The sequence below is a fragment of the Amycolatopsis sp. NPDC049691 genome (assembly GCF_040675005.1).
GTDB lineage: Bacteria > Actinomycetota > Actinomycetes > Mycobacteriales > Pseudonocardiaceae > Amycolatopsis.
In genome coordinates this window covers 56734-112399 of the sequence record NZ_JBFANX010000011.1, presented here as the reverse complement: position 1 = coordinate 112399, position 55666 = coordinate 56734, and the positions used below count along the sequence as shown (strand labels likewise).

The 55666-nt window shown below is 72.7% G+C and carries 56 protein-coding genes (2 of these 56 running past the window's edge); 36 read left to right on the top strand and 20 right to left on the bottom strand.

Features of this window, described 5'->3' with window-relative positions; translation table 11 throughout:
- Positions 1–1291: the 3' portion of an ATP-binding protein gene (locus AB0J40_RS25125; protein WP_364457041.1), read on the top strand. The gene continues 107 nt to the left of window position 1, outside the view; only the last 1291 of its 1398 coding nucleotides appear in the window; its start codon lies off the left edge, out of view; its stop codon occupies positions 1289–1291.
- The gene (locus tag AB0J40_RS25120) at positions 1288–3252 is read left to right on the top strand and encodes a VWA domain-containing protein (protein ID WP_364457039.1); all 1965 of its coding nucleotides are present in this window, start codon (positions 1288–1290) and stop codon (positions 3250–3252) included. The genes AB0J40_RS25125 and AB0J40_RS25120 overlap by 4 nt, the downstream gene beginning before the upstream one ends.
- A gap of 33 nt (positions 3253–3285) precedes the next feature.
- Here the strand turns inward: AB0J40_RS25120 and AB0J40_RS25115 are convergent, their stop codons facing one another.
- Positions 3286–4614 carry a hypothetical protein gene (locus AB0J40_RS25115; protein ID WP_364457037.1) on the bottom strand — a complete coding sequence of 443 codons (1329 nt, stop codon included), beginning with the start codon at positions 4612–4614 and terminating at the stop codon, positions 3286–3288.
- A 130-nt stretch (positions 4615–4744) separates the two neighbouring features.
- Between AB0J40_RS25115 and AB0J40_RS25110 the strand changes: the two genes are divergently transcribed.
- Both AB0J40_RS25110 and mshC read left to right on the top strand, forming a co-directional pair.
- On the top strand, positions 4745–5503 hold the full coding sequence (locus AB0J40_RS25110; RefSeq protein WP_364457035.1) for a MerR family transcriptional regulator: 759 nt from the start codon (positions 4745–4747) through the stop codon (positions 5501–5503).
- Positions 5504–5574: 71 nt separating this feature from the next.
- The gene (gene mshC / locus AB0J40_RS25105) at positions 5575–6813 is read left to right on the top strand and encodes a cysteine--1-D-myo-inosityl 2-amino-2-deoxy-alpha-D-glucopyranoside ligase (RefSeq protein WP_364457033.1); all 1239 of its coding nucleotides are present in this window, start codon (positions 5575–5577) and stop codon (positions 6811–6813) included.
- A 63-nt stretch (positions 6814–6876) separates the two neighbouring features.
- On the opposite strand, the gene AB0J40_RS25100 is transcribed toward mshC, so the two are convergent.
- Complete coding sequence (locus tag AB0J40_RS25100; protein ID WP_364457031.1) at positions 6877–8508, bottom strand: ABC-F family ATP-binding cassette domain-containing protein; 1632 nt, start codon at positions 8506–8508, stop codon at positions 6877–6879.
- 158 nt (positions 8509–8666) lie between these two features.
- Complete coding sequence (locus AB0J40_RS25095) at positions 8667–9143, bottom strand: MarR family transcriptional regulator (RefSeq protein ID WP_364457029.1); 477 nt, start codon at positions 9141–9143, stop codon at positions 8667–8669.
- Between the two features lie 146 nt (positions 9144–9289).
- Here AB0J40_RS25095 and AB0J40_RS25090 point away from each other — a divergent pair, with 146 nt between their 5' ends.
- The 3 genes from AB0J40_RS25090 to AB0J40_RS25080 are packed head-to-tail and all read left to right on the top strand — an operon-like array spanning position 9290 to position 11945.
- A complete protein-coding gene (locus AB0J40_RS25090) occupies positions 9290–9877 on the top strand; it encodes a helix-turn-helix domain-containing protein (RefSeq protein ID WP_364457027.1) in 588 nt (195 codons plus the stop codon).
- The gene (locus AB0J40_RS25085; protein WP_364457025.1) at positions 9874–11148 is read left to right on the top strand and encodes an MFS transporter; all 1275 of its coding nucleotides are present in this window, start codon (positions 9874–9876) and stop codon (positions 11146–11148) included. Before AB0J40_RS25090 ends, AB0J40_RS25085 begins: the two co-directional genes overlap by 4 nt.
- A complete protein-coding gene (locus AB0J40_RS25080; RefSeq protein WP_364457023.1) occupies positions 11112–11945 on the top strand; it encodes a metallophosphoesterase in 834 nt (277 codons plus the stop codon). The genes AB0J40_RS25085 and AB0J40_RS25080 overlap by 37 nt, the downstream gene beginning before the upstream one ends.
- Here the strand turns inward: AB0J40_RS25080 and AB0J40_RS25075 are convergent.
- Positions 11940–12485 carry a CGNR zinc finger domain-containing protein gene (locus AB0J40_RS25075; protein WP_364457021.1) on the bottom strand — a complete coding sequence of 182 codons (546 nt, stop codon included), beginning with the start codon at positions 12483–12485 and terminating at the stop codon, positions 11940–11942. The genes AB0J40_RS25080 and AB0J40_RS25075 overlap by 6 nt on opposite strands.
- A 38-nt stretch (positions 12486–12523) precedes the next feature.
- Here AB0J40_RS25075 and AB0J40_RS25070 point away from each other — a divergent pair, with 38 nt between their 5' ends.
- Complete coding sequence (locus AB0J40_RS25070) at positions 12524–13423, top strand: phosphotriesterase (protein WP_364457019.1); 900 nt, start codon at positions 12524–12526, stop codon at positions 13421–13423.
- 17 nt (positions 13424–13440) lie between these two features.
- Here the strand turns inward: AB0J40_RS25070 and AB0J40_RS25065 are convergent, their stop codons facing one another.
- Positions 13441–14346 (bottom strand): PAC2 family protein, encoded by a 906-nt coding sequence (locus tag AB0J40_RS25065; protein ID WP_285451588.1) that lies wholly within the window; start codon positions 14344–14346, stop codon positions 13441–13443.
- 38 nt (positions 14347–14384) lie between these two features.
- Here AB0J40_RS25065 and metH point away from each other — a divergent pair, with 38 nt between their 5' ends.
- The 6 genes from metH to hisG all read left to right on the top strand — a co-directional run bounded on the left by metH (position 14385) and on the right by hisG (position 21908).
- A complete protein-coding gene (gene metH, locus AB0J40_RS25060; RefSeq protein WP_364457017.1) occupies positions 14385–17939 on the top strand; it encodes a methionine synthase in 3555 nt (1184 codons plus the stop codon).
- 51 nt (positions 17940–17990) lie between these two features.
- Complete coding sequence (locus tag AB0J40_RS25055; protein ID WP_364457308.1) at positions 17991–18653, top strand: HAD family phosphatase; 663 nt, start codon at positions 17991–17993, stop codon at positions 18651–18653.
- A 59-nt stretch (positions 18654–18712) separates the two neighbouring features.
- Entirely contained in the window at positions 18713–20176 is a 1464-nt protein-coding gene (locus AB0J40_RS25050; protein ID WP_364457015.1) for an AlkA N-terminal domain-containing protein, read from the top strand.
- An 8-nt stretch (positions 20177–20184) separates the two neighbouring features.
- Positions 20185–20691: a methylated-DNA--[protein]-cysteine S-methyltransferase gene (locus AB0J40_RS25045; protein WP_364457013.1), complete on the top strand. Its 507-nt coding sequence runs from the start codon at positions 20185–20187 to the stop codon at positions 20689–20691.
- Between the two features lie 66 nt (positions 20692–20757).
- Positions 20758–21021, top strand: a complete 264-nt coding sequence (locus tag AB0J40_RS25040) for a phosphoribosyl-ATP diphosphatase (protein WP_086681128.1) — start codon at positions 20758–20760, stop codon at positions 21019–21021.
- A gap of 41 nt (positions 21022–21062) precedes the next feature.
- On the top strand, positions 21063–21908 hold the full coding sequence (gene hisG / locus AB0J40_RS25035; protein ID WP_364457011.1) for an ATP phosphoribosyltransferase: 846 nt from the start codon (positions 21063–21065) through the stop codon (positions 21906–21908).
- Between the two features lie 46 nt (positions 21909–21954).
- Here the strand turns inward: hisG and AB0J40_RS25030 are convergent, their stop codons facing one another.
- The 3 genes from AB0J40_RS25030 to AB0J40_RS25020 all read right to left on the bottom strand — a co-directional run bounded on the left by AB0J40_RS25030 (position 21955) and on the right by AB0J40_RS25020 (position 24651).
- Entirely contained in the window at positions 21955–22893 is a 939-nt protein-coding gene (locus AB0J40_RS25030) for a ParA family protein (RefSeq protein ID WP_364457009.1), read from the bottom strand.
- A 64-nt stretch (positions 22894–22957) separates the two neighbouring features.
- The gene (locus AB0J40_RS25025; protein ID WP_364457007.1) at positions 22958–23749 is read right to left on the bottom strand and encodes a thioesterase family protein; all 792 of its coding nucleotides are present in this window, start codon (positions 23747–23749) and stop codon (positions 22958–22960) included.
- The gene (locus AB0J40_RS25020; protein ID WP_364457005.1) at positions 23749–24651 is read right to left on the bottom strand and encodes a RecB family exonuclease; all 903 of its coding nucleotides are present in this window, start codon (positions 24649–24651) and stop codon (positions 23749–23751) included. Before AB0J40_RS25020 ends, AB0J40_RS25025 begins: the two co-directional genes overlap by 1 nt.
- Positions 24652–24759: 108 nt before the next feature.
- Here AB0J40_RS25020 and AB0J40_RS25015 point away from each other — a divergent pair, with 108 nt between their 5' ends.
- The 3 genes from AB0J40_RS25015 (at position 24760) to AB0J40_RS25005 (ending at position 27592) form a co-directional block, all read left to right on the top strand.
- Entirely contained in the window at positions 24760–25911 is a 1152-nt protein-coding gene (locus AB0J40_RS25015) for a site-2 protease family protein (protein ID WP_364457003.1), read from the top strand.
- A gap of 62 nt (positions 25912–25973) precedes the next feature.
- Entirely contained in the window at positions 25974–26804 is an 831-nt protein-coding gene (locus tag AB0J40_RS25010) for a tRNA (adenine-N1)-methyltransferase (RefSeq protein ID WP_364457001.1), read from the top strand.
- A gap of 5 nt (positions 26805–26809) precedes the next feature.
- Positions 26810–27592 (top strand): pentapeptide repeat-containing protein, encoded by a 783-nt coding sequence (locus AB0J40_RS25005; RefSeq protein WP_364456999.1) that lies wholly within the window; start codon positions 26810–26812, stop codon positions 27590–27592.
- Here AB0J40_RS25005 and AB0J40_RS25000 read toward each other — a convergent pair.
- Both AB0J40_RS25000 and AB0J40_RS24995 read right to left on the bottom strand, forming a co-directional pair.
- Positions 27589–28035: a hypothetical protein gene (locus AB0J40_RS25000; protein ID WP_364456997.1), complete on the bottom strand. Its 447-nt coding sequence runs from the start codon at positions 28033–28035 to the stop codon at positions 27589–27591. The two genes, AB0J40_RS25005 and AB0J40_RS25000, sit on opposite strands and share 4 nt — an antisense overlap.
- Positions 28036–28048: 13 nt before the next feature.
- Positions 28049–28906, bottom strand: coding sequence for a hypothetical protein (locus tag AB0J40_RS24995; RefSeq protein WP_364456995.1), 858 nt, complete (start codon positions 28904–28906; stop codon positions 28049–28051).
- 364 nt (positions 28907–29270) lie between these two features.
- Between AB0J40_RS24995 and arc the strand changes: the two genes are divergently transcribed.
- Complete coding sequence (arc, locus tag AB0J40_RS24990; RefSeq protein WP_364456993.1) at positions 29271–31073, top strand: proteasome ATPase; 1803 nt, start codon at positions 29271–29273, stop codon at positions 31071–31073.
- Positions 31074–31124: 51 nt separating this feature from the next.
- Here arc and AB0J40_RS24985 read toward each other — a convergent pair whose 3' ends face one another.
- Entirely contained in the window at positions 31125–32048 is a 924-nt protein-coding gene (locus AB0J40_RS24985) for a DMT family transporter (protein WP_364456991.1), read from the bottom strand.
- Between the two features lie 97 nt (positions 32049–32145).
- Between AB0J40_RS24985 and AB0J40_RS24980 the strand changes: the two genes are divergently transcribed.
- Entirely contained in the window at positions 32146–32985 is an 840-nt protein-coding gene (locus AB0J40_RS24980) for a DUF3626 domain-containing protein (RefSeq protein ID WP_364456989.1), read from the top strand.
- On the opposite strand, the gene AB0J40_RS24975 is transcribed toward AB0J40_RS24980, so the two are convergent.
- Together AB0J40_RS24975 and AB0J40_RS24970 are read right to left on the bottom strand one after the other, a co-directional pair.
- Positions 32968–33846, bottom strand: coding sequence for a TIGR03620 family F420-dependent LLM class oxidoreductase (locus AB0J40_RS24975; protein WP_364456987.1), 879 nt, complete (start codon positions 33844–33846; stop codon positions 32968–32970). The two genes, AB0J40_RS24980 and AB0J40_RS24975, sit on opposite strands and share 18 nt — an antisense overlap.
- Positions 33847–33913: 67 nt before the next feature.
- Positions 33914–34252: a metalloregulator ArsR/SmtB family transcription factor gene (locus tag AB0J40_RS24970; RefSeq protein ID WP_364456985.1), complete on the bottom strand. Its 339-nt coding sequence runs from the start codon at positions 34250–34252 to the stop codon at positions 33914–33916.
- A 47-nt stretch (positions 34253–34299) separates the two neighbouring features.
- On the opposite strand from AB0J40_RS24970, the gene AB0J40_RS24965 reads away from it, so the two are divergent.
- Genes AB0J40_RS24965 through AB0J40_RS24955 form a run of 3 tightly spaced genes read left to right on the top strand, consistent with a single transcriptional unit; the run spans position 34300 to position 36236 of the window.
- The gene (locus AB0J40_RS24965) at positions 34300–34638 is read left to right on the top strand and encodes a hypothetical protein (RefSeq protein WP_364456983.1); all 339 of its coding nucleotides are present in this window, start codon (positions 34300–34302) and stop codon (positions 34636–34638) included.
- An 8-nt stretch (positions 34639–34646) separates the two neighbouring features.
- Complete coding sequence (locus AB0J40_RS24960; RefSeq protein WP_364457306.1) at positions 34647–35576, top strand: aldo/keto reductase; 930 nt, start codon at positions 34647–34649, stop codon at positions 35574–35576.
- A 48-nt stretch (positions 35577–35624) separates the two neighbouring features.
- The gene (locus AB0J40_RS24955) at positions 35625–36236 is read left to right on the top strand and encodes a hypothetical protein (protein WP_364456981.1); all 612 of its coding nucleotides are present in this window, start codon (positions 35625–35627) and stop codon (positions 36234–36236) included.
- Here AB0J40_RS24955 and AB0J40_RS24950 read toward each other — a convergent pair.
- Positions 36227–36745, bottom strand: a complete 519-nt coding sequence (locus AB0J40_RS24950) for an NUDIX domain-containing protein (protein ID WP_364456979.1) — start codon at positions 36743–36745, stop codon at positions 36227–36229. The genes AB0J40_RS24955 and AB0J40_RS24950 overlap by 10 nt on opposite strands.
- A gap of 42 nt (positions 36746–36787) precedes the next feature.
- Between AB0J40_RS24950 and dop the strand changes: the two genes are divergently transcribed.
- From dop to prcA, 4 genes are all read left to right on the top strand, one after another.
- Positions 36788–38290: a depupylase/deamidase Dop gene (gene dop, locus AB0J40_RS24945; protein WP_364456977.1), complete on the top strand. Its 1503-nt coding sequence runs from the start codon at positions 36788–36790 to the stop codon at positions 38288–38290.
- Positions 38291–38376: 86 nt separating this feature from the next.
- Positions 38377–38571, top strand: coding sequence for a ubiquitin-like protein Pup (locus tag AB0J40_RS24940; protein WP_013226725.1), 195 nt, complete (start codon positions 38377–38379; stop codon positions 38569–38571).
- Positions 38572–38689: 118 nt separating this feature from the next.
- The gene (prcB, locus tag AB0J40_RS24935; RefSeq protein WP_364456976.1) at positions 38690–39544 is read left to right on the top strand and encodes a proteasome subunit beta; all 855 of its coding nucleotides are present in this window, start codon (positions 38690–38692) and stop codon (positions 39542–39544) included.
- A gap of 54 nt (positions 39545–39598) precedes the next feature.
- The gene (gene prcA / locus AB0J40_RS24930) at positions 39599–40393 is read left to right on the top strand and encodes a proteasome subunit alpha (protein ID WP_364456974.1); all 795 of its coding nucleotides are present in this window, start codon (positions 39599–39601) and stop codon (positions 40391–40393) included.
- 43 nt (positions 40394–40436) lie between these two features.
- Here the strand turns inward: prcA and AB0J40_RS24925 are convergent, their stop codons facing one another.
- From AB0J40_RS24925 to AB0J40_RS24915, 3 genes are all read right to left on the bottom strand, one after another.
- A complete protein-coding gene (locus tag AB0J40_RS24925; protein WP_364456972.1) occupies positions 40437–41213 on the bottom strand; it encodes a class I SAM-dependent methyltransferase in 777 nt (258 codons plus the stop codon).
- 31 nt (positions 41214–41244) lie between these two features.
- A complete protein-coding gene (locus tag AB0J40_RS24920; protein ID WP_364456970.1) occupies positions 41245–42444 on the bottom strand; it encodes an alpha/beta hydrolase-fold protein in 1200 nt (399 codons plus the stop codon).
- Between the two features lie 103 nt (positions 42445–42547).
- A complete protein-coding gene (locus AB0J40_RS24915) occupies positions 42548–44032 on the bottom strand; it encodes a phosphatase PAP2 family protein (RefSeq protein WP_364456969.1) in 1485 nt (494 codons plus the stop codon).
- Between the two features lie 142 nt (positions 44033–44174).
- Between AB0J40_RS24915 and pafA the strand changes: the two genes are divergently transcribed.
- Together pafA and AB0J40_RS24905 are read left to right on the top strand one after the other, a co-directional pair.
- Entirely contained in the window at positions 44175–45533 is a 1359-nt protein-coding gene (pafA, locus tag AB0J40_RS24910; RefSeq protein WP_364456967.1) for a Pup--protein ligase, read from the top strand.
- Positions 45534–45597: 64 nt separating this feature from the next.
- A complete protein-coding gene (locus AB0J40_RS24905; RefSeq protein ID WP_364456965.1) occupies positions 45598–46620 on the top strand; it encodes an oxidoreductase in 1023 nt (340 codons plus the stop codon).
- Here the strand turns inward: AB0J40_RS24905 and AB0J40_RS24900 are convergent.
- On the bottom strand, positions 46617–47315 hold the full coding sequence (locus AB0J40_RS24900) for an SDR family oxidoreductase (protein ID WP_364456963.1): 699 nt from the start codon (positions 47313–47315) through the stop codon (positions 46617–46619). The two genes, AB0J40_RS24905 and AB0J40_RS24900, sit on opposite strands and share 4 nt — an antisense overlap.
- A gap of 21 nt (positions 47316–47336) precedes the next feature.
- Complete coding sequence (locus AB0J40_RS24895; RefSeq protein WP_364456961.1) at positions 47337–48239, bottom strand: NADP-dependent oxidoreductase; 903 nt, start codon at positions 48237–48239, stop codon at positions 47337–47339.
- 109 nt (positions 48240–48348) lie between these two features.
- Here AB0J40_RS24895 and AB0J40_RS24890 point away from each other — a divergent pair, with 109 nt between their 5' ends.
- The 7 genes from AB0J40_RS24890 (at position 48349) to AB0J40_RS24860 (ending at position 53272) form a co-directional block, all read left to right on the top strand.
- Entirely contained in the window at positions 48349–48780 is a 432-nt protein-coding gene (locus AB0J40_RS24890) for a helix-turn-helix domain-containing protein (RefSeq protein ID WP_364456959.1), read from the top strand.
- Positions 48781–48790: 10 nt separating this feature from the next.
- On the top strand, positions 48791–49774 hold the full coding sequence (locus AB0J40_RS24885) for a WYL domain-containing protein (RefSeq protein WP_364456957.1): 984 nt from the start codon (positions 48791–48793) through the stop codon (positions 49772–49774).
- Positions 49771–50751, top strand: coding sequence for a WYL domain-containing protein (locus AB0J40_RS24880; protein ID WP_364456955.1), 981 nt, complete (start codon positions 49771–49773; stop codon positions 50749–50751). The genes AB0J40_RS24885 and AB0J40_RS24880 overlap by 4 nt, the downstream gene beginning before the upstream one ends.
- 10 nt (positions 50752–50761) lie before the next feature.
- Entirely contained in the window at positions 50762–50974 is a 213-nt protein-coding gene (locus AB0J40_RS24875) for a bacteriophage holin (protein ID WP_364456953.1), read from the top strand.
- A gap of 31 nt (positions 50975–51005) precedes the next feature.
- The gene (gene tatA / locus AB0J40_RS24870; protein WP_364456951.1) at positions 51006–51332 is read left to right on the top strand and encodes a Sec-independent protein translocase subunit TatA; all 327 of its coding nucleotides are present in this window, start codon (positions 51006–51008) and stop codon (positions 51330–51332) included.
- Between the two features lie 84 nt (positions 51333–51416).
- A complete protein-coding gene (gene tatC, locus AB0J40_RS24865; RefSeq protein ID WP_364456949.1) occupies positions 51417–52391 on the top strand; it encodes a twin-arginine translocase subunit TatC in 975 nt (324 codons plus the stop codon).
- Positions 52391–53272, top strand: coding sequence for a diacylglycerol kinase family protein (locus tag AB0J40_RS24860; RefSeq protein WP_364456947.1), 882 nt, complete (start codon positions 52391–52393; stop codon positions 53270–53272). The genes tatC and AB0J40_RS24860 overlap by 1 nt, the downstream gene beginning before the upstream one ends.
- Here AB0J40_RS24860 and AB0J40_RS24855 read toward each other — a convergent pair.
- Entirely contained in the window at positions 53269–53844 is a 576-nt protein-coding gene (locus tag AB0J40_RS24855) for a hypothetical protein (protein WP_364456945.1), read from the bottom strand. The two genes, AB0J40_RS24860 and AB0J40_RS24855, sit on opposite strands and share 4 nt — an antisense overlap.
- Positions 53845–53979: 135 nt before the next feature.
- Here AB0J40_RS24855 and AB0J40_RS24850 point away from each other — a divergent pair, with 135 nt between their 5' ends.
- On the top strand, positions 53980–55666 hold the 5' portion of the coding sequence (locus AB0J40_RS24850) for a DEAD/DEAH box helicase (protein ID WP_364456943.1). The gene runs 1091 nt beyond the window's last position; only the first 1687 of its 2778 coding nucleotides appear in the window; its start codon is at positions 53980–53982; its stop codon lies off the right edge, out of view.

Sequence of the window (55666 nt, the reverse complement as noted above, 5' to 3'; positions counted from 1 at the left end):
CCTCAAGAACGGCGAGGACGCCTGGCCCGGTATCGTCGGGTTCTCCCGCACCGTGCTGCCGCAGCTCGAACGCGCGCTGCTGGCCGGCCACGACGTCGTCCTGCTCGGCGAGCGCGGCCAGGGCAAGACCCGGCTGCTGCGCACCCTCGCCGGCCTGCTCGACGAGTGGACGCCCGTCATCGAAGGCGCCGAGCTGGGCGAACACCCGCTGCAGCCGATCACGCCCGCGTCGATCCGCCGCGCGGCCGAGCTCGGCGACGACCTGCCGGTGGCCTGGCGCCACCGCTCCGAGCGCTACACCGAGAAGCTCGCCACGCCCGACACCTCCGTCGGCGACCTGATCGGCGACGTCGACCCGGTGAAGGTCGCCGAAGGCCGCAGCCTCGGCGACCCCGAAACCATCCACTTCGGCCTCGTCCCGCGCGCCCACCGCGGCATCGTCGCCATCAACGAGCTGCCCGACCTCGCCGAGCGCATCCAGGTCGCGCTGCTCAACGTCATGGAGGAGCGCGACATCCAGGTCCGCGGCTACACGCTGCGGCTGCCCCTGGACGTCCTGCTCGTCGCGACCGCCAACCCCGAGGACTACACCAACCGCGGCCGGATCATCACCCCGCTGAAGGACCGCTTCGGCGCCGAGATCCGCACCCACTACCCCTTGGACGTCGCGGCCGAGGTCGCCGTCGTCAAGCAGGAGGCCAACCTCGTCGCCGAAGTCGGCGAGCCGCTCCTGGAAGTTCTCGCCCGGTTCGTCCGGAACCTCCGCGAATCCACGGTCATCGACCAGCGCTCCGGCGTGTCGGCCCGGTTCGCCGTCGCCGCGGCGGAGACCGTGGCGGCCGCCGCCCTGCGGCGCGCGGCCCTGACCGGTGAAGAGCCGGCCGTGGCGCGGCCGGTCGACCTCGACGCCGTCCCGTCCGTGCTGCGGGGCAAGATCGAGTTCGAACCCGGCGAAGAGGGCCGCGAGATCGAGCACCTCGTGCACCTGATGCGCCGGGCGATCGCCGAGACCGCCCGCGGCCGGTTCGCCGGGCTGGACCTGCGCCCGCTCGCCGACGCGGTCGAGGAAGGCCACCTCGTCGCCACCGGCGAGCGCGTCCCGGCCAAGGACGTCCTCGCCGCCCTGCCGGAGCTCCCGGTGCTGCACGAGGTCGCCCAGCGCGCCGGCGTGGCCGCCGACGAGCCCGCCGGCCGGATCGCGGCCGCCGTCGAGCTCGCCCTCGAATCGCTGTTCCTGGCGCGCCGGCTGGCCAAGGACTCCGACGACGCGACGACCGTCTACGGCCGATGACCGCGGTCCCGCTTCCCGACGGCTACTCCTACGGCCCGTGGCACGACGGGCCGGACCCCCTCGCGCCCCCGGCCGACCTGCGCGACGCGCTCGACGAGATCGGCCGCGAGGTGATGGCCGGGTCGTCGCCGCGGTCCGCGCTGGAAGAGCTGCTCCGGCGCGGCACCGAGCGCACGTCGGGCCTGGACGAGCTGACCCGGCGCCTGTGGCAGCGCCGGTCGCAGATCCAGCGTCGCAACAACCTCAACGGCACCCTGCAGGAGGTCCAGCGCCTGCTCCAGGAGGCCCTCGACGCCGAACGGCGCGAGCTGTTCCCCGACCCGGACGACGAGGCGCGGTTCCGCGAGGCCCAGCTCGACGCGCTGCCGTCCGGAACGGCGGCCGCCGTCAACGAGCTGGCGAACTACGACTGGCGCTCCGAGCAGGGCCGGGAGAACTACCAGCAGATCCGCGACCTGCTCGGCCAGGAGCTGATGGAGTCGCGCTTCCAGGGCATGAAACAGGCGCTGCAGAACGCCGGTCCCGAGGACGTCGAGCGGATCAACGAGATGCTCGCCGACCTCAACGACCTGCTGGCGGCGCACGCCCGGGGCGCCGAAGACATCCAGGAGCGCTTCGCGGACTTCATGGCCAAGCACGGCGAGTTCTTCCCGGAGAACCCGCGGAACGTCGAGGAGCTGATCGACGCGCTCGCCGAGCGGTCCGCCGCCGCACAGCGGATGCTCAACTCGATGTCGGCCGAGCAGCGCGCCGAACTGGCCGAGCTGACCCAGCAGGCGTTCGGCGACCCGCGGCTCGCGCAGCAACTGTCCCAATTGGACGCGCAGCTGCGGGCCGCGCGGCCGGGCGAGGACTGGACCGGCTCGGAACGCTTCCGCGGCAAGAACCCGCTCGGCATGGGCGAAGGCGCCCAGGCGATGGCCGACCTCGCCGAGCTGGACGCGCTGGCCGAGCAGCTGAGCCAGTCCTACCCGGGGGCGAGCCTGGAGGACATCGACCTGGAGGCGCTCGAACGCCAGCTGGGCAAGGACGCCGGCGTCGACGCGCGGCGGCTGTCCGAACTGGAGCGTGAGCTGCGCCGCCAGGGCCTGTTCGAACGGGCCGCCGACGGGTCGCTCCGGTTGTCGCCCAAGGCGTTGCGGCGCCTCGGCGAGACGGCGCTGGCCGACATCGTGAACGCGCTGCGGGGCAAGACCGGCGACCGCGAGACCGAGTCGGCGGGCGCGGCGGGCGAGCCCACCGGCGCGTCGCGGCCGTGGCGGTTCGGGGACATGCAGCCCTGGGACGTGCCGCGGACGATCCGCAACGCCGTCTTGCGGTCGGTCTCGGTGGGGGAGCGGTCGGTCCGGCTCGACGTCGAGGACGTCGAAGTGGTCGAGACCGAGCACCGCTCCCGGGCGGCGGTCGCGCTGCTGGTCGACACGTCGTGGTCGATGGTGCAGGAAGGCCGCTGGCTGCCGATGAAGCGCACGGCGCTCGCGCTGCACCAGCTGATCAGCACGCGCTTCCGCAACGACGCGCTGCAGCTGATCACCTTCGGCCGCTACGCGCAGTCGGTGGAGCTGCCGGAGCTGATCGGGCTGGAGGGCGCGTGGGAGCAGGGCACCAACGCCCACCACGGGCTGCTGCTGGCCGGGCAGCACCTGCGCCGGCACCCGGACGCCCAGCCGGTGGTGCTGATGGTCACCGACGGCGAGCCGACCGCCCACCTGGAACCGGACGGCGAAGCGGTCTTCGACTACCCGCCCCAGCCCCGCACCCTCCACAAGACACTGTCCGAAGTGGACCGCCTGGCCAAGCTGGGCGCGTCGGTGACGGTGTTCCGCCTCGGCGACGACCCGCGGTTGACGGCGTTCGTCGACGTCATCGCCCGCCGTTCGGGCGGCCGGGTGGTGGCACCGGATCTGGACGGTCTCGGCGCGGCGGTGGTCGGGGACTACCTGCGCACCCGGCGGCGCTGAGGCGACGGCCGGGTCCGGGGCGGTCGTGCGCGACTACCTGCGCCCCCGGCGGTGCCGGCCTGGCGCCGGCGGGTTGACCGCCCGGTCCAGCGACCGGGCGGCCAACCCGGTGTCCGCGTGCCCGGCGGGCAGGTACGCGTCATGGTCGGCGAGGACTTCGCGGCCGAGCGCGCGAGCCTGCGTGAACGCCCCTTCGGCCACCAGGAGGTCGACCGACCGGCGCCGCAGCCGCAGGATCGGACCCAGCCGCGGGCCCGCCGCCACCGAGGGCAGCGCCCGGAAGTGGCGCCACAGTGCCGTTGCGTGGTCGGCGAGGTCGGCGGTCTCCTCGGTGTCCGCCACCGCGAACGCCCGGTCCAGCGCCACGGCCAGGCGCTCCTGCGCGTGCAGCTTTCCCAGCACCGCGCGCCGGGTCAGGCGGTGCATCGTCACCACCTCGCCGCTGACGTCGAACTCCGCGAGCGCCGCGTTCTCGAGACCCGTGAGCGCGGTGTCCACCGCCACCGGGTCCGGCCCGGCGCGGTGCACCAGCGCCCGCCGCACGCCCCGCGGCGCCAGCACGGCCAGCAGCTCGGCGACGACCTCGGCCCGGCCGTCCCGTGCGGCGACCGTGCGCAGGGCCGCGAGCGTGGTGTCCTCCACCCAGGGCGAGTAGTCCTCACCCGGTTCCCGCTCGAGCAGCGGCGTCCCCGGCAGCCGGTCGAGGTACTCCGTGGAGCCCGACGTGCGGATCACCCCGCCGGCCTGGGCGAGGGCCAGCGGCAGGTAGCCGAGCTCCCGGGCGACGTCGGCGGCGTCGCGGCCCGACCGCGCGCGCAGGAAACCCTCGGCGGTGGCCGGGTCGAAGCCGGTCACCGGCACCGTCGGGCCGAGGACCTCGAAGTCCGGCACCGTGGTGGTCACCAGGACCCGGGCCCGGGCGGGCAGCCACCGGGTGAGCGCGTCCGGGTCGGCCGGGCCGTCGAAGACGACGATCGCGCCGTCGCGTCCGTCGAGCCACGCCAGGCCCGCGTCGGGGCCGGTCAAGCCCTGCTGCCGGGCCAGTTCCGCATACGCGCGGGCGGCGGTGGCCGGGTCGGCCGCGGCCACCCAGAGCACCGGCGAGCGCGCCTCGCGGACGTACGCGGCGGCGACGTGCGTCTTGCCCGTCCCGCCGCCGCCCAGCAGGACGCACGACCGCCCCGCGCGGAACGTCTCGTCGATCTTCGGCAGGACGTCGTCCCGGCGCACGGCGGCGAGGGGTTCGCGGGGAACCGGGCCGATCACCGGCCGGGGCCGGGCGCGGCGGGGCCGCCGCAGCGCGACCGCCGTGACCAGCGCGATCACCGCGACCGCACCGCCCACGACGATCATGGTGCCCATCCGGTCAGGCTAACCGCGCTCGCCGCCGGGAACCCGCTCCGGAAGAGTGACGCTTGACCCTCACGTCGCGTGAGGCACCACCGTGGTCTCCGCAAGGGCCGAACCGGCCGGAGAGGAAGAGGGGAAACCGATGGGGCATCCCGTGGGCAAGGTCGCCGCGCTGGCCGGGATCACCGTCCGGACGCTGCACCACTACGACGAGATCGGCCTGCTCAGCCCGAGCGGCCGGACGAGCTCGGGGTACCGCAGCTACGACGACGACGATCTCGACCGGCTGCAGCGCATCCTGTTCTACCGGGAGCTCGGGTTCCCCCTCGAGACGATCGCGACCCTCGTCGATGACCCGGGCATCGACGCCGACGCGCACCTGAAGAAGCAGCGGGAGCTGCTGGTGGCGCGGATGGGCGAGCTCGGGCGGATGGTCGCGGCCGTCGATCGCGTGATGGAGGCGAGAGCCATGGGCAACGCACTGACGCCCGAAGAGAAGTTCGCAGTGTTCGGCGGGTTCCGCGAGCCGGACGGCTACGCGGAGGAAGCCGCGCGGCGGTGGGGCGGCACGCCCGAGTGGCAGGGCGCGACCCCACCGTCCAAGGAGGACCTGGTGGCCGGCGAGGCGGCCCGCCGGGACTGGGTCCGGCGGCTGAACGCCGTCCTCGACGCGGGTGGCGCGCCGGACGGCGCCGAGGCGATGGACCTCGCCGAGGAGCACCGCGGGATGCTCGCCCGCTTCATGGGCGAGTGCTCGTACGAAACGCAGCGGCGCATCGGTGAGCTGTACGTCACGGAGCCGGTGCAGCTCGGGTTCCTCGTCCGCGAGGAAGAGCAGCGGCCCGGCGTCGGGGAGTTCGTCCGCGACGCCATCGTGGCGAACGTCGCACGCCGGCGATAACCGCTGCTCCACGTGGGGGAGGAGTCCCACCGGGCGGGAGGGTGCCGGAGCGAACGCTTACAGTCGGGGGTATGCAGACTTGGTCATCGGTCGACGTGCCCCGCATCCCCGGCACCCCCCGCCCGCTGCGGCTCCACGACACGGCCACCGGGCAGATCCGCCCGACCGCGCCCGGCGCCACCGCCCGGATGTACGTCTGCGGCATCACGCCCTACGACGCGACGCATCTGGGGCACGCCGCGACGTACCTGGCCTTCGACCTGGTGAACCGCGTGTGGCGGGACAACGGGCACGACGTCCACTACGTGCAGAACGTGACGGACATCGACGAGCCGCTGCTCGAGCGGGCCGAGCGCGACCAGGACGACTGGGTCGTGCTGGGCATGCGCGAGACGGCGCTGTTCCGCGAAGACATGACCGCGCTGCGCGTGCTCCCGCCCCAGCAGTTCGTCGGCGCGGTGGAGAGCATCCCGGAGATCGTCGAGGTCATCGCGAAGCTGCTCGCGAACGGCGCCGCCTACCGGGCGGACGACCCCGAGTTCCCCGACGTCTACTTCGACCACTCGGCGACGGGCAGGTTCGGCTACGAGTCGAACTACGACGAGCCCACCATGCGGAAGTTCTTCGCCGAGCGCGGCGGCGACCCCGACCGCGCCGGCAAGCGCCACCCGCTGGACGCGCTGCTGTGGCGCGTGGCCCGCGACGGCGAGCCGTCGTGGGAGTCGGAACTCGGCCCGGGCCGCCCCGGCTGGCACATCGAGTGCAGCGCCATCGCGGTCAACCGCCTCGGGCTCGGGTTCGACCTGCAGGGCGGTGGTTCGGACCTCATCTTCCCGCACCACGAGTACAGCGCGGCGCACGCGGAGGCCGTCGCCAAGGACGGGCCGTTCGCCCGCCACTACGTGCACGCGGGGATGATCGGCCTCGACGGCGAGAAGATGTCGAAGTCGCGCGGGAACCTCGTGTTCGTCTCGCGGCTGCGGGCCGACCAGGTCGACCCGGGCGCGATCCGGCTCGCGTTGTTCGCCGGCCACTATCGCGAAGACCGCCCGTGGACCGATGCGCTCCTCGCCGAGGCGCAGACGCGGCTGGCGCGCTGGCGGGAAGCCGTCGCGCTGCCGGCCGGCCCGTCGGCGGAGGACACCGTGGCCCGGCTGCGCGACCACCTCTCGGACGACCTCGACACCCCGAAGGCCCTGGCGGCGATCGACGCGTGGGCGAACGAGGCCCTCCGGCGCGACGGCACGGACTCGACGGCTCCGGGCCTGATCCGCATCGCGGTCGACGCCCTCCTCGGCATCACCCTCTGACCTTCGGTGGACAAGTGCCGCTTTCCCGTGAAAGCGGCACTTGTCCACCGGGTGTATAACGGCCTACACGGCGACCGGACGGCCGTCGGCCAGTTCCAGGTGGTCGCCCTGCCAGTCGCGGCGCAGCCAGCGGTCGTGGGACGCGATGACGACCGCGCCCGGCGCCGTCTCCAAGGCCGCGAACAGTTCTTCCGCCAGGGTCAGCGAAATGTGGTTCGTCGGCTCGTCGAGCAGGAGGACGTCCGGTGGCTCGGCGAGCAGGATCGCCAGCGCCAGCCGACGCCGTTGACCGACCGAAAGCGCTCCGACGGGCTGCCGGAGATCCCGGGACGCCAGCAGCCCCAGGTGGCCCAGCGGGGGAGCGTCCTCGCCGAGCGTGTCCCGGTAGACGCGCGCGGCGGTCCGTTCCGGCGACGCGAACACGACGTCCTGCTCCAGCAACCCGACGCGGACGCCGTGTCCGAAGTGGACCGTCCCGGACGCCGGCGTCAGCCGGCCGGCCAGGACCGACAGCAGCGTCGACTTCCCGGCGCCGTTGCCGCCGGTGACGAGCAGCCGGGCCGAACCGTCGACGTCCAGGCGCGGCAGCCGCAGCCGGTCCGGGATTTCCAGTGACCGCACCGAAATCGCGGGTCCGTCGCCGGTGACGCGGCCGGTCAGCTCCGCCCGGAACCGCAGCGGCGCCGGTGGTTTGCGCACCTGGTCGCGTTCCAGGTTCTCCAGCCGCTGCTCGGCGTCGCGCACCCGCCGCGAGATCGTCTTCTGGACGCGGGCGCCCTTGAAGTGGTGGATGAACTTGTCGTTGTCGCGCGGGCCGCGGCCGTAGGCGACGTTGCGCGCGGTGACCGCGACGGTTTCCCGCAGCTCCTTCAGTTCCTCCTGTTCCTCGGCGAACCGCTGTTCCCACCGCGCCCGCTCGGCCTTCTTGTGGCCGAGGTAGTCGGTGTAGCTGCCGCCGTAGCGGACCGCGCCGCCGGCCTGGCGGTCGGCCGCCGCCGGGTCGAGGTCGACGATGTCGGTGCAGACGGCGTCGAGGAACACCCGGTCGTGCGACGACAGCACCACGATCCCGGTCAGCTCGGTGAGGTGGCGTTCCAGGAACGCCATCGCGGCGTCGTCGAGGTGGTTGGTCGGTTCGTCCAGCAGCAGCGTTTCCGGCTGCCGGACCAGCAGCGCGGCCAGGCCGAGCCGGGACCGCTGCCCGCCGGACAGCGTGCCGAGCCTGCGGTCCGGTTCGACGCCGCCGAGGCCGAGCCCGTCGCAGACGAGCTTCGCGCGGCGGTCGGCGTCCCACAGGTCGTGGGCCTGGGCCCACTCGAGGACCCGGCCGTACTCGTCGAGCACGCCCGCGTCGTCCGGCCGGTCGGTCATCACCGCGGTCAGCTCGTCGAGCCGGGCCGCGGCGGCGCGGATCTCGGCGAGGGCGTCGTCGAGGACGTCGGCGAAGGTCGCGTCCATGCCGAACGGCAGCTCCTGCAGCAGGAACCCGACGTCCGGGCCGCGCAGCACCTCGCCGGAGCGGGGTTCTTCGAGCCCGGCGAGCAGCCGCAGCAGGGTGGACTTGCCGGTGCCGTTCTCGCCGACCAGGCCGAGCCGCTGCCCGGCCGACGCGGTCAGCGAGACGCCGTCGAGGACGACGCGGGTGCCGTAGCCGAAGACGACGTCCTTGGCCTGCAAGGGGAAAAGGGTGGACATTGCGCATCACCGGGCCCGGATGAGAAGAAGCGGAAATCCCGCCGGGCGTCGTGGCACGCGGGAGCGTCAGGCTCGACCGGGTGCCGCCTCGGAAGCGGGATGGGCGCGGTTCAGTTCCTCATAGTGGAGCCAGGTTAACGCAACATCAGTAGAGTTAGTCAACTGGTTATGGCCTGGGTCACATCCGGCAGCTCGCTCGAAGCCCGCTCGGCCGCCGCCGTGCCGTCGGTGAGGAAGCCGACGAGCGCCGTCAGCTGACGGCGGTCCAGGCGTGCCAGCCGCTCGCCGACGAACCGGGCCATGGGCGCGTAGAGCTCGGCGAGCTCGGCCATCCGGTCGGGCAGTGGCCGGACGACGAGCCGGCGCCGGTCCGCCGGATCCGGGGCCCGCTCGGCGAGCCGGTGCCGCTCCATCCGGTCGAGCAGCCGGGTGAACGCGCCGGTGGACATCCCGAGCAGCCGCGCCAGCTCGGTCGGGGAGTCGCTGACGCCGCCGTGGAGCAGGTGCAGGCAGTGCAGCTCGGTCGAGGTGACGGCCATCCGCTCGGCGACCGCGGCGTGGAAGAGGGCGGTCGAGCCCACGAACCGGGGGAGGGCGAGAGCGGCGGCGGTGGCGAGTTCGCGCTGGTCGGGCAACGTCCATCCAAGGTCGGGTGACGACGCAGTCACTGCCCTGCGCAGTGACTGCGTCGCGAACGATAGCGAAGTCGCTTGACAAACCCGCAGGCGGGGTCAAACATGAAAGAGTACTTTCGAAATGCCTCTTTCAGATTGGACGACCGATGGCCGGGTTGCCACCGCGCAAGCGGATCGAGGACGTCGAGCTGTTGCGCGCACTGTCGCACCCGCTGCGGTCGGCGCTGCTGAACCACCTCACGGCCGTCGGCCCGCGCACCGCGAGCGAATGCGCGGAGGCGGTCGGCTCGACCGCGTCCAACTGCAGCTGGCACCTGCGGCAGCTCGCCCAGTACGGCCTGGTCGAGCGGGCGGACGCCGAAGACGGCCGGGAACGGCCGTGGCGCGCCCGGCAGGTCGGGCTGGAGATGGGGGAGCTGGCCGACGACCCCGCCCACCGCGCGGCCCAGCTCGGCATGGTCGGCGCGACCCTGGGCCACGAGCAGGAGCTGACCCAGCGCTACCTGGACTCGCTCGACGACCTGGACCCGGCGTGGCGCGGCGCGGCCGGGCTGATCACGTACGCGCTGCGCGTCACGCCGGCGGAGCTGACCCGGCTGACCGAGGCGATCGACGCGCTGGTCCGGCCCTACGTCGGGGCCATCCGGACCGACGCGCCGGCGGATGCCCGCCCGGTGCACGTCGGCCTGCGGGCGTTCCCCCGCATCGAGCACTCGGGGAAGGCGGAGGAATGAAACAGCTGCTGGGGGTGCCGGCGTTCGCGCGGTTGTGGGTGGCCGCGTTCTTCGGCGAGACGGCCGAGTGGATGCTGCAGGTGGCGTTGCCGGTGTACGTCTTCCAGCGCACCGGCTCGGCCGCGACGACGGCGCTGAGCATCGTGCTCGGCCTGCTGCCCGCGGTGCTGCTGAGCCCGGTCGCCGGGGTCGTGGCCGACCGGTGGAACCGGCGGGCGGTGCTGTTCGGCGTCTGCTGCGGGCTGGCCGTGGTCGCGGTGCCGCTGCTCGCGTCGCCGGGGGTTCCGGTCGTGTACGGGGTGATGGCCGCGCAGGCGGCGCTGGCGTCGGTGTTCGAACCGGCGCGCAACGCGCTGGTGCCGGAACTGGTCGGCGTCGAGGAGGTCACCGGCGCGAACGGCCTGATGAGCGTGAACGGCAGCGTCGCCCGGCTGGCGGGCGGCTGGGCGGGTGGTGCGCTGCTCGGCTTCGGCGGCCTCGCCGACGTCATCACCGGCTACCTGGCGGTGCTGGCGGTCGCGGCGGCGTTGCTGGCCAAGCCGTTCCGCCGGGTGCGCGCGCCCGCGCCGGCCAGCCCGCCCGAACCCGTGGTGCGCGCCTGGCTGGACGGTCTGCGCGAGCTCGCGCACAACCGCCGCCTGTGGCGCACCGGGCTCGCCCTGGTGTTCACGTCGCTGGCCCAGGGCATGTTCCTGGTGCTGTTCGTGGTGTACGTCCTCGACGTGCTGGGCGGCAGCGAAGCCGACGCGGGCCTGCTGCGGGGCGTGCAGGCGATCGGGGGCCTGGCCGCCGGGTTCGCGCTGGCCACGGTGGCCCGGCGGGTGGCGCCGGCGGCCCTGCTCGGCTGGGGCGCGCTCGCGCTGGGCCTGGTGTCGGCGGTGATCTGGAACCTGGCCGCGGTGACGACGGCGCTGGGGGTGTACGTGGGCCTGTTCGTGCTGGCCGGCGCCCCGGGCGTGGTCGTCGGCGCGGGAGTGCTCTCGGAGATCCAGAGCGCGGTCGCGCCGGAGCGGGCCGGCCGGGTGCTGAGCACGACGTTCGCGGCGATCGCCGTGTGCACGACGGCCGGGGCGCTGCTGGCGGGGACGCTGGTCGCCACGACCGGGCCGGCGGTGCTGCTGAACGTCCAGGCGGGCGTCTACGTCCTGGCGGGAACCCTCGTGCTGGTGCGGAAACCACCCGTAATCCGCAGGTTTCGCGAAGAACCCGCCGCCGCGGTGGCTACGGTGGAGGGGTGCCGCACCTCTTCGCCACCAGCGACCTCCACGTGACCCATGAGGGCAACGGCCCGATCCTCGACTCGGTCGTCCCGGAGACGCCCGAAGACTGGCTGCTCGTGGCCGGAGACGTCGCCGAGCGGGCCGAAGCCACCATCGGGACCTTGAAGACCCTGAGCGAGCGGTTCGCGAAGGTCGTCTGGGTGCCGGGCAACCACGAGCTGTGGACGACGAACGGCGACCCGTGCCAGCTGCGCGGGCAGGCCCGGTACGAGTACCTCGTCGAGGAGTGCCGGAAGCTCGGGGTCCTGACGCCGGAGGACGACTACCCCGTCTGGACCCATGGCGACCGGCCGCTGACCATCGCGCCGCTGTTCCTGCTCTACGACTACAGCTGGCGGACCCCGGAGGCCGAAGGCAAGTCCCTGACGGAGGCGCTGAGCCAGGCGCGGGCCGCCGGTGTCGTCTGCACCGACGAGTACTTCCTGCACCCGGACCCCTACCCCAGCCGCCAGGCGTGGTGCGAGGACCGGCTCAAGATCAGCGCCGGGCGCCTCGACGCGATCCCCGACGACCACGGCACGATCCTGATGTCGCACTGGCCGCTGCACCGCCACCCGACGGCGCCGCTGTACTGGCCGGAGTTCGCGCTGTGGTGCGGCACGACGAAGACCGAGGACTGGCACGTGCGGTACCGGGCGGAGATCGCGGTCTACGGCCACCTGCACATCCCGCGCACGACCGAAGCCGACGGGGTGCGGTTCGAAGAGGTTTCGCTGGGTTATCCGCGCGAGTGGCGGAAGCGGGCACGGGGTGCGGTGCCGATGCGGCGGATCCTCTGGCCGTCATGAGTTCGCGCGTCGCCGCTCCCTGAGCGCGCGTACGCGGCCGCGGCTGGCGCACGCCGGCGACGGGCACCACCGCCGTCGGCCGCCCGGGTCCGCGAACACGCCCCGGCAATCCTGCTCGGGACACGCGCGCAAGTCGTGCCGCAACGGCCCGGTGAGCCAGTCGGCCGCCTGGTGGGCGAGCCGGGCGAACGCGGCGCGCGCGGTCGGCGGGGCACTGCGGTGCAGCCGCTCCAGAGCGGTCAGGTGCACCGGTTCGGGAGCGAGGAAGCGCGTCAAAGCGCCGACCTCGTCCGCGGTCGGAGCGATGCCGTCGACCACGCCCAACGCGAGTGGCCGCAGTGCTTCGCGCAGCTCGTGTGCGGTGGCCACATCGGTGTCGGTGACCGGCGTGAGCGGGGTGAGGTCCGACCGGGCCAGCCAGGCGCGCAGGCGCTCCACCGTGGGGATGCGCTCGACCGGCCGCGCGCCGAAGTGCCGGCCGCGCGTGGCGAGCAGGTTCAGCCAGGGCGCGCCCATGTCGAGGCGGAAGTCTTCGGACACTTCGCCATCGTAACGGTTGAGGCGTTACACTCGCGCTCGTGACTGGGGATGCGAAGGTGCGGACGGTGCTGGGCGACATCGATCCGGCCGAACTGGGCGTGACGAATTCACACGACCACCTCTTCTTCGCCTCGAAGCTGCTGCCGGGCCAGGAACTCGACGACCCGGCCGCCGCGGCAGCCGAACTGAGCCGGTTCCGGGCGGCAGGCGGCGCGGCCCTCGTCCAGTGGACGCCGCACGGGCTCGGCCGCCGGATGCCCGACCTCGCCCGGATCTCGCGGGAGACGGGCGTGCACCTCATCGGCGCCACCGGCCTGCACCGCGCCGAGCACTACGCGCCCGCCGCGCTGAGCCGGGTCGTCGACGACCTGGCCGGCGTCTTCGTCGAAGACCTGACCGGGGACACCGCGCCGCGGGCCGGGCTGGTCAAGGTGGCCGGCGCGTTCCACACGATCGACTCCCACGCCCGGCTGACGATGACCGCCGCCGCGGTCGCCCACCAGGAGACCGGCGCGCCGATCGCCGTGCACCTCGAACTCGGCACGGCCGCCCTGGAGACCGTCGAGCTGCTGTGCGGCAAGCTGGACGTTTCACCGGAAAAGGTGATTCTCGGGCACCTCAACCGGAACCCGGACCCGCGGCTGCAGCGGGAGATCGCCGAAACCGGCGTGTTCCTCGGCTTCGACGGCCCGTCGCGGGCCAACCACGCCACCGACTGGCGGCTCTTCGACGGCCTCGAAGCGCTCGTCGCGGCCGGGCACGGCGGGCAGCTCCTGCTCGGCGGCGACACGACCACCGCCGCCGCCCGGTCGCAACCGGGCGCGTCCTACCTGCTCACGACGCTGGCCCCGCGGCTGGCGAAGCTGCTGGGCGGCGACGTCGTCACGGCCATGCTGGTGGCGAACCCCGCGCGGGCGTTCGCCACCAGCTGGCGGTGACAGTCAAGTGTGATGATTCAGCGGAGGCCGAAACCTTCCTGTCCGCCGCCCCGGCCGCGGCGGCGCAGGTAGCGCTCGAACTCGGCGGCGATCTTGTCGCCGCTGACGTCCTGCTCCGCGACCTCGCTCTGCGCGTCGCCGCGCTCTTCGAGGCTGCGGACGTACTCGCTGATCTCCTCGTCCTCGTCGGCCATCTCGCTGACCGTGCGCTGCCACTCTTCGGACTGCTCCGGCAGCGCCCCGAGCGGGATCTCGACGTCGAGGATGTCCTCCAGCTTGTGCAGCAGGGCCAGCGTCGCCTTCGGGGACGGCGGGTGCGACACGTAGTGCGGCACCGCGGCCCAGATCGACACGGCCGGGATGCCCGCCTGCACGCAGTAGTCCTGCAGGATCCCGACGATGCCGGTCGGGCCCTGGTAGTTGTTCAGGTCGAGCCCGTACAGCGACGCGGTGTCCTTGTCGTACGCCGTCCCCGTGACCGGGACCGGCCGTGTGTGGGCGGTGTCGGCGAGCAGTGCGCCCAGCGTCACCACGGTCGCGACGTCCAGCTGCTTGATGTGCTCCAGCAGCTCGGCGCAGAAGGCGCGCCAGCGCATGTTCGGCTCGGGGCCCTGCACCAGCACGACGTCCCGGTCGAACCCGTCGGGGCGGCACACCGACAGCGTCGTCGTCGGCCAGTCCACCCGTCGAGTGACGCCGTCCACCATCCGGACGGTCGGGCGGCTGACCTGGAAGTCGTAGTAGTCGTCGGGCTCCAGTTCGGCCAGGGGCGTGGCGTCCCAGTTCAGCTGCAGGTGCTCCACCGCGCGGCTGGCCGCGTCACCCGCGTCGTTCCAGCCTTCGAAGGCGACGACCATCAGCGGGCGGGTGGGTTCGGTGCGGTCGCCGGGCGGCCGCGGGGTCTCGTCGACGGGCTCACTCACCGGACCAGCCTACGACCACCGGCCTTACCCTGTTCAGCATGTCCGACCGCCTGTCGTCGCCGTTCCTCGAAGCCCTCCGCTCGCGCGTTCTCGTGGCCGACGGCGCCATGGGCACCGCCCTGCAGGCCCACGACCTGAGCCTCGCCGACTTCGACGGTCTCGAAGGCTGCAACGAAGTCCTCAACGTCACCCGGCCGGACGTGGTCCGCTCGGTGCACCGGGGCTACCTGGAGGCGGGCGCGGACGCCGTCGAAACGAACACTTTCGGGGCCAATTTCGCGAACTTCGCCGAGTACGACATCACCGGGCGGATCTTCGAGCTGGCCGAAGCCGGCGCCCGGCTGGCCCGCGAGACCGCCGACGAGTTCGCGACGCCGGACCGCCCGCGGTTCGTGCTCGGCTCGGTCGGCCCGGGCACCAAGCTCCCGACCCTCGGCCACGCGCCGTTCACCACGCTGCGTGACGCCTACCGCGAGGAGGTCCGCGGCCTGCTCGCCGGCGGCGTCGACGCGGTGATCGTCGAGACCACCCAGGACATCCTCCAGACGAAGGCGTCGATCATCGGCGCCAAGCGCGCCATGGCCGCCGAGGGCAGGCGGGTGCCGATCCTCGCTTCGATCACCGTCGAAACCACCGGCACGATGCTGCTCGGCACCGAGGTCGGCGCCGCGCTGGCCGCGCTGGAGCCGCTCGGCATCGACGTCATCGGCCTCAACTGCGCCACCGGGCCCGCCGAGATGAGCGAGCACCTGCGGCAGCTGGCCAAGCACGCCCGCGTGCCGCTGTCGGTGATGCCGAACGCCGGCCTGCCCGAGCTCGGCCCGGACGGCGCGGTGTACCCGCTCGGCCCGGAAGCGCTGGTCGAAGCGCTGACCGGGTTCGTCCGCGAGTTCGGCGTCGGCCTGGTCGGCGGCTGCTGCGGCACCACCGACGAGCACATCCGGCAGCTCGCCGCCGCCGTCGCGGACACCACGCCGGTCCCACGGCGGCCGCGCCCCGAGCCCGGCGTGTCGTCGCTGTACCAGGCCGTGCCGTTCAAACAGGACGCCAGCGTGCTCATGATCGGCGAGCGGACCAACGCCAACGGCTCGAAGGCGTTCCGGACCGCGATGCTGGAGGGCCGCTGGGACGACTGCGTCGAGATCGCCCGCGAGCAGACCCGCGACGGCGCCCACCTCCTGGACCTGTGCGTCGACTACGTCGGCCGCGACGGCACCGCGGACATGGCCGAGCTGGCCGGCCGGCTGGCCACCGCCTCGACGCTGCCGATCATGCTCGACTCCACCGAGGTCGCCGTCCTGAAGGCCGGGCTGCAGCGGCTCGGTGGTCGCTGCGCGGTCAACTCCGTCAACTACGAAGACGGCGACGGACCCGGCTCCCGGTTCACCCAGGTCATGGAGCTGGTCAGCGAATACGGCGCCGCCGTCGTCGCCCTGACCATCGACGAAGAAGGCCAGGCGCGGACGGCCCGGAAGAAGGCCGACATCGCGACCCGGCTGATCGAAGACATCACCGGCAACTGGGGGCTGCGGACCTCCGACGTCATCATCGACGCCCTGACCTTCACCATCGCCACCGGTCAGGAGGAATCGCGCCGCGACGGCATCGAGACGATCGAAGCGATCCGCGAAATCAAGCGACGCCACCCCGAGGTCCAGACCACCCTGGGGTTGTCGAACATCTCCTTCGGCCTCAACCCGGCCGCGCGGCAGGTGCTCAACTCGGTGTTCCTGCACGAGTGCGTCCAAGCGGGACTGGACACCGCGATCGTGCACGCGTCGAAGATCCTGCCCATGGCCCGCATCCCGGACGAGCAGCGCGCGGTCGCCCTGGACCTCGTCTACGACCGCCGTCGCGACGGCTACGACCCGCTGCAGGAGCTGATGGCCCTTTTCGAGGGCGTCAGCGCGGCCTCCTCGAGGGCCTCTCGCGCCGAAGAGCTGGCCGCCTTGCCGCTGTTCGAACGCCTCGAACGCCGGATCGTCGACGGCGAGCGCACCGGCCTCGCCGACGACCTCGACGCCGCGCTGGAGCAGCGGCCCGCCCTGCAGATCATCAACGACACGCTGCTGTCGGGCATGAAGACCGTCGGCGAGCTGTTCGGGTCCGGGCAGATGCAGCTGCCGTTCGTCCTGCAGTCGGCCGAGGTGATGAAGGCGGCCGTCGCGCACCTCGAGCCGCACATGGAGAAGGACGACGACTCCGGCAAGGGCCGGATCGTGCTCGCCACCGTCCGCGGCGACGTCCACGACATCGGCAAGAACCTCGTCGACATCATCCTGTCCAACAACGGCTACGAGGTCGTCAACCTCGGCATCAAGCAGCCGATCAGCACGATCCTCGACGCCGCCGAGGAGCACGGCGCCGACGCCATCGGCATGTCCGGCCTGCTGGTCAAGTCGACGGTGATCATGAAGGAGAACCTCCAGGAGATGAACTCCCGGGGCGTCTCCGCGCGCTGGCCGGTGCTGCTCGGCGGCGCGGCGCTGACCCGCTCCTACGTCGAGAACGACCTGGCGGAGCTGTATTTCGGCGACGTCCGCTACGCCCGTGACGCGTTCGAAGGGCTGCGGCTGATGGACGCGATCATGGCGGCCAAGCGCGGCGAGTCGCCGCTGGTCGACGCCGACGCGGAGCGGAAGCGCCTGGAGCGCAGGGAACGCCGGGAACGGTCGCTGCGGATCGCCGAGGCGCGCAAAGCCCGCAAGGCCGAGGAAGAGGCTCTCGAAGGACTGCCGCCGGCGCGCTCGGACGTCGCCACCGACGTCCCGCTGCCGACCCCGCCGTTCTGGGGCTCGCGCGTGGTCAAGGGTGTCGCGGTCGCCGACTACGCCGCGATGCTCGACGAGCGGGCGACCTTCATGGGGCAGTGGGGCCTCAAAGGCGCCCGCGGCGGCGCCGGGCCGACGTACGACGAACTCGTCGAATCCGAAGGCCGGCCGCGGCTGCGGTACTGGCTCGACCGGCTGACCGCCGACGGCGTCCTGGCCCACGCGGCCGTCGTCTACGGCTACTTCCCGTGCGTCGCCGAGGGCGACGACCTGGTCGTGCTCACCGAGCCCGAACCGGACGCGCCGGAACGGCTGCGCTTCACCTTCCCCCGCCAGCGCCGCGACCGGCGGCTCTGCCTGGCCGACTTCTACCGCCCCCGCGAGTCCGGCGAGGTGGACGTGGTGCCGTTCACCGTCGTGACCATGGGCCGGCCGATCGCCGACTACGCGAACGAGCTGTTCGCCGCCGACGCCTACCGCGACTACCTCGAGGTGCACGGCCTCGGCGTGCAGCTCACCGAGGCGCTGGCCGAGTACTGGCACTGCCGCATCCGGCAGGAGCTGACCTTCCCCGGCGGTGTGGCGGTCGCCTCAGAGGACCCGGACGACGTCGAGGAGTTCTTCAAGCTCGGCTACCGTGGAGCCAGGTTCTCACTGGGCTACGGCGCCTGTCCCGACCTCGAGGACCGGGCGAAGATCGTCGCGCTGCTCGAGCCGGGCCGGATCGGCGTCAAGCTGTCCGAGGAGTACCAGCTGCACCCCGAGCAGTCGACCGACGCGATCGTCTGCCACCACCCGGAAGCCAAGTACTTCAACACCTGAGGGAGATCCACTGTGTCTGACTGCGCCTCCGCGGGAAAGCGTGCGTCGGCGCTGGACGGACTCGATGCCGTGCTGTGGGACATGGACGGCACGTTGGTCGATTCCGAGAAGCTGTGGGACATCGCCCTCTACGAGACGGCGGAGTGGCTCGGCGGCAAGCTTTCCGAAGAGCAGCGGATGACCCTCGTCGGGTCCAACATGGACGACACCTCGGCGTACCTCCTGGAGGTCGTCGGCCGGCCGGTCACGCCGGAGGCGATCGCGGCGACGGGCGAGGAGATCCGCCGCCGCACGGCCGGGCTCTTCGACGACGAGCTGCCGTGGCGCCCCGGCGCCCGCGAAGCCCTGACGGCGGTGCGTGAAGCCGGGTTGCGCTCGGCTCTGGTCACCTCGACCGAGCGGGACCTCACCGAGCTGGCGCTGAACACGATCGGGCGGGAGTTCTTCGACGTCACCGTCTGCGGCGACGAGGTCGAGGGTCTCAACAAGCCGCACCCGCGGCCGTACCTCAAGGGCGCGGAGCTGCTCGGCGTGGACCCGGCGCGGTGCGTCGCGGTCGAGGACTCGCCGCCGGGCACGGAATCGGCGGTCGCGGCGGGCTGCACGGTCCTGGTCATCCCGAACGACGTCCCGGTCGAGGCGGGGGAGCGGCGCGTCTTCCGCGACTCGCTCGTCGGGGTCGACGTGCCTGCCCTGGCGGCCCTGCTGGGCTGAACACGCCCATGTCGCATTTCCGCTAGCCGTCGCCTGCCGGGTCCGCGATGCTGGGTCCCGTGCACGATGATTTCGAGCGGTGCGTGCGGGCCGTGCAGGCGAAGGACGCCCGGTTCGACGGGTGGTTCTACACCGCCGTCCTGACGACGAAGATCTACTGCCGGCCCAGCTGCCCGGTGGTGCCGCCGAAGCCGCGGAACATGAGCTTCTACCCGAGCGCGGCCGCCGCGCAGCAGGCCGGCTTCCGCGCCTGCAAGCGCTGCCGCCCGGACGCCAGCCCCGGCTCGCCGCTGTGGAACGAGCGCGCCGACCTCGTCGCGCGGGCGATGCGGCTGATCGCCGACGGCGTCGTCGACACCGACGGCGTCCAGGGTCTCGCCGACCGGCTCGGCTACAGCGTCCGCCAGGTCCAGCGCCAGGTGTTCGCCGAGGTCGGCGCCGGCCCGCTGGCGCTGGCCCGGGCCCAGCGCGCGCAGACCGCGCGGACCCTGATCGAGACCACCACCCTGCCGATGGCCGAGCTGGCGCTGGCCGCCGGCTTCGGCAGCATCCGGGCGTTCAACGACACCGTCCGCGAGGTGTTCGCCCTCTCGCCGACCGAGCTGCGACAGCGCGCGAAGGGCAAGCCGTCGGCGACGGCGGGCGCGATCCCGCTGCGGCTGCCCTACCGCAAGCCGCTCTGCCCGGACAACCTGTTCGGCCACCTCGTGGCCACCGGGGTACCGGGCGTCGAGGAGTGGCGGGACGGCGCCTACCGCCGGACCCTGCGGCTGCCGCACGGCCACGGTGTCGTCGCACTGCGGCCCGAAGACGGGCACATCGCCTGCCGGCTCACCCTGACCGACCTGCGTGACCTGCCGACCGCGACCAGCCGCTGCCGCCGCCTGCTCGACCTCGACGCCGACCCGGTCGCCGTCGACGACCAGCTCGCCACCGACCCGCTGCTCGCGCCGCTGGTCGCGGCCGCCCCGGGCCGCCGGGTGCCCCGCACGGTCGACGGTGCCGAGTTCGCCGTGCGAGCCGTGCTGGGACAGCAGGTCTCGACGGCGGCGGCCCGCACCCACGCGGCCCGGCTCGTCGTGGCCCACGGCGAGCCGATCGACGACCCGGAAGGCGGCCTGACGCACCTGTTCCCCTCGCCGGACGCACTCGCCTCGCTGGACCCGGAGACCCTGGCGATGCCGCGGTCTCGCCGGCGCACGCTGCTCGCGCTGGTCGAGGCGCTGACGGACGGCCTCGACCTCGGCGCGGGCAGCGACTGGGCCGGGACCAGGGCGGCGCTGACCGCGTTGCCCGGGTTCGGGCCGTGGACGGTCGAGAGCATCGCCATGCGCGCCCTCGGCGACCCCGACGCGTTCCTGCCCACCGACCTCGGCATCAAGTACGCCGCCGAAACCCTCGGCCTCGGCGGCCAGGCCGCCGTCGTCGCCCGGTCCGCGGCGTGGCGCCCGTGGCGCGCCTACGCCACCCAGCACCTGTGGGCCACCGGTGACCACGCCATCAACCGGATGCCCGCCGCCTAGGAGATCCCATGCGTTCCCACACGGTCGTCGACAGTCCCTGCGGCCCGCTCACCCTGGTCGCCGAGGGCGGCGCGCTCTGCGGGCTGTACATGCACGAGCAGCGCCACCGCCCCGCCGAGGCGACGTTCGGCTCGCCCGGCGCGGCCGAGGTCTTCGGCCTCGCCGAGACCCAGCTGAAGGAGTACTTCGCCGGGCAGCGCCGGGAGTTCGACCTCCCGCTGGCCTTCCGCGGCACGCCGTTCCAGCGCGCGGTGTGGGCCGCGCTGCTCGACATCCCCTACGGCGAAACCGCCTCCTACGGCGAACTCGCGCAGCTGCTCGGCAAGCCGGCGGCCGCCCGCGCGGTGGGCCTGGCCAACGGCAAGAACCCGATTTCGATCATCGTGCCGTGCCACCGGGTCATCGGTTCGACCGGCTCGCTGACAGGGTACGGCGGCGGCCTGGAGCGGAAGCGGTACCTGCTCGACTTCGAACGTCGTCCCAGTCCTCGGGAGGCGCTGTCCACTTCGGTGTGAGATCGGCGGCATCCGCGGCGGGGCGGGGCGGCGCCGCCGGGGCCGGGGTGGAAGGATCTGCAGACCGTGAAGACCTTCGATGAGCTGTTCGCGGAGCTTGCCGAGCGCGCGCGTACCCGTCCCGACGGGTCCGGCACCGTCGTCGCCCTCGACGCCGGGGTGCACGCCCAGGGCAAGAAGGTGCTCGAGGAAGCCGGCGAGGTGTGGATCGCCGCCGAGCACGAGTCCGACGACCGCCTCGCCGAGGAGATCTCCCAGCTGCTGTACCGGGTGCAGGTGCTGATGCTCGGCCGCGGTCTGTCGACCGAGGACGTCTACCGCTACCTGTGACGGGTCACCCGAAGAACCCGAAGAACGAGGAGAAGAGCGAAATGCTGCGTGTTGCCGTGCCGAACAAGGGAGCCCTCGCCGCCGCGGCGACGGAGATGCTCGGCGAGGCGGGCTACCGGAAGCGGCATGAGCAGCGCGACCTGACGGTGCTCGACCACGTCAACGAGGTCGAGTTCTTCTTCCTGCGCCCCAAGGACATCGCGATCTACGTCGGCTCCGGTGAGCTCGACCTCGGCATCACCGGCCGGGATCTGGCGCTCGACTCCGGCGCGCCGGTGGAGGAGGTCCAGGCGCTCGGCTTCGGCGGTTCGACGTTCCGCTACGCCGCCCCGGCCGGCCGGGACTGGAAGCCGGCCGACCTGCACGGCAAGCGGCTCGCGACGTCGTACCCGCGGCTGGTCCGCGACGACCTCGCCCGCCACGGCGTCGAGGCCGAGGTGATCCGCCTCGACGGCGCGGTCGAGATTTCGATCCAGCTGGGCGTGGCGGACGCGATCGCGGACGTCGTCGAGTCCGGGCGCTCGCTGCGGCAGAACAACCTGGTGGCGTTCGGCGACCCGATCTGCGTGTCGGAAGCGGTGCTGCTGCAGCGTCGCGGTACGCCGGAGAGCAAGGCGAAGTCGCAGCTGGCGGCGCGCCTGCGCGGGGTGGTGTTCGCGCAGCAGTACATGATGCTGGACTACGACTGCCCGCGGACGCTGGTCGAGCGCGCGATCGCCATCACGCCGGGCCTGGAGTCGCCGACGGTGGCGCCGCTCGCGGACGAGAACTGGGTGGCCGTGCGCGCGATGGTGCCGCGCAAGAAGGTCAACCTCATCATGGACGAGCTCGCCGAAGTGGGCGCGAAGGCGATCCTGGCGTCGGACATCCGCTCCTGCCGCCTCTGACCCACCCGCTCGTGAGTGTTCGAGGCGGTTGGAAGCGCCCGAACACTCACGAGCGCGGGCGGTTGGGTTTCTTGGGCAGCAGGTCGTAGAGACCCTTGCGGGCGCCGTTGTCGTTGACGTTGCGCGCCACCGCGACCTCCGAGATGAAGTCCTCGAAGACGAACTCCTCGTCGGCCGGGACCACCGCGGGGGCCTGGTTCTGCTCCAGGTAGCTGTCGAGCGTGCCCGCGATCTCGCGGAACGACAGCGCTTGCAGCGTCTCCGGCGCGTACGTCGTCACCGGGACGCCGTGCGCCGCCGCCTCGTTCATCACCACGCCCAGCGGCAGGTGCGACAGCATCGGGATACCGAACTCGTACATCTCCTGCAGCGCCGCTGCCGCGTAGTGCGAGATCGGCCGCCGGTACAGGCTCGGGACCAGGCCGAACCACGACAGCGGCTGCCGCCCGACCGTCTGCTCGACGTACCGGACCTGGTCGGCCAGCAGCCGCAGCGCACGGATGCTCGTCTTGTCCGGCTGGACCGGGACCAGGATGCCGTGCGACGCCGCGAGCGCGTTGTTCGTCAGCACGTCCAGCGCCGGCGGGCAGTCGATGACGCAGTGGTCGTAGTTGGCGAACTGGATGACCCGGGCCAGCTGCCAGCCGGGCACGCGGAACGAGTCGAGCCGCCGGATCAGGTCGAACATCCCCGGTGACGTCGGCACGACGTCGAGCGCACCGCCGCGGCCGAGGTTGCTGCGCGGGTGCGGCACGACGAGCTCGTCGATCGGGCCCTTCCACGTCTTGGCCAGCGCCTTCGCGAGGCTCGGCTGGTCCGCCGGCACCTCGGACAGGCCGAGCATCTCGGTCGTCGCGTGGCCCTGCGGGTCGAGGTCGACCAGCAGCACCCGCCGGCCCCGCTCGGCCAGCGCGGCCGCGGTGCCGACGCTCAGTGAGGTCTTGCCGACCCCGCCTTTCTGGTTGACCACCGAGGTGATCTGCATGCCGGAGCGCTCCTCAAGTCGGTCGTTCCGCGAAGGTTATTGGATGCGGGCCCGTTGTGGGTGGCTATCCGCCCCCGGCCTGTCGCGGTCGCACCATCAGCGCCTGCGCGCCGGTGGCCACCGGGCCGCCCGCGTCGTGCAGGATGCTGGTCGCGGTGCCGATGCCGTGCTTGCCGACCAGCGTCACCGCGTCGAGGCCGATCCACTCGCCGGCCGGCACCCGCCGCAGGTGGACGGTCAGCTCGGAGTTGATGAACCACCACTTGCGCGGGTCGAGGAAGTTCGACACGCCGTTGCCGGAGTCGGCGATGGTGAACAGCCGCTGCAGTCCGCTCGGCTCCTCGCCGTCGACCAGCGGGACGCGCTGGCGGGCCCAGACCGCCGCCGGACCGGGCACGTCCATGCCGCCGCGCACCGCGCGCCACTCCACGGCGTCGAGGTAGCCGGCCTGCCAGCCCTCCGGCCACGGCGACTCGGTCACGGTGTCCGGCGCCGGCAGGAGCGGCCCGGCGTCGGTGGCCGCCTCGGCCGTGTCGGACGTCGCGATGCGCCACGCCGAAGCCCGCGCCACCACGCGCTCCGCGCTCGCCAGCTCGGCCTGCAGCAGCTCCACCGACCGGCCCGGCCGCTCGACCCGGGCGCGCACGGTGAGCTCGGCGACCGGCGCCGGGCCGAGGATCTCGACGGTCACCCGCGCGAGCTCGGCCGGGTGGGCCGGTTCGACGTTTTCGAGCGCGCGCACCAGCAACGCCGACGGCGGGCCGAAGTGCTGGGACTCCGACGACCACGGCCCGGCCGTGTGCCCGGTCGCGGAGTAGCGGCCCTCGCCGAGGGGGACGTAGAACGCGTCGGCCATCAGTCGGCCCGGTCCAGCGGCGTCTCGTCGCCCGCGTCGGGCTCCGGCCAGCCGGGGTAGTCCGGCGGCGTGCCGCCGTACTCGGGGCAGTGCGCCTGGTGGTCGCACCAGTTGCACAGCTTGCTCTTGTTCGCGCGGAAGTCGCCGGTCCTGCCCGCCTTGAGGATCGCCTGCCAGATGGCTTCCAGCGTGCGTTCGAAGCGCAGCAGCTCGGCTTCGTCGGGGGTGTAGGCGAGCGACTGGCCGTCGGTCAGGTACATCAGCTTGAGCTGGCGCGGCACGATCCCGCGCAGCCGCCACAGCACGACGGCGTAGAACTTCATCTGGAACATCGCCTTCGCCTCGCCGATTTCGCGGGGCGCGGCGCCGGTCTTGTAGTCGACGACCCGGATTTCCCCGGTCGGCGCGACGTCGAGGCGGTCGATGTAGCCGCGCAGCAGGACACCGGAGCCGAGCTCGATCTCGACGTGCAGCTCGCAGGCCTCGGGTTCGAGCCGCCTCGGGTCTTCGAGCTCGAAGTAGGCGTCCAGCAGCTTTTCCGCCGATCGCAGCCAGTCCGCGTGGTCTTCGGGCTGCTCGCCGTCGAACAGCTCGGTCCACTCCGGACGGTCCGCGGAGAGGTCCGTCCACGCCGGGCCGAGCAGCTCCCGCGCCTGCGCGGGCACCCGTTCGGCGGCAGGCAGCGCGAACAGCCGCTCCAGTACCGAGTGGACGAGCGTGCCGCGCAGCTGCGCCTTGGTCGGGACCTCCGGCAGCCGGTCGACCGCGCGGAACCGGTAGAGCAGCGGGCATTGCTTGAAGTCGCTGGCCCTCGACGGCGACAGCGCGGGCCGCCGCCGCACCTCGGTGGCGACGGCGGTGGCTGCTGGGGGATCCGTGGTGACGGTGTCGGCGTCGGGCATGGGCAGAGCGTAACGCCGGGGTCCGACAGTTCCGGCGACCGCAACGCGCGCGACACCACCCGGACCGGATCACCCGCTCCCCACACCGGGGGCTCTAGGCTCTCCCGCATGGCCGCGACCAGTGAACAGGGCACCGGGGGCACCCGGCAGGCCGTCCTTCCGGACGGCGGTCTCCGGCTGTTCCGGGTCGCCGGCGTGCCCGTGCTGCTCGCGCCGTCCTGGTGGATCGGGTCGCTGATCGTCGTCGTGCTCTACGCGCCGCTGGTCGGCCGGCTGCTCCCGGACGCCTCGTCGCTGACGTCGTGGCTGCTGGCCGGCGCCTTCGCGCTGCTGCTGGGCCTGTCGGTGCTGGCGCACGAGCTCGGGCACTGCGTCGCCGCGCTGCGGCTGGGGATCCCGGTGCGGCGGGTGCGGCTGTTCCTGCTCGGCGGCCTGTCCGAAGTGGCCAGGACGCCGAAGCGGCCGGCCCACGAGGGCCTGGTCGCGGCCGCGGGCCCGGCGGTGTCGCTGCTGCTGGGCGGGTTCTGCGGCCTGCTGATGTTCGCCGTCCCGCCGGACGGCGCGGTCTGGATGCTGGTCGCCGAGTGCGCGGTGGCGAACCTCGCCGTCGGCGTGTTCAACCTCCTGCCCGGCCTGCCCCTCGACGGCGGCCGGCTGGTCCGCGCCGGCGTCTGGGCGGCCACCGGGATCCGCGCGACGGGCACGCGCGCCGCGGTCGCGGGCGGCGGGGTCGTGGCCGCGGGCCTGCTCGTGTGGGCCCTGTGGGGCCTGGCGACCGGCAGCCCGGACCGGTGGCTGCGCCTGGGCGTCTGCGTCGTCACGGCGTGGTTCGTGATCCTCGGCGCGCGTTCGGAGCTCACCGCCGAGGCACGCCGCACCTGGCCGGAAGGACTGGACCTCACCGAACTGGTGCGCCCCGTGCTGCAGCTGCCCGCCGAAAGCCCGGTGTCGGACGCGCTCGCGGCCTCGGCGGGCCGGGGCGTGGTGCTCGTCCGCGCGGACGGCGTCGCGGCCGGGCTGCTCGACACCGGCGCGGCGGAGCGCCTCGCGGGTACCTCCCCGCACGCGCCCGCCGAGCTCGCCGCGGAGCCGATCCGCGCCGAAACCGTCTTGCTGGCCTCGGAACCGGGGGAGGACGTCGTCGAGCGGGTCCGCGAGACCCCGGCGTGGCAGTTCCTCGTCGTCGACGACGAGGGCCGCCCGGCGGGCGTGCTGCGCCGGGACGACCTGCGCGCCGCGCTGAACCGCCGTACCCGCTGAGGACGGGCCCCGGACGGCCTGCGAAGATCTGTCGTCGGCCATTCGGGGTACAGGAGGAAGTGTTGTCGGTCAGCGGACCGTTTCGCGCGGGTGATCGGGTGCAGTTGACCGACTCGAAGGGGCGGCACTACACCCTGACGCTGGCCGACGGCGGGGAGTACCACACCCACCGCGGCGCGCTCGCCCACGACGACCTGATCGGCAGGCCCGAGGGTTCGGTGGTGACGTCGGCGGGCGGGTCGACGTACCTGGCCCTGCGCCCGCTCCTGCCGGACTACGTGCTCTCGATGCCGCGCGGCGCGCAGGTGATCTACCCGAAGGACGCCGCGCAGATCGTGATGTGGGGCGACATCTTCCCGGGCGCGCGCGTGCTCGAGGCGGGCGCCGGCTCCGGCGCGCTGACGTGTTCGCTGCTGCGCGCGGTCGGCCCGGACGGGCACGTGAGCTCGTACGAGATCCGCGACGACCACGCCGAGCACGCCGAGCGCAACGTCGTGAAGTTCTTCGGGGAGAAGCCGGCGAACTGGTCGCTCACGGTGGCGGACCTGGCGACCCACGAAGGCGAAGTCGACCGGGTGGTCCTGGACATGCTGGCCCCGTGGGACCAGCTGCCGAACGTCGCCGCGCACCTCGTGCCGGGCGGCGTGCTGACGGTCTACGTCGCGACGGTGACGCAGCTGTCCCGCGTGACGGAGTCGCTGCGCGAGCAGCAGTGCTGGACCGAGCCCGAATCGTGGGAAACGCTGATGCGGCCGTGGCACGTGGTGGGCCTCGCGGTGCGCCCGGACCACCGGATGGTCGCGCACACGGCGTTCCTGCTCACGGCCCGCCGGCTCGCCGACGGGACGGTCTCACCGCGCGTGTCCCGGCGGCCGTCGAAGGGCAAGGGCTAGCGGGGGTGTCCTCGCGCCGGAAGGCCGGGTTCGCGGTGGCGGCGGCCGTCGTGACCGGCCTTTTGGTGCTGTGCGTGGTCTTCGCGCCGGGGTGGCTCGTCGGCACTTCGCCGGGCCTGGGGCCGGCGGATCGGTTGAAGGCCGTCAACGACGTCCGCGGCACGCTGCTGCAGGCGCTCGGCGGACTTCTCGCCTTGGCGGGTGTCGGCCTGGGCGCGCTCCTCACGTCCCGGCAGCTGCTGCTCAACCGGGAGAGCCGGTCGATCGACCTGTTCACCAAGGCGATCGACCAGCTCGGGGCCGAGCAGGGGCCGACGCGGCAGGGCGCCGTCTACGCGCTGGAGCAGCTGGCCGACCTCGATCCCCGCTACCGCGGGCACGTCCACGCGCTGCTGACGTCCTTCATCTGCTCGCGGGCGCCTTGGGAACCCGAGGCAGCGGGCCGCGAAGGCGGTCCGGCGGACGACGTCGCCGCCGCGATCGCGGCGCTGGGCCGCGGCGGGATGATCGAGGCGGACGCGGCGTCCGAACTCGAGCGGGTCGACCTGCGGAACGCCGACCTGACCGGACTGGCGATCCCGAGAATCTGCTTCGCCGGGGCGAACCTGGCGGGCGCGGTGCTGCGGAACGCGAACCTCACCGGTGCGACCCTGACCGGCACGATCCTGCGGGACGCGGATCTGCGCGGCGCCGACCTCACCGGCTCCGACCTGACCGGCGCGGACCTCGCCGGGGTCACGGCCGACGGCACCACCCGTTGGCCCGCCGGTTTCACGCCACCCGGTTAGCCCGGCACGCACCAGCGGCCGTTCTCCTTGTGCAGCGGGAAGGGCGTGTCCTTCGTCCCGCCCGGGGCTTCGACGTGCACCTTCGCCGTCGCGGACTCGCCGCGGACCTCCGGTGGCTCCTTCAGCGTCGCCGTCACCCGGCCGGCCGCGTCCCACATCCGCTGCAGCCTCCCCAGTGCGTCGGCGCTCTGCGGGCGGCACGTCAGCTTGCCGAACGCCGCCGAGTCGTGCGCGGTGATCGCGTCGACGATCGCGCGCGCCAGCACGTTCACCGCCGCGGTGTCGACCGCGCTCGGCGCCGCGGAAGCCGAGCTGCGGGGCGCCGGGGCCGGGGTCGACGGCGCTGGCGCGGAGCCGGACGGCGCCACGAGCAGCAGTCCCAGCACCACGCCCGCGCCTGCCACGCCGAGCAGCACGAGCCCGGCGGCGAGCGCGCGGTTCACCGAACGCGGGGGCTCACGAGCCGTCCGCCCGGACGTTGGACAGGCACCACAGGCCGGATTCCTTCTGGGCCGACATCGTGCCGACCTTGGTCTTGCTGCCGTCGGTGGCCGAGTAGCGCACGGTGGACTTGTCCCCGGTGTCCTGCGGCGAGCCGGTCAGCTTGACCGTGACCTTCGGAATCTCGCCGGTGCTGCCTTCGAAGACGCTCCGGCAGATGGTGTCGGCCAGCGCTTTCTCGTCGCCCGCGTTGTAGGCGTCGATCGTCGCGTCGAACAGCTCCTGCGAGCTGCCCTTGCCCGCCGGGGCGGGGCCGCTCGCGGGCTTGGTGCTCTTCGTCGACGGGCTCGGCGAGGTGACCTTGGGCTTCGAGGCGGACGTCTTCGGCGCGGACGTCGGCGCCGCGGAGCTGCTGCTCGCGGGCGGGGCGGCGGTGTTGCCGTCGTCGCCGTTGGCGAGGACGAACCACGTCACGCCGCCGCCGACGAGGAGCACCGCGGCGGCCGCGATGCCGGCGATGAGCCCGGTTTTCTTCTTCTTGGGCGGCGGCGCTTCGCCGAAGCTGCCGCCTCCGTACGGGTCGTAACCGCCGAAGCCCGGCTGCTGCTGCGTCTGCTGACCCCACTGGTCCTGCTGTCCGTACTGGGGGTAGCCCTGCTGGGGCTGAGGGCCCGTCTGGGGCGGGTATCCGCCGTGCTGCGGCTGGCCGTACGGATCGGGCTGCCCGAACTGCTGGGTGCCGCCGTAGCCCGGCTGGGGCTGCGGTCCGCTCTGGGGGTAGCCGCCGGGCTGCTGGCCGTACGGCCCGGGTTGCTGCCCGTAACCCCCGGGCTGCTGGCCGTAGCCGCCCGGTTGCTGCGGCGGGTAGGTCATGGGTGGTGCCCCCTAGCGTTCCTTCGACGGTGAGCCGGCCTTCGAGGCGGCCGACGTCGGCCCGATGCTAGCCACCGGGCCGCCCCGCCGCGCGGTTAGGGCGGAACTGGCCGGAATTGCCCGGCTCGGGCAGGGTTGGCGCCCCGGCGGGGCGGGTACTCCCGACGTGCTTGGTTCGTCCCGGCCCGGACGGGCCCGCGACGCGCCGGGGCCACGGCACCGAAATGGCCTCTTGCGCTGCGGGAATGTCCGTGCTGGACCAGGCGAGGAAACCGCGACGCGCCGATCTTGTGATCCGGAAAGGCCTTTTCTTGTCGGTGATCGCCGGTACCGTGGAATGAAAAGCACTCCGAGGAGGTGCCCGATGCATCATGACCTTCCCGGAGGTCGGCGCGAGGAGGCCGACCCTTCAGCAACATCCGGAGCTGGGACGACGGCGGACGAGCAGGCTCGGCAGATCCGTTTTCTCGAGGAGGAAGTGGCGCTGCTGCGCCGCAAACTGACCGACTCGCCACGGCAGAACCGAGTTCTCGAACAGCGGCTCGCCGAGGCCTCGGAAAGGGTGAGCCAGCTCACCGAGCGCAACACCAAACTGGTCGAAACCCTGCGTGAGGCCCGAGGACAGCTCCTCGCGCTGCGCGAGGAGGTCGACCGGCTGGCCCAGCCGCCGTCCGGCTACGGCGTCTTCGTCGAGGCGTACGAGGACAACACGGTGGACGTCTACACGGCGGGCCGCAAGATGCGGGTGTCGGTGTCGCCCGCGGTCGAGCTCTCTTCGCTGCGCCGCGGCCAGGCGCTGCGGCTCAACGAGGCGCTCACCGTGGTCGAGGCCGGCGGCTTCGAACGCACCGGCGAGGTGTGCGCGTTGCGTGAGGTGCTCGCCGCCGACGTCGAGGGCGGCAGCCCTCGCGCGCTGGTGGTCGGGCACGCGGACGAGGAGCGGGTGGTCCTGCTCTCCGACCTGCTGGCCGAGCAGCCGCTCAAGCCGGGCGACTCGCTGCTGGTCGACTCCAAGGCCGGCTACGCGTACGAGCGCGTGCCGAAGGCGGAGGTCGAGGACCTGGTGCTGGAGGAGGTGCCCGACGTCCGCTACGAGGACATCGGTGGCCTCACCCGGCAGATCGAGCAGATCCGCGACGCGGTGGAACTGCCGTTCCTGCACGCCGACCTGTACCAGGAGTACCAGCTGCGGCCGCCCAAGGGCGTCCTGCTCTACGGCCCGCCGGGCTGCGGCAAGACGCTCATCGCGAAGGCGGTCGCGAACTCGCTGGCCAAGAAGGTGGCCGAAGCGCGGGGCGACGCGGCGGACGGGAAGTCCTACTTCCTGAACATCAAGGGTCCCGAGCTGCTCAACAAGTTCGTCGGGGAGACCGAGCGGCACATCCGCCTGATCTTCCAGCGGGCGCGGGAGAAGGCCTCCGAAGGCACCCCGGTGATCGTGTTCTTCGACGAGATGGACTCGATCTTCCGGACCCGTGGGTCGGGCGTGTCGTCCGACGTCGAGACCACGATCGTGCCGCAGCTGCTGTCGGAGATCGACGGTGTCGAAGGCCTGGAGAACGTCATCGTCATCGGCGCCTCCAACCGCGAGGACATGATCGACCCGGCGATCCTGCGGCCGGGCCGGCTCGACGTCAAGATCAAGATCGAGCGTCCGGACGCCGAAGGCGCGAAGGACATCTTCTCCAAGTACCTGGCCGAAGGCCTGCCGATCCACGCGGACGACCTCGCCGAGTTCGGCGGCGACGCCAAGGCGACGTTCGACGCGATGATCCAGCACACGGTCGAGCGGATGTACGAGGAGAGCGACGAGAACCGGTTCCTCGAGGTGACCTACGCCAACGGGGACAAGGAAGTCCTGTACTTCCGCGACTTCAACTCGGGCGCGATGATCCAGAACATCGTGGACCGGGCGAAGAAGTCGGCGATCAAGTCGGTGCTGGAGACCAAGCAGCCGGGTCTGCGCGTGCAGCACCTGCTCGACGCGATCGTCGACGAGTTCGCGGAGAACGAGGACCTCCCGAACACCACCAACCCGGACGACTGGGCCCGGATCTCCGGCAAGAAGGGCGAGCGGATCGTCTACATCCGCACGCTCGTCACCGGCAAGAACCAGGACTCGGGGCGGGCGATCGACACCGCCACGAACACCGGTCAGTACCTGTAAGTCCGAGTGCTCGATGGGGCGGCCGCCGCGGCGACCGCCCCATCGGCGTGTTCAGCGGCCGGCGAGCGCCGGTTCGGGCCGGCGGCGCCGCAGCCGCCCGTGGGCCGCGAGGATGCCCACCACGATCAGGAGCGCGCCCGCCGGCTGGTTCCAGCTCACCGGCTCGCCCAGCACCAGTACGCCGAGCAGCACTCCGACCACCGGTGTGAGGTAGGTCACCGCCGAGGCGTTGGCCGCGCCCCAAGCGGCGATGATCCGGACGTTCCAGACGTAGGCGATCCCCGTTCCGAAGACGCCGAGCGCCACCATGCTCGCCACCACCGCGAAGTCCAGGTGCACCGGCGTGCCCGCGATCGCGGGCGCCAGGATGCCGAGCAGCACCGTCGCCGACCCGGTCTGACCGAACGCGACCACGACCGGGTCGACACCACGCGGAGAGACGAACCGGCGCAGGTAAACGAAGCACGCGCCGTAACACGTCGTGGCGCCCAGGCATGCGAGCTGCGCTGTCAGCTGGTGCGAGACGTCGACGCCGTGCCACACCCCGACGATCGTGAGCACGCCCAGGAAACCGAGCGACAGGCCGAGCACCCGCGGCGGCGTGAACCGCTCTTCGGGCAGCGCCGCGGCGGCCAGCAGCATCGTGACGAGCGGCGTCGTCGCGTTGAAGATGCTGGCCAGGCCCGACGAAATGTACTGCTCCGCCCACGAGAACAGCAGGAACGGCACCACGCACAACAGCACCGAAACGACCGCGAGGTGGCCCCACAGCACGGGATCACGGGGGAGCGGCCGCCGGCGCGCCACGAGCACGACCGCCAGCGCGAGCGCGCCCAGCGCGACCCGCGCGAGCGCGATCTGCGCGGGGGAGAGCCCGGCCAGCCCCACCTTGATGAACAGGAAACTCGCACCCCACACCACGGCCAGCAGCGCGAACCGCACCGTGACCCCGAAACCCGCCGCTCCGAACCGCATGGGCGCAGTCAAGCCGGGACGCCGGGCGCGAAGCCAGCGGTTTTCGGACTTCTGCGTCCGTATAACGACCTATACGCGACGGGGTAGGATGGCCCCCATGGCACCGGGGGACGAGGGCTGGCGACGAGCGGTGGCGCACGTCGCCGGCCGCGTGACCGGGCCGCCGCTGCCCGAAGGCCTGGACGTCACCGTCCACTTCCACCCGGACCGCCTGGTGGGCGGGGTGCCGTTGCTGCGGCACCTGGTCACCGACGGCGTCTACCGCTCCCAGTTCGAGACGGGCACGAGCAACGGCGGCCTCACCGCCCACGCCGGGGGAGACCGCCGGCGCTGGGAGCACCGCATGTTCGGCGGCGCGTACGACGACCTGCCGCCGTCGGCCCGGCCCAAGTACGGCTCGCTCAACCACCGCCGCCGCCCGGCGGGCGGGTCCGTCCGGTTCGGCTCGTCCCACTTCGTGCTGAAGCGGGAAGTGCTGCCGCGGACGACGTTCTGCTACCCGGACAGCTTCTTCGAACCGGACGACTTCGGCACCGCGGCGGACATGCCGTTGCTGCGCCTCGCGGAGGCGGACGTCCAGGACGAGCTCGACGACTACATCGAGGCCCACGTCCACGGCCCGCTCCGGCTGGCGGCCGACGTCGAGGCGCTCGTCCTGGACCCGGCGTTCCGCGGCACCGAGGTCGAGGCGGCGGCCGCGGACCTGCCGTTTCCCACCAGGTGGCACCACGGGTTCAGGCTGCCGGTCGAGGTGCTCGCCGAGCACGCGGACTACCGCGGCGAGGACGTCGTGCGGGCCGGCAAGGAGATAGCCGAAGACGGCCGGCTGGACGCCCGCGTCATCGGCGACGCCGTGCGCGCCGGCCGGCACGACCCCCAGGTGCTCAAGCGCGTCTGGCACTGCACCGCCCGGTTCGGCCTACGCGGCGACCGGTAGCAGCGCCTCGGCCAGCCGGCGCCAGTGTGGCATCGCCGACCCGCCCGGTTCGATGCCGATGACCTGGATGCCGACGTGGTCGGCGCCCGCGTCGAGGTGCGCGCCCAGCTTCCCGGTGATCGTCTCGAGGTCGCCCCAGAAGACGAGGTCGTCGACGATCCGGTCGGCCGCGCCGTCGATCTCCGCCTGGGTGTAGCCGAGCCGGCGGAACTTCGCGATGTTGTACGGCTGCGTGAGGTACGGGTGCAGGTGTTCGCGGGCGATCTCGCGCGCCTTCGCCGCGTCGGTCTCGAACAGCACGGCGTGCTCGACGCCGAGGAACGGGCCGGCGCCGAGGATCTCCCGCGCTTGGGCCGTGTGTTCCGGGGTCACGTGGTAGGTGTGCGCGCCGGCCGCGTGGTCGCGCGCCAGCTCCAGCATCTTGGGCCCGTACGCGGCCAGCAGCCGGCGCACCGGGGCCCGCGGCGCCGGGTTGGCGCTGGTGACGGCGTCCATCTCGGCGAGGTAGGCGCGCACCGCGTTCAGGGGCTTCGGGCCGGGTACGCCGCCGAAGCCGAGGCCGAGCAGGTGGCGGTCCGGGTAGGCGTCGGCGAGCAGGAGCGCGCCTCCCTGCGTCCAGCGCGGCCCGCGCGAGCCGATCTGCGCGATGCCGTTGACGACGGTCAGGTTTTCCGTGGCCGCCAGCAGGAAGCCGGCGTGGGTGAGTGCTTCGCGGCCATCGGTTTCCGGGATCCAGAGCGTCGGCCAGCCGAGTTCTTCCAGTTCCCGCGCGGATTCCCGGATCCGGCTCGCCGGCAGGCTTTCGAAGTCGAACGTCCAGATCCCGTAGCGGCCGAGCCGCATGCCCTCGATGGTACTCATGAATCGAAGTATCGCAGAAATACGATATGAGTCAACCGGCCGGCGCCTCGACAGGGGAGGGGAGAGATCAGAGGGACCGGCCGAGCACCGCGACGAACTCCGCGATCCGGGCTTCGTCGCGCTTGTAGTGCGTCCACTTCCCGACCCGGGTCGCGTGCACCAGGCCGGCGCGCTGCAACGCGGCCATGTACGCCGAGACGGTCGACTGCGCGAGCCCCGTCTTCTCCTGGATGTGGCTCACGCAGACGCCGACCTCGGCCGGGTCGGCGATCGCCCGCTCCACCGGGAAGTGCCGCTCCGGCTCGCGCAGCCACCGCAGGATCTGCAGCCGCTCGGGGTTCGCGAGCGCCTTGAAGACGTCGAGCAGCCGCTCGGCGTCCGGCTGGGGTTCGGTGCGTGTCGTCATGGCCACTGCCGAGTATATCGACGTATAACGACCTATACTCACCGGCCGTGAGCGAAGAAACGCACCGGCCCCGCGCGCCGATCACCGAGTCCGACGTCCTGGCCTGGCTGGAGACGACGGCGGCCGCCGTCCAGGCGGGGGAGGTGGGCGCCCAGGAGCTGATCGACATCCTCGGCGAGCTCCGCCGCGCCTCGGCGGCCTGCGCCGACGCCTCCGACTGGGCCCTGCTCGCCGCGCGCGAGGGTGGGGCGAGCCTGCGCCAGATCGCGCCGGTCTTCGGCAAGGGCTACGTCCGGGCCCCGGCCGCGCGCCTGGAGAAGCTGCACCGCCAGGCCCAGAACTCCGACCAGTGGCTGGCCATCCTCCGGCACAAGCAGACGGTGTGAAGGAAGCCATGGACCGCATCGCGCTCGGCCTGGCGGCGCTGGGCCGTCCCGCCTACATCAACCTCGGCCGCGACGGCGCCCTGCCGCCGGTGCGGGACGTCGATTCCATGCGGGCCGCGACCTTCGCGGTGCTGGACGACGCCTACGCCGCGGGCGTCCGGCACGTCGACGTCGCCCGCTCGTACGGGCGCTCGGAGGAGTTCCTGGCCGGCTGGCTCGCCGAGCGCGGGCACGCCGACGTCGAGGTGTCGAGCAAGTGGGGTTACGCCTACGTCGGGGACTGGCGGGTCGACGCCGACGTGCACGAGGTGAAGGAGCATTCGGCGGCGCGGTTCGCGACGCAGTGGGCGGAAACCCTGGCCCTGCTGGGGAACCGGGTCGGGCTGTACCAGGTGCATTCGCTCACTGTGGACAGTCCGCTCTTCACCGACGAGCCGTTGGTCGAGGCGCTGGCGGAGCTGTCCGCGAACGGTGTCGCGGTCGGGTTCTCGACGTCCGGGCCGGCGCAGGCGGACGCGATCGAGCGGGCGTTCGCGCTGGAAGTGGCCGGGCAGCCGGTGTTTTCCGCGGTGCAGTCGACGTGGAACGTCCTGGAGCGGTCGGCCGGCCGCGCGCTGGCCGCGGCGCACGCGGCCGGGAACCGCGTGCTGGTCAAGGAAACCCTCGCCAACGGCAGGCTCGCGGTGGAGGCGCCCCCGACCGTGCTCGACATCGCGGCCGCGCACGGGACCGGCCCGGACGCCGTCGCGGTGGCCGCGGTGCTGGCGCAGGACTGGGTGGACCGCGCGGTCATCGGCCCGGCGAGCCGCGCGCAGCTGGCGGCGAACCTGCGGGCCACCGCGCTTTCCCTCGGCACGGACGAGGAAGCCGCGCTCGCCGGCCTGGCGGAGGACCCGCAGGAGTACTGGCGACACCGGTCCTCCCTGCGGTGGGACTGAGCGGTTGCACTACCCTTCGCTGGCACGGAACCGACGACAGGAGGCCGGGTGCGTCATCGTCAGGTGGTCGCCTTGGCCGCGGTCGCGCTGGTGGGCCTGACGGCCTGCGAAGGGCCCGACCCGAACAACCTCGAGACGTACTACGACGATCCGGCGCCGACGTCCGCGCCGGTCACGACCGCCGAAACGCCGGTGAGCCCCGCGAGGGCCGCTCCGGTCACCCCGCTGGCGCCCGATCCCGCTCTGCTCGCGGAACCCGCGCTGCTGTCCGATGCGGACGTCGCGGAGGAAGGTGTGCGGCCGGCCTCGAACGAGGTGGCGGGATGCCTGGCGGACGGGCCGTCGGCGGGCAGCCGGACGGCGACCTGGCGCTACCCCAGCGGGTCGGTGCTGAGCCACCGCGTCGTGGTGTTCCCGGACGCCACGGCCGCCCGGGCCGTCGCGGAGAACGAGTGCGCGGGCAAGACGGTGAGCATCCCCGTCCAGCCCGGGATCGAGCGGCAGCAGGCCTGGAGCGAGGGCAAGACCTGCACGGTGTTGCTGGCCAAGGGAAGGCTCGTGTCCGAGCTGACGGTCTCGGCGAGCACCGAGACGCGGGCCGTGGACGCGGCGAAGCGCCTGCTCCCTGCGATGAAGGCGAGGCTGGCGGCTCAGCCGTAGCGGCGGAACCACTCCTGGACGCCTTCGCGGCCGTCGGGGATGAAGGGCAGCTCGGGTGCCGGGTCGTCGACCCAGGCGCGGAGCTCTTCGAGGGGGATCCAGCGGCCTTCGACGATCTCTTCGGCCTGGTGGTGGATCGGGCCGTCCCAGCGGACTTCGAAGGCGAAGTTGTGGCAGCGGTTGCGGCCGTCGTCGTAGACCTTGGTGAACAGCGGGACGGGTTCCACCCCGTGGACGCCCAGCTCTTCGGCCAGTTCGCGGCGGGCGCACTCGGCCGGGGTCTCGCCCGCGCCGACCACACCACCCGCCCAGCAGTCCCAGGTCGAGGGGAACACGTCCTTCTCCGCGGTGCGCAGGTGCACGTAGACGGCGCTGCCGTCACCCGAACGGACCAGCACGACGCCGGCCGCGTGCCACAGCGCCTCGGCGCGGACCCGGCTGCGGGTGGTCGTGCCGACGACGGAGCCGGCCTGGTCATAGAGGGCAACGAGTTCGTCACTGCCTGGCATGGGTGCATCGTTCCACTAGGGCGACCCCGTAGGGTGGTGGACATGCGGCGGATCATGGGAACCGAAGTCGAGTACGGCATCTCCGTGCCGGGCGACGCGACGGCGAACCCGGTACTCACCTCGACCCAGGTCGTGCTGGCCTACGCGGCCGCGGCCGACATCCCCCGGGCCCGGCGGGCGCGGTGGGACTACGAGGTGGAGTCGCCGCTGCGCGACGCGCGCGGGTTCGACCTGACCGGCCCCGGCGGGCCGGGCCACGACCCCGACGTCGAGGACCTCGGCGCGGCGAACGTCATCCTGACCAACGGCGCGCGGCTGTACGTCGACCACGCGCACCCGGAGTACTCCGCGCCCGAGGTGACGAACGCGCGCGACGCCGTCATCTGGGACAAGGCGGGGGAGCGGGTGATGGAGGAGGCCGCGCTCAAGGCGGCGTCCGTGCCCGGCCAGCCCCAGCTGCAGCTGTACAAGAACAACGTCGACGGCAAGGGCGCGAGCTACGGCACGCACGAGAACTACCTGATGGCGCGGTCGACGCCGTTCACCGCGGTGATCGCGGGGCTGACCCCGTTCTTCGTGTCGCGGCAGGTCGTGACCGGCTCGGGCCGGGTCGGGATCGGCCAGCAGAGCGAGGAGGCCGGCTTCCAGCTCTCCCAGCGCGCGGACTACATCGAGGTCGAGGTCGGCCTGGAGACGACGCTGAAGCGCGGGATCATCAACACCCGCGACGAGCCGCACGCGGACGCGGACAAGTACCGCCGGCTGCACGTCATCATCGGCGACGCGAACATGTCGGAGTACTCGACCTACCTGAAGGTCGGGACGACGGCGCTGGTGCTGGACCTGATCGAGTCGGGCATCCGGTTCGACGACCTGAAGCTCGACGAACCGGTCAAGGCCGTGCACCAGATCAGCCACGACCCGACGCTGAAGACGCAGGTCGCGCTGGCGAACGGGAAGAAGTACACCGGGCTGGACCTGCAGTTCGCCTACCACGAGATCGCGTCGCAGAACCTGGAGCGCACCGGCGCGGACGAGGCGTCGAAGGAGGTCCTGCGGGTCTGGGGCGAGATCCTGGACGCGCTGGCCCGCGACCCGCAGGAGTGCGCGGACCGGCTGGACTGGCCGGCCAAGCTGCGGCTGCTGGAGGGCTACCGGCAGCGGGACCAGCTGGCCTGGGGCGCGCCGCGGCTGCGCCTGGTCGACCTGCAGTACTCCGATGTCCGGCTGGCGAAGGGCCTGTACAACCGGCTGGTCACGCGCGGGTCGATGAAGCGGCTGGTCACCGAGGAAGAGGTGCTGGCCGCGGTGACGACGCCGCCGTCGGACACGCGGGCCTACTTCCGCGGCCGGGCGCTGGAGAAGTACGCGACGTCGATCGCGGCGGCGTCGTGGGATTCGGTCATCTTCGACGTGGGCAAGGAGTCGCTGGTGCGGATCCCGACCCTGGAGCCGTTGCGGGGGACGAAGGCGCACGTCGGCAAGCTGCTCGACGAGTCGGCGACGGCGGAGGACCTGGTGGAGGCGCTCACCGGTTCGGACTAGGCGTGACGCACCAGCGATCGCGGCGTTGCCCCGAATGTCGGGGCCGCTGGGTAGGCTAGGAAACATCAGCCAGACCGGGAGGCGAGATGGCCCAGGAAAAGATCGAAAAGCACGGCGGTGGTGACTCCGACGAGGAGTTCGACGACACCGGCGCGGCGGGTCAGGAGCGGCGCGAGAAGCTCGGCGAGGACGTGGACACGATCCTGGACGAGATCGACGACGTGCTCGAGGAGAACGCCGAGGACTTCGTCCGGGCCTACGTGCAGAAGGGCGGCGAGTAAGCCGCTCGGGCGCCGCGCCCTTGCCGACCGTTCAGCCGGCGGCCGGGGTCTCGCGTGGCCGGTCGCCGCGCGGGGCTCTGGTCTTCCTGGCTCGCACAGATGGGATTTTTGAGCACGTATGGACAACACCAGGGGCATCTCGGGTCCCGCGCTGCCTGCCGCGTACTTCTCGTCGGCGACGTCGTCGTTTTCGGACTTCCTGCGCGAGCAGGCGCCTGAGCTGCTTCCCCACCGGAAGGTGGCGCCGGGCGCGGGCGACCTGGGCGTGCCGCACGGGACCACGATCGTCGCCTGCACCTTCGCCGGCGGCGTGCTGATCGCGGGCGACCGGCGGGCGACGTCGGGGAACCTGATCGCGAGCCGGGACATCGAGAAGGTGCACGTCACCGACGAGTACTCGGCGGTGGGCATCGCGGGCACGGCGGGGCTGGCCGTGGAGATGGTGCGGCTCTACGCCGTGGAGCTCGCGCACTACGAGAAGATCGAGGGCGTTTCGCTGTCGCTGGACGGCAAGACGAACAAGCTGGCCGGGATGGTCAAGGGCAACCTCGAGATGGCGATGGCCGGGCTGGCGGCCATCCCGCTGTTCGTGGGGTACGACCTGGAGGCCGAGGACGCCAAGCACGCCGGGCGGATCGTGTCCTACGACGCCGCGGGCGGGCGCTACGAGGAGAACGGCGGGTACGCGGGCATCGGCTCGGGTTCGCTGTTCGCGAAGTCCGCGCTGAAGAAGCTGCACGACCCGGACGCCGACGTCGAGGGCGCGGTGCGGGTGGCCGTGGAGGCGCTGTACGACGCGGCCGACGACGACACCGCGTCGGGCGGGCCGGACCTGGTGCGCCGGATCTTCCCGAGCGTCGTGACGATCACCGCCGAGCACGGCGCCGTGCAGCTGTCGGAGTCCGAGACCGCGGCGGTCGCGGAAGCCGTGGTGGCGGGGCGGATCGAGCGCCAGCAGCGCCGGCTTTCCTGACGCGGGCGGAGAACCAGTGAACGTGGCAACACCGGAAGACCTGGAGCGCACACCGTGACGATGCCGTTGTATGCCTCTCCCGAGCAGCTGATGCGGGAGCGTTCCGAGCTGGCGCGCAAGGGGATCGCGCGCGGCCGGAGCGTGGTGGTGCTGAAGTACGCGGGCGGCGTGCTGTTCGTGGCGGAGAACCCCTCGGCCACCCTGCACAAGGTGTCCGAGATCTACGACCGGATCGGCTTCGCCGCGGTCGGGCGCTACAGCGAGTTCGAGAACCTGCGCGTGGCGGGCATCCGGCACGCGGACCTGAAGGGTTACCAGTACGACCGGCGGGACGTGAGCGCGCGGGCGCTGGCGAACGCGTACGCGGCGACGCTGGGCAGCATCTTCACCGAGCAGCTGAAGCCGTTCGAGGTCGAGGTCTGCGTGGCGGAGGTCGGGGCGAGCTCGGCGGAGGACCAGCTGTACCGGCTGACCTACGACGGGTCGATCTTCGACGAGCCGCAGTACGTCGTGATGGGTGGCCAGAACGAGAAGATCGCGGCGAAGCTGAAGGAGACGTTCGAGGACGGCCTGGACCTCCAGGCGGCGCTGGGCGTGGCGGTGGCCGCGCTGCGGGCCCCGAGCCAGCCGGCGCCGGCCACGTCGGGTTCCTCGTCGTCGGCGTCCTCTTCGTCGTCTTCGGCGAACGGCAACGGCGAGGCCGACCCGATCAAGCTGGAGGTGGCGGTGCTGGACCGCGACCGCCCGCGCCGGGCGTTCCGCCGCCTGACGGGCACGGCGCTGGACGCGCTGCTGCCGGTGCCGGACCCGGTGGGCGAGGAGCCGGAGAGCAAGCCGGAAGGCGAGTAGGGATTCAGCGAAGGCGGGGACGCGGCGAGCGTCCCCGCCTTCGTCATGCGGGCCGCCGGGCGAAGGCGAGCAGGTGCGCGCTGGCGTGGATCAGCTGCGGGTCCTGTTCGACGAGCCGTGCCGCCCGCACCGCGGCTTCGACCCGGTGGGGGAACTCCGTCATGCCCGCTTCGTCGAGAGCGGGCCAGGAAGGCCCTTCGACCCCGAAGACGGCCGTGCCGGTGAAGCCGGCCGCGGTCACTTCGTCGCGGAGCTCGGCGGCCGTGTGCCAGTGCGTGGGGACGAACCCGACGTGGCCGTCGTACGCGCCGGTCTCGACGACCGCGCGGACCGGTTCGACGCGGCCCTCGGTCAACGTGCCCGCGGCGCCGGTCTCCAGCAGGGACAGGTAACGGCTGATGCCGGCGGCCGCGAGGAGCCCGCCCGGGCGCAGGACCCGCCACGCTTCGGACAGCGCGCGAGCGCGCGCGGCCGGTTCGACGAGGTGGTACAGCGGGCCCAGGAGCAGGACGACGTCCTGGGAGGCGTCCCCGGCGGTGAGGTCACGGGCATCGCCGGTTTCGGCCGTGACGCCGGGCAAGGCCGCCGCTTCGGCGACGTGGGCGGGTACGACGTCGACCAGGTGCACCCGATGGCCCTCGGCGGCCAGCCACGCGGCGTGGACGCCGGTGCCGCCGCCGACGTCGAGCACCCGGGCGCGGCCGGGCAGAAAACGCCGCAGCAGTTCCCGCGTCCGCAGGAACTCCAGCCTGCCGTGCGGGGTGCGGGCGAGGCGCGCGTGTTCGGCGGGGCCGGTCAGGTAGTGCGTCACGAGGTCCATGTCCCAGGGTCTCGGACGCCTCAACCGGATTTCACGACGTCGCCGGGGAGGCCCGGAAGTTCTGGTCGGCGAACGCCAGCAGGTACGGCAACGTCGCCCGTGCGGTGTGCCACGTGTGGTTGAACCCACGCTCGGCGTGGACCACCGCCTCCTGGCCGCGGGCGTGCAGTGCCTCCGCGATGCGGCGGGCGGTCGTCACGTCGGTCGGGGCGCCCGTGCCCACCGCCAGCATCACCGAGATCGGGGCCGGGAAGCTCATCGTCGGCAGGTACCGGCGCGGGGTGTTGGCCGCTATCGCCGCCCGGTTGCCGTCCAGGACGCCCACCGAGTCGTTCAGGTCGTCGTACGGCAGGGCGATCAGCAGCGTGCCGAACTCGTCCACGTGGTGCAGGCCGATGTTCAGCGCGCCGAAGCCGCCGCCGGACATGCCGCCCAGCGCGCGGTGGCTTCGGTCGGCCACCGTCCGGTAGCGCTGGTCGATCGCGGGGACCACCGTGCGCGCCAGGTACGTCTCCAGCTGCGGGCCGCCGGGGACGTCGAGACACTCCCAGTCCGTGCTGGGCACCCCGGCCGTCAGGTCGACGCTCACCACGATCATCGGCTCGATCACGTTCGCCTGCTGCAGGGCGAGCAAGGTCCCCGGCGCGTCGCCCGAGGTCAGCCAGTCCCGTGGGCCCCCGAACGGGTAGCCGTGGATCAGGTAGACGACGGGGTAGCGCCGGGCCGCGTCGGCGTTGTAGCCCGGCGGCAGGATGACGTAGTTGGCGCCCGACGGGACGCCGTGCGCGGGGTCGGGGAGGTTCACCACGTCGATCCGCTGCCCGGCGGCCGCGGTGCCGGCACCGGGGCGCGACGACGCGGACTCCTCCGCCGGGGCCTCCTTGCCGTCGTCGAGCAGGCGCCCGGCCAGGTTGACCACGCCGGGACCCTTCTGGAGCAGGCGGGCGAGGTCGTCCGACGTGCGCACGTACCCGACGTAGCTGTTCAGGGCAGTGACTCCGGTGAGCAGCAGCAGGACGCCGAAGGCGGTGAAGCCCCAACGGCGGGTCCGGCGCCGGTGCCACAGTGCGATGACGGCGGCGAGGACCGCGACGGCGGCCGAGGCGAACGCGAGCCAGATGAGCGGCGACTCGAACGGGCCCAGGTCGCGGGCGCGGGCGGTGATGTCGCCGGGCAGCACCGGGTCGGTGGCGGCCCGGTGGATACCGCTCGCCAGGCCGTGCCCGTCCATCGAACCCCCGCTCGTCCCCTGGCCGCGGGCAGGGTCGCCCGCATCTCGATCAAGACGCTAGCCAGGGGACGCTGTGGGTTCGTTGAGAGAAGGTAAAGAGTTCTTAAAGGCGGTAGATGGTCAGCGCGCTGGGCCGGGACCGGAAGCGGAACCGGGTGCCGAGCGGGCCGACCTCGCCGTCGGTGGCGACGCGGCGGTGGCCGTCGAGCAGCTCGACGTCCAGCTCGGCCACGTCGAGCTCCTGGTAGACGTGGCTGGCCGCGAGGCTGCGGGTCACCATCGCCAGCAGGAACCGGGCCCGCGAGTAGGGCAGGTCGGCACGCAGGTACCGGACGTCGAGCAGGCCGGTGTCGAGCGCCGGCCGCCGGCTGGGCGCGAAGCCCTTCGGGGCGTACGTCCCGTTGCCGACGAACAGCAACCAGACCTGGGTGAGCTTGCCGTTGAGCCGCACGGTCAGCGGCCGGGCGTGGCGCAGCGTGCGGGCCAGCGCGATCGCGGCCGAGGGCCACTTCGGGTGCTTCTGCTGCAGCTTCTCGCGCAGCCGGACCATCTCCGGGTACCCGCCGAGGCTCGCGGTGTTGACGAACCAGCGGTGCGTCGTGTCGCCGTCCGCCTCCTTGACCTCGACCTCGCCCAGGTCGATGCCGACGGCGTTGCCGACCTCGGTCGCCGCATCGGCGTCGGGCATCGAGCTGACGCCGACGTCACGGGCGAAGTGGTTGAGCGTGCCCGCCGGGATCAGCGCGAGCGGCAGGTCGCGTTCCGCGGCGACGGCGGCGACCGCCGCGACCGTGCCGTCCCCGCCGGCGACGCCGAGCGCGCGGACCGTCCCGCGGGCGTCGATCTCGCTTTCGAGCTGGGCGATCAGGTCCCGGTCGGGGTCCGGGTAGAGGATCTCGGCCTTGGGCCAGGCGTGCCGGGCGTCCTCGGTGGGGTCCTGGCCGTCGATGCCGGAGTTCGGGTTGACCAGCACGAGCATGTCGTCGCCGTCGACCATCTCCGGTGCGTCGGCGTCGTGGGTGGTGCGGGCCGGGATGTCGTCGTGCAGCGGCCACCAGTGCCGGGTCGCCAGGCCGACGCCGACCCCGATGCCCAGGCCGACGCCCACGTCGGAGGGCCAGTGGACGCCGGTGTGGACGCGGGAGTAGGCGACGGCCAGTGCCAGCGGCGCGACGGCGAGTCCGGCGCGCGGCGACTCCATCGCCACCGCCGTCGCGAAGGCCGCCGCGGAGGCGGAGTGGCCCGAGGGGAACGACGACGACGTCGGGCGTTTCCGCAGGCGGCGGCGCACGGGCGTCTCTTCCTCGGCCGGACGGCGGCGGGGGAAGAGCGGCTTGCCGATCAGGTTCGCCGCGGCGCTGGCCCCGGCGATCGCGACCACTCCGCGCAGGGCCGCCCGCCGCGTCGGCCCCTTCCGCACCGCCAGCAGCGCCGCGACGCCCCACCACAGGCGGGACTTGTTCGCGGATCTGGACAGCGCCATCAGCGCGTCGTCGGCTCTCGTGGCCGGGAGGGCGGCGCTGCGCCGCATCAGGGCGCGGTCGGTCCGCCCGACCCGCCGGAAGGCCTGGATCAGCTGGTGTGTCAAGGAGTCGCCTTCCCCAAGTCGTCAAGAGCAGTGCTCCAATCGTGCCTGAATCGGGGAGTTTTCACCGTCTGTGGCATACCGGGGGCGTGTCGACGCCCGAACGGCGCACCGTCGAAGGGGGTGCAGCGCCTACTCTGGTGGGATGCAGCGGCGGATCTTTGGCATCGAGACCGAGTTCGGGGTCACGTGCACCTTCCACGGACAGCGCAGGCTCTCGCCCGACGAGGTGGCGCGCTACCTCTTCCGGCGGGTCGTGTCGTGGGGACGCTCATCGAACGTCTTCCTGTCGAACGGCTCCCGGCTCTACCTCGACGTCGGCTCGCACCCCGAGTACGCGACGGCCGAGTGCGACGACCTGGTCCAGCTGGTCACGCACGACAAGGCCGGGGAGCGCATCCTCGAGGACCTGCTGGTCGACGCCGAACGGCGGCTCGCCGACGAGGGCATCGGCGGCGACATCTTCCTCTTCAAGAACAACACCGACTCCGCGGGCAACTCCTACGGCTGCCACGAGAACTACCTGGTGACCCGCGCGGGTGAGTTCTCGCGGATCGCGGACGTGCTCCTGCCGTTCCTGGTGACCCGCCAGCTCATCTGCGGCGCTGGCAAGGTGCTGCAGACCCCGCGCGGCGCGGTCTACTGCCTCTCCCAGCGTGCGGAGCACATCTGGGAGGGCGTCTCGAGCGCGACCACGCGCTCGCGGCCCATCATCAACACCCGCGACGAGCCGCACGCCGACGCCGAGCGCTACCGGCGCCTGCACGTCATCGTGGGCGACTCGAACATGGCCGAGCCGACGACCATGCTCAAGGTCGGCTCGGCGAACCTGGTGCTGGAGATGATCGAGGCCGGCGTCCAGTTCCGCGACTTCACCCTGGACAACCCGATCCGGGCGATCCGCGAGATCAGCCACGACCTCACCGGCCGCCGCCAGGTGCGGCTGGCCGGCGGGCGCGAGGCCTCGGCACTGGACATCCAGCGCGAGTACCACGCCCGCGCCGTCCAGCACATCAAGGACAACGGCTCGACCGCGGCGAACGAGCGCGTCGTCGAGCTGTGGGGCCGGGCCCTGGACGCGGTCGAGCAGCAGGACTTCGGCAAGATCGACACCGAGATCGACTGGGCGATCAAGCACCGGCTGGTCGAGCGCTACCGGCACAAGCACGACCTGGACCTGTCCAGCCCGCGCATCGCGCAGCTCGACCTCGCCTACCACGACATCCGCCGGGGCCGGGGCGTCTTCGACCTGCTCCAGCGCAAGGGCCTGGTCCGCCGGGTCACCGACGACGGCGAGATCGAGGCCGCCAAGGACACCCCGCCCCAGACGACCCGCGCGAAGCTGCGCGGCGACTTCATCGCCGCCGCCCAGGCCGCGGGCCGCGACTTCACGGTCGACTGGGTGCACCTGAAGCTGAACGACCAGGCCCAGCGCACGGTCCTGTGCAAGGATCCGTTCCGCTCGGTCGACGAGCGCGTGGAACGCCTGATCAGCTCGCTCTAGCCCGGCCGCACCCGCCCGGTGTTCCCTACGAAAGTCGCCGGGCGGGTGCGGCAGGATCTCCCGCATGCGTGTCGTGCTGCTCGTGTGCGCCCTGCTGGTCTCGTTCGCGGTCCCGGCGTCGGCGGGTGGGCACCGGCCGGCCTGGGAGCCGAAACCGACCGGCGTGACCGCCCAGTTCCGCGGCCTGTCCGCCGTCAGCGCGCGGGTGGCGTGGGTCAGCGGCACGCAGGGCACCGTCCTGCGCACCACCGACGGCGGCGCGACCTGGAAGGCCGTGGGCCCGCCGGGCACCGAGGCCCTCCAGTTCCGCGACATCGAGGCCTTCGACGCCGAGCACGCCGTGGTCCTGTCGATCGGGGCCGGGACCGACTCGCGCGTCTACCGGACCGACGACGGCGGCGCGCACTGGCGGCAGACCTTCCAGAACACCGAAGCCGCGGCGTTCTACGACTGCCTCGCCTTCTTCGACCCGTGGCGCGGGCTCGCGATGAGCGACCCGGTCGACGGCGAGTTCCGCGTCCAGGCGACCTTCGACGGCGGCCGCAGCTGGCGGCCGGTCCCCGGCAGCGGATTCCCGCCCGCCCTGCCCGGCGAGGCCGGGTTCGCGGCCAGCGGGCAGTGCCTCACCACGGCCGGGCCGTTCGACGCGTGGCTCGCGACCGGCGGCGGCGCGACCGCCCGCGTCCTGCACTCCGGCGACGGCGGCCGCCACTGGAGCGTCTCCGACACGCCGTTGCCGAGCAGCCCCTCCGCCGGCGTGTTCGCCCTCGCGTTCCGGGACCCGCGCCACGGCGTCGCGATCGGCGGCGACTTCGCGAACCCGACGGCGCCCGGCCCGGCCGTCGCACTGACGGCCGACGCCGGCCGGACCTGGCGCACCCCGGCGCAGTACCCCGCCGGGTACCGCTCCGGGGTGGCCTGGCGCGGCGGGACGCTGCTGGCCGTCGGCCCCGGCGGCAGCGACTACAGCCCGGACGGCGGACGGCACTGGACGTCGTTCGACACCGGCAGCTTCGACAGCGTCGACTGCGCCGGCGCTGCCTGCTGGGCCAGCGGCGCCCAGGGCCGCGTCGCCCGGCTTCGCTAGAGCACCTGTCCGGTCGGGCGGACCATGATCTCGTTGACGTCCACCGACGGCGGCTGCTGGAGGGCGTAGAGCACCGCGCGGGCGATGTCGTCGGCCGCCAGCTTGGGCTTCTTGCGCTGGTCGTCGGTGAGGATGTCGGTGTCGGTGATGCCGGGGTTGACGAGCGTGACGCGCACGCCGGTGCCGACGGCCTCCTCGCGGATCGCGCCGGCCATCCCGGTCACGGCCCACTTCGTCACCGAGTACAGGCTGGCGTTGCGGATGTAGCGGCCGGCGACCGAGCCGGTGATCAGCAGGTGCCCGGCCGACTCCTTCAGCGCGGGCAGGGCGGCGCGGGCGGTGTAGGCCGCGCCGAGGACGTTCGTGCGGACCATCTCCTCCCACTGGCGGGGGTCGGGGTCGTCGGTGCCGAAGAACGACGTCCCGATGCCGATGCCGGCGTTGGCGAAGGCGGCGTCGAGCCGGCCGAACCGGTCGACGGTCTCGGCGACGGCGTGGGAGATGCTCGGCCAGTCCCCGACGTCGGCGCCGAGCGCGACGGCGGTGCCTTCGCCGAGTTCCTCGGCCAGCGGCCGGGCGGACTCGGCCTTGCGGGCCACGAGGGCGACCTTGAACCCGGAGGCGGCGGCCAGCCGCGCGGTGGCGGCGCCGAGGCCGCGCGAGGCCCCGGTGATGAGAAGAACGCGATCATCCATGCCGCCCAGGCTAGGGAGGATTCACGGGGTCAGCACGAGCCGGCCGCGCAGGCCGCCCGCGGCGAGCCGTTCGTGGGCGGTCGCCGCCTCCGCCAGCGGCAGGACACCGGCGACGCGGGCAGGAAGGACGCGCGCCAGCTCGGCCAGCCGTGCGCCGTCGGCGCGGATCCAGACGTTCTGCACGCGGATCCCGCGCAGGGGGATCGGCGCGGCTCCGGCGGCGAAGGCGACGAACTCCCCGCCGCCGCGGACGGCGTCGAGCGCGTCGAGACCGAGCAGGGCGGTGTCGAGGGCGGCGTCCACGCCACCCGGGACGAGCGCGCGGACCCGGTCGCCCAGTGCGGGGCCACGAGGGAGGAATTCGTCCGCACCGAACCCGCGGACGAGGGTCTCGTCGGCCTCGGCGGCGACGGCGACCACCCGGAGCTTCCGTGCGTGGGCGAGCGCGACGGCGTACCCGCCGACCGCGCCCGCCGCACCGGTGACCAGCACCGTCCCGTCGGTGTCGACGAGGTCGAGCGCCTGGGCGGCGGTGAGGGCGTTGAGGGGAAGGGTGGCCGCTTCGACGGGGGAGAAGCCGGCCGGGGCGAGCGCGACGGCGGAGGAGTCGAGGACGATCTGCTCGGCATAGGCGCCCAGGGGAGTGGCGATCCGGTCGCGCAGCCCGATGACCGCGTCGCCCACCCGAAACCCGGAGCCCGCTTCGACCACTCCGGCCACGTCCCACCCCAGCCCCAGCACCTCCCGCGGCGGGATCACCCCGGCTTCGGTCAGGATCCCGGCGCGGGTCGCGAGATCCACCGGGTTCACCGTGGCCGCCGCCACGCGGATCCGCACCTGCCCCGGACCGGGCCGCGGTACCGGCACCTCCACGGTTTCCAGCACCTCGGGCCCCCCGAACCGCCGGACCACGATCGCGCGCATCGAACTCTCCTCCTCCGACCGGAAAACCTTCCCCGCGAACCTATGGGGAGCTACTCTCCAGCAGGAAGTACGCACTCGCAGGTTCCCCACGTACCAGGAGGTTCGCCCGGTGCCCACGCGCACGGCGGAACAGCGGCGCCAAGCCGAAAAGGCCGCCTACGACGCCTACCTGGCCGCCTGCCCCACCCGGAAGCTGCTCGACGAGATCGCCGGCAAGTGGGTCAGCCTGATCCTCGTCGCGCTCGGTGACGGGCCGCAGCGCTACAGCGACCTTTCGCGGCGCATCGCCGGGGTCAGCCAGAAGATGCTCACCCAGACCCTGCGGGTACTGGAACGCGACGGGCTCGTCCGCCGCGAGGTGACCCCGTGCGTGCCCGTCCGCGTCGACTATTCCCTTACGCCGCTGGGAGAAAGCCTCCGTGGGCTGATGGTGGGGTTCAAGGACTGGGCCGAGACGAACTTCGAGGCGGTGGACGCCGCCCGCGCCGATTACGACGCGCGCACCCCGGACCTCACGATCGGGCCGGGCGGCGCGGGCTAGGCTCTACCGGGTGTCCACCGCACGCGCCGAACGGCTGGTCAATCTGGTACTGGCCCTCCTGTCCACCCGGCAGTACCTCACTGCCGAGCGGATCCGCGGCATCGTGCCCGGGTACGGCGACGCGGCCAGCGACGACGCCTTCTTCCGGACGTTCGAGCGGGACAAGACCGAGCTGCGCGAGCTCGGCATCCCCTTGGAAACCGGCCGGAACTCCGCGTTCGACGCCATCGAGGGCTACCGCATCGCCCGCCGCGACTACGAACTCGGCGAGATCGACCTCGCCCCCGACGAAGCCGCCGCCGTCGCGCTCGCGTCCCGGCTGTGGGACTCGCCGGAGCTGACCGGGCAGGCACACGGCGCCCTCGTGAAGCTGCGCGCCGCCGGCCTGGAGGTCGACGACCAGGCACCCACCGTCGTCGAGCCGCGGGTGCGCGCCGAACCGGCGTTCGGGCCGCTGCTGGCCGCGGTGCAGAACGGCCAGGCCGTCCGCTTCGAGTACCGCCGCAGCGGCTCGCCCGAACGCATCATGCGCACCCTCGAACCCTGGGGCGTGGTCTCGTGGCGCGCCCGCTGGTACGTGGTCGGGCACGACCGCGACCGCGGCGCCACCCGCTGCTTCCGCCTCTCCCGCGTCACCGGCCAGGTCCGCACCGTCGGCAAGCCCGGCGAGGTGCGGCGGCCCGAGGGCGTCAACCTGCTCAAGCTCGTGTCGGTGACGGGGGAGTCCGAGCCGGCCCCGGTGACCACCGCGCGGCTGTGGGTCGCCGACGGCCGCGCCGCCGGGGTCCGCCGGCGCGGGACCGTCATCGGCCGGTCCGTGGTCGACGGCGAAGAGGGCGACCTCGTCGAGATCGGGCTCTACTTCCCCGAGTCGGCGGCCGACTGGATCACCGCACAGGGCCCGGACGTCGTCGTGCTCGAACCCGACGTGCTGGCCAAGACCGTCCAGGACCGGCTCGAAGCCGTCGTGGCCCGGCAGGGGAGCGGCCGGTGAGCGGATCCACCGACCGGATGCCGAGACTGCTCGCGCTGGTGCCCTACCTGCTCGCGCGCCCCGGCGTCCGCATCGACGACGCGGCGCAGGACTTCGACGTCACGCCGAAGCAGCTGCGCAAGGACCTCGAGCTGCTGTGGATGTGCGGGCTGCCCGGGTACGGCCCCGGCGACCTGATCGACCTGTCCTTCGAGGGCGACACGATCGTCGTCACCCACGACGCCGGGATGAACCGCCCGCTGCGGCTCACCGGCGGCGAGGCGACCGCGCTGCTGGTCGCGCTGCGGGCGCTGGCCGAGACGCCGGGCGTGCTCGACGGCGACGCCGTCCGCCGGTCCATCGCCAAGATCGAGGCCGCCGCCGGGCAGGCCCAGCCGGCCGGCGTGGTCGTCGGCGGCGGGGTGCGCGAAGGCAAGAAGACCGCGCGGACCCGCGAGGAGGTCGCCCGGGCCCTGCAGGACGGGCGGGCGCTGCGGATCCGCTACTACACCGCGTCCAAGGACCAGATCACCGAGCGCACGGTCGACCCGATGCGGCTGCTGATCGTCCAGGCGGTCGGCTACCTCGAGGCCTGGTGCCGCCGCGCCGAGGGCGTCCGGCTGTTCCGGCTCGACCGGATCGACGACCTGGCGATCCTCGACGAGCCCTCGCGCCCGCCCGCGCACGCACACCCGACCGACATCTCCGAGGGTGTCTTCCGCGAGCGTCCCGACCAGCGGGAGGCGGTGCTCGTCCTCGACCCGGACGCACGCTGGGTAGCCGAGTACTACCCGTGCGAGGAGCTCGACGAGCTCGACGGCGGCCGGCTGCGTATCCGGATGCGCTACGCCGACCAGTCCTGGATGGTGCGGCTCGTGCTGGGCCTGGGCGGAGAAGCGCTGGTGGAGAGCCCGGCCGACCTCGCGTCGGACGTCGGACGCCGGGCGGCCGACGCCGTGGCCCGAGCCCGTCACCTTCCGTCAACCTGCGACCACTAGGGTGATCGACGTGCCGTACCTGCCCACCGTCGTGCTCGCCGCACTCGGCCTGCTGTTGCTCGTGGTCCTGCTGGTGCGGACCGGCAAGGTCTTGCGTGCTTTCCGGCGGACCGCAAGCATGGTGGCTGCGAACACCCAGGACCGGGCCGGATTGCTCCGCGCGCGGTCCGCCGCGCTGCGCGTCGCCTTCGCGGAGCGCCGCCGGAAACCGGAAAACCAGTAACATCCCTACCAGACGCAGATAGGAGGCCATCTTGTTCGCCAACGGATTGCAAGGATGGCATTTGATCATCTTGGTGCTGCTCGTCGTGCTGCTGTTCGGGGCCAAGCGGCTTCCCGATGCGGCCCGGTCGATCGGCAAGTCCATGAAGATCTTCAAGGCCGAGACCAAGGACCTCGCGGGCGACAAGAGCACCTCGCACGAGGACGCCGAGCCGGTCGAGACGAAGCAGATCCCGGCCACGCCCGCGCCCGCGGCCCCCGCCGCGACCGACCAGCAGGTCGCGGACCTGCAGCGGCAGCTCGACGAGCTGAAGAAGCAGCAGCAGGCGGCCGACCAGCCGCAGAAGAACGCCAGCTGACGGCTGGGCCACACCCGGTCCCTGGTCCACGGAGCGCGCCGGACTGGCGCGCTCCGCCGGACTCCGACGAGAACGGAACACCTCGTGGCGGAACCCGCCTCCGGAAACGGCACGAGCCGCCGGTCGAAGCGGCGCAAGCGCAGCCGCCGGACGAACCCCGACGGCACGATGACGCTCATCGAGCACATCTACGAGTTCCGCCGCCGCCTCGGCTTCGCGCTGCTCGCCGTCGTCGTCGGCGGCATCGTCGGGTTCTTCTGGTTCAGCACCAAGGTCGGGCCGATCCCGTCGCTCGGCGAGATCGTCAAGGACCCGTACTGCGCCATCCCGCCGGAACGGCGGCTCAACGGCTTCCAGGGCTGCCAGCTGCTGCAGACCGTGCCCTTCGAAGCCTTCATGATCCAGCTGAAGGTCGGCCTGGCCGCCGGCGCCGTGCTGTTCTCGCCGCTGTGGCTCTACCAGGTCTGGGCGTTCATCGCGCCCGGCCTCTACTCGAAGGAGCGCAAGTACGCGCTGACCTTCGTCGGGTTCGCGTCGGTGCTCTTCGCCGCCGGCGCGGTGCTCGCGTACATGCTCTTCCCGCACGCGCTGCAGCTGCTGATGGGCTTCGGGCAGGAAGAGTTCATCACCGCGCTGACCGCGGACAAGTACATCTCGTTCATGCTGTCGCTGCTGATCATCTTCGGGATCAGCTTCGAGCTCCCGCTGCTGGTGGTGATGCTCAACCGCGTCGGCGTGGTCAAGTACCGGCAGCTGAAGCGGTGGCGCCGCGGCATCGTGTTCGCGCTGTTCGTCTTCGCCGCCTTCGTCACCCCCGGCTCGGACCCGTTCTCGATGCTCGGCCTGGCCGGCGCGCTGACGGTGCTGTTCGAGCTGTCCATCCAGATCGCGCGCATCCACGACCGCAAGAAGGACCGCGAGCGCGCGGACGAAGGCTGGGACCAGCTCGACGACGACGAAGCGGCGCCGTTCAACTACACGCCCAGCACGATCGACGACGAGCCGTCCGCCCCGACCGCGTCCGGCGGCCGGTCCTCCGGCACCGACGACATCACGTAGTGGGGCTGCACGCCGCGCTCGCCGTGCACCCGGCTTCGGGGCACGGCGCGGCCGCCCGGATCGCCGACACGGTCGCCGACCGGCTCCGCACCGCCGTCGACCGCCTCGACGTGCTGGTCGCCAACACGGTCGAGGAGTCCCGCGCGCTGATGCGGACCTCCCACGACGCCGGCCTCGACGTCCTGGTCGTCCTGGGCGGCGACGGCGCCGCCCACCAGGGCGTCCAGTTCTGCGCGAACCACGACGTCGCGCTCGGCCTCGTCCCGGCGGGCACCGGCAACGACTTCGCCCGCGCCCTCGGCGTCCCGGGCGAGCCCCTGCCGGCCGTCGACGCGCTGGTGGCGGCGCTGAAATCGGGCGCCCGGCGGCGCATCGACCTCGGCCGCATCGGCGACACGTGGTTCGCGACGGTGCTGTGCGCGGGCTTCGACGCCGGTGTCAACGAACGCGCGAACCGGATGCGCTGGCCGTCCGGGCCCCGCCGCTACGACGTCGCCATCCTCGCCGAGCTGGCCGCGTTCCGCGCCCGCCCGGTGGTGGTCGACACGGGCGCCGAACGCCTGGAACTCGACGCGACGCTGGTGGCGGTCGGCAACACCCGCTTCTACGGCGGCGGGGTCCCGATCTGCCCGACGGCCGACCCCGAGGACGGCGTCTTCGACGTCACGGTGGTGGGGGAGCTGACCCGCCGCGGTCTCGTCCGCATGCTGCCGGGCCTGCGCACGGGCAAGCACCTCACGCACCCGGCGGTCCGGACGCTGCGTGCCCGGTCGGTCTCGCTGACGGGCAACAGCTGGCCGGCCTACGCCGACGGCGAGCCGCAGGGGAGCGTGCCGGTGACCGTCAGCTGCGTCCCGGGCGCGCTGACCGTGCTGGCCTAACGGTCGTAGCCGCCGGCGCGCGCCACCAGCTGCCGGAAGTGCGCCGGCGTCAGCAGCCGCCCGGCGTCGGCGAAGTACACCCCGCCGCAGCGGTGGCAGAACCAGCCCTGCTCCCACACCTGCTGCGCCGCCGGCACCCCACGCCGCTGGCGGCGGTGCGCCCGGAGTCGGCGCACGTACAGCCAGACCAGCACCCCGGCCGCGCCGTACACGCAGACCGCGGGCAGCGACAGCGCCGCGTAGCCCAGCGCCGCGGCGCCCGCACCGCCGGGCGGCGGGTCGTCGGCCGCCGACAACGGCAGCAGCAGGAAACAGCTCCCGACCAGCGCCAGCGCCAGCACCGCGGCCAGCAGACCGCCGCTGCGGCGCGGTGGGGGAAAGGGATCCAGCGACCGCGCGACCGCGGTCACGGACACCCCGCTGACCTGACTGCTGGTGTAGACCACCCCGTCACCGGCCGGCACGGCGACCGTGGGGCCCTGGCCACGGAAGAACGAATGCCCGCCGCGGTACACCGCGGGAACGTGCTGCACCTGGTCCAGCTGCCCGCAGCTCGGACACGGATCGGTCATCGGGGCCTCCTTCGCCGCTCCGACGCGGCCGGACGCGAACCGGTTCCGGGGACCCCGACAAGTGTATAACGACCTATACGGCGGGTGATCGCACGCGGCGTGCGGACCTCCGGAGGGATATGAAACGCTGAGGAGGTGGCCAGTAGCCCTTCTCCGTCCCCGGCCGAGGCCTATGCGGCCTCCGCACGCCGCGGGAAGTACCCCCAGCTGACCCGCTTCGCCGCGGAAGCGTCCTTCGAGTTCGACGAGTTCCAGATCCGCGGGTGCGAGGCCCTCGAGGGCGGTCACGGCGTGCTCGTCTGCGCGCCGACCGGGGCGGGGAAGACCGTCGTCGGGGAGTTCGCCGTGCACCTGGCGCTCGCCGAGGGGCGCAAGTGCTTCTACACGACGCCCATCAAGGCGCTGTCGAACCAGAAGTACGCCGACCTCGTCGCCCGCTACGGCACCGACGCCGTCGGCCTGCTCACCGGGGACACCTCGATCAACGGCGGTGCCCAGGTGGTCGTGATGACCACCGAGGTGCTGCGGAACATGCTCTACGCCGGTTCCTCCACCATCACCGACCTCGGCTACGTCGTCATGGACGAGGTGCACTACCTCGCCGACCGGTTCCGCGGGGCGGTCTGGGAAGAGGTGATCCTGCACCTGCCCGAGCACGTCCGGGTGGTCGGGCTGTCGGCGACGGTCAGCAACGCCGAGGAGTTCGGCGAGTGGCTGGTCGAGGTCCGCGGCGACACGACGGTCGTCGTCGACGAGCACCGGCCGGTGCCGCTGTGGCAGCACATGCTGGTCGGGAACCGGCTGCTCGACCTGTTCGCCGGCGAGGACACCCACCTGCCGGGCGCCGAGCTGCGGATCAACCCGACCCTGTTGCGCCGCACCGAGGAGATCGGGCGCCAGTACGCGCCGGCCGGGTTCCGCGGTCCGCGTGGTCGCCGGGGTGCGCCGCCGCGGATGCCGCGGTTCCGGCCGCCCTCGCGCGTCGACGTCGTCGAGCAGCTGGACCGGGCCGGGCTGCTGCCGGCGATCGTGTTCATCTTCTCCCGGGCCGGGTGCGACGCCGCGGTGGGCCAGTGCGTCCGGTCGGGGCTGCGGCTCAACGGGCCGGGCGAGGTCGAGGAGATCCGCCGGGTGATCGACGAGCGCACGGCGGACCTGCCGGAGGGCGACCTCGGCGTGCTCGGCTACTGGGAGTGGCGGGAAGCCCTGGAGCGCGGGATCGCCGGGCACCACGCCGGGTTGCTGCCGGCGTTCAAGGAGACCGTCGAGGAGCTGTTCGTCCGCGGCCTGGTGAAGGTCGTGTTCGCGACCGAGACGCTGGCGCTCGGGATCAACATGCCGGCCCGCACGGTCGTGCTGGAGCGGCTGGTCAAGTACAACGGCGAGGCGCACGTCGACCTGACGCCGGGGGAGTACACGCAGCTGACCGGGCGGGCCGGGCGGCGGGGGATCGACGTGGAGGGGCACGCCGTCGTGGCGTGGCAGCCGGGCGTCGACCCGAAGCAGGTCGCCGGGCTGGCCTCGACGCGGACCTACCCGCTGCGGTCGTCGTTCCGGCCCGGCTACAACATGGCCGTGAACCTGGTCGCCCAGGTCGGTGCGGCGGAGGCGCGTGAGCTGCTGGAACAGTCGTTCGCGCAGTTCCAGGCCGACCGGTCGGTGGTCGGCACGGCGCGGCGGATCGAGCGGAACAAGGAAGCCCTGAAGGGGTATGCCGCCGCCATCACCGGCGACTTCGACGAGATGCTGGAGTACGTCGAGCTGCGGGCGAAGATTTCGACGCGGGAGAAGGCGTTGTCGCGGCAGAACACCGCGACGCGGC

Excerpts from the sequence above, each read along its gene's own strand:
- hisG (WP_364457011.1), top strand. The coding sequence starts at position 21,063 with ATGCTGCGTGTTGCCGTGCCGAACAAGGGAGCCCTCGCCGCCGCGGCG.
- AB0J40_RS25045 (WP_364457013.1), top strand. The coding sequence starts at position 20,185 with ATGCGTTCCCACACGGTCGTCGACAGTCCCTGCGGCCCGCTCACCCTG.
- AB0J40_RS24925 (WP_364456972.1), bottom strand. The coding sequence starts at position 41,213 with ATGGACCTCGTGACGCACTACCTGACCGGCCCCGCCGAACACGCGCGC.
- mshC (WP_364457033.1), top strand. The coding sequence starts at position 5,575 with ATGCAGACTTGGTCATCGGTCGACGTGCCCCGCATCCCCGGCACCCCC.
- AB0J40_RS24970 (WP_364456985.1), bottom strand. The coding sequence starts at position 34,252 with ATGACGACACGCACCGAACCCCAGCCGGACGCCGAGCGGCTGCTCGAC.
- AB0J40_RS24980 (WP_364456989.1), top strand. The coding sequence starts at position 32,146 with ATGGCACCGGGGGACGAGGGCTGGCGACGAGCGGTGGCGCACGTCGCC.
- dop (WP_364456977.1), top strand. The coding sequence starts at position 36,788 with ATGCGGCGGATCATGGGAACCGAAGTCGAGTACGGCATCTCCGTGCCG.
- AB0J40_RS24995 (WP_364456995.1), bottom strand. The coding sequence starts at position 28,906 with ATGACCTACCCGCCGCAGCAACCGGGCGGCTACGGCCAGCAGCCCGGG.
- AB0J40_RS25015 (WP_364457003.1), top strand. The coding sequence starts at position 24,760 with ATGGCCGCGACCAGTGAACAGGGCACCGGGGGCACCCGGCAGGCCGTC.
- AB0J40_RS25030 (WP_364457009.1), bottom strand. The coding sequence starts at position 22,893 with ATGCAGATCACCTCGGTGGTCAACCAGAAAGGCGGGGTCGGCAAGACC.
- arc (WP_364456993.1), top strand. The coding sequence starts at position 29,271 with ATGCATCATGACCTTCCCGGAGGTCGGCGCGAGGAGGCCGACCCTTCA.
- AB0J40_RS25020 (WP_364457005.1), bottom strand. The coding sequence starts at position 24,651 with ATGCCCGACGCCGACACCGTCACCACGGATCCCCCAGCAGCCACCGCC.
- AB0J40_RS25120 (WP_364457039.1), top strand. The coding sequence starts at position 1,288 with ATGACCGCGGTCCCGCTTCCCGACGGCTACTCCTACGGCCCGTGGCAC.
- AB0J40_RS24855 (WP_364456945.1), bottom strand. The coding sequence starts at position 53,844 with ATGACCGATCCGTGTCCGAGCTGCGGGCAGCTGGACCAGGTGCAGCAC.
- AB0J40_RS24895 (WP_364456961.1), bottom strand. The coding sequence starts at position 48,239 with ATGCGCGCGATCGTGGTCCGGCGGTTCGGGGGGCCCGAGGTGCTGGAA.
- AB0J40_RS24920 (WP_364456970.1), bottom strand. The coding sequence starts at position 42,444 with ATGGACGGGCACGGCCTGGCGAGCGGTATCCACCGGGCCGCCACCGAC.
- AB0J40_RS25025 (WP_364457007.1), bottom strand. The coding sequence starts at position 23,749 with ATGGCCGACGCGTTCTACGTCCCCCTCGGCGAGGGCCGCTACTCCGCG.
- AB0J40_RS25100 (WP_364457031.1), bottom strand. The coding sequence starts at position 8,508 with ATGTCCACCCTTTTCCCCTTGCAGGCCAAGGACGTCGTCTTCGGCTAC.
- AB0J40_RS24940 (WP_013226725.1), top strand. The coding sequence starts at position 38,377 with ATGGCCCAGGAAAAGATCGAAAAGCACGGCGGTGGTGACTCCGACGAG.
- AB0J40_RS24960 (WP_364457306.1), top strand. The coding sequence starts at position 34,647 with ATGGACCGCATCGCGCTCGGCCTGGCGGCGCTGGGCCGTCCCGCCTAC.
- AB0J40_RS25085 (WP_364457025.1), top strand. The coding sequence starts at position 9,874 with ATGAAACAGCTGCTGGGGGTGCCGGCGTTCGCGCGGTTGTGGGTGGCC.
- AB0J40_RS24900 (WP_364456963.1), bottom strand. The coding sequence starts at position 47,315 with ATGGATGATCGCGTTCTTCTCATCACCGGGGCCTCGCGCGGCCTCGGC.
- pafA (WP_364456967.1), top strand. The coding sequence starts at position 44,175 with ATGCAGCGGCGGATCTTTGGCATCGAGACCGAGTTCGGGGTCACGTGC.
- prcB (WP_364456976.1), top strand. The coding sequence starts at position 38,690 with ATGGACAACACCAGGGGCATCTCGGGTCCCGCGCTGCCTGCCGCGTAC.
- AB0J40_RS24950 (WP_364456979.1), bottom strand. The coding sequence starts at position 36,745 with ATGCCAGGCAGTGACGAACTCGTTGCCCTCTATGACCAGGCCGGCTCC.
- AB0J40_RS24975 (WP_364456987.1), bottom strand. The coding sequence starts at position 33,846 with ATGAGTACCATCGAGGGCATGCGGCTCGGCCGCTACGGGATCTGGACG.
- AB0J40_RS25090 (WP_364457027.1), top strand. The coding sequence starts at position 9,290 with ATGGCCGGGTTGCCACCGCGCAAGCGGATCGAGGACGTCGAGCTGTTG.
- AB0J40_RS25110 (WP_364457035.1), top strand. The coding sequence starts at position 4,745 with ATGGGGCATCCCGTGGGCAAGGTCGCCGCGCTGGCCGGGATCACCGTC.
- AB0J40_RS25115 (WP_364457037.1), bottom strand. The coding sequence starts at position 4,614 with ATGGGCACCATGATCGTCGTGGGCGGTGCGGTCGCGGTGATCGCGCTG.
- metH (WP_364457017.1), top strand. The coding sequence starts at position 14,385 with ATGTCCGACCGCCTGTCGTCGCCGTTCCTCGAAGCCCTCCGCTCGCGC.
- AB0J40_RS24985 (WP_364456991.1), bottom strand. The coding sequence starts at position 32,048 with ATGCGGTTCGGAGCGGCGGGTTTCGGGGTCACGGTGCGGTTCGCGCTG.
- AB0J40_RS24905 (WP_364456965.1), top strand. The coding sequence starts at position 45,598 with ATGCGTGTCGTGCTGCTCGTGTGCGCCCTGCTGGTCTCGTTCGCGGTC.